Source organism: Arenibacter echinorum (assembly GCF_003259375.1).
In the GTDB taxonomy this organism is placed as follows: Bacteria; Bacteroidota; Bacteroidia; order Flavobacteriales; family Flavobacteriaceae; genus Arenibacter; species Arenibacter echinorum.
The window spans coordinates 1-57,671 of record NZ_QLLN01000003.1 but is presented as its reverse complement, the minus strand read 5'-3'; the positions used below and the strand labels follow the sequence as shown (position 1 = coordinate 57,671).

The following is a 57,671-nucleotide window of genomic DNA, read 5'->3' as shown; positions in this document are numbered from 1 at the left end:
GGATGTGCATTATAGGCCTCATAAGCCGTCATGTTTTCAAATTCCATTGACAAACAATAATCAAAATCGTTCTTCTTCCCTATTTGTCGCAAGGATTGAAAATTAAGAACTCCGGGTATCATGGCCAATTCAGCCACTGCAGAAAGAAACTCTTTTTCTTCAGGCGAGCCTTTAGGGTATTTTAACTTTAGAACTACGGTGTGTTGAATCATAAACTAGAATTTAGATTTATATGTAAATGAATTTAAGCCGCTAATACACTACCATCCTTTTGTTATCCTCTAATTCAATATCAATGCCTTTTATAAGCTGATTGCCTTGATATTTAGTAGGTTCGGACTGGTCATAATCCAGCAATGTATATTCCCGATCTTTATCTGCCGTAAACCACTCGGGAAATTGATTGATTCTGGCCCAATCCATAGGCAACTTCAAATTCTCCTTATGTCTAGGTTTATCAAAATATAGCTTTCCTTTCCAGGGTAGTTCAGATTTGATAGAGATCAACAAAGAATCCCCTTTTTGCTCCGCTCCAAGTAACAGGTCATCTCTCCAAGGCTTTACATACAAACCCTTACTTTTCCATAAATTATACATAATGGAAGTTCGCGCAAAGTTGCCATCGCCATGCCAGCCTTCTATAATTCCATTTTCCTGCTGCATGGCCCACATTACTTTTATTTCACTGTCCATCCATTTGGCAACGGCAGCATCCGGAATCCGGTTATACAAATTTAGGGCTCCTTCAATGGCATCCGCATACCCATCGGCGCTGCCATTTTCCCAGTCAAAGTTGGTATACTTGTTTAAATTGGAATATATTTTCAATATGGCTCCCTTATATTTCGGATCCTTATCCAATAAATAAACGGCATAAAATCCGTTAAGGGTATATCCCCAATTATCGGCAGGACGTTCTTGTACAATTTCTCCTGTTTGGGGATTTATGGCGTCATAAAATAATCCATCCCCATTTCTACCAACTTCCAAAATCCTGTCCATCATCTCATGCAACGGCTTTCTGTAGGCTTCCCTTTTTTTTGGCCTGGCAAAGCTTGTAGACACATACAATTCACATAAGCCCGATATTAACTCACACCCATGATCTCGCAGCCTAAGGTATTGCAAATCCTTTGTGGGGTGGTGGTCGCCCAATAGATAATAATCCCCAATCGTTATAGCCCAGTCCAAAAACTTTTCATCGCCGGTCATCCAGTATATTCGTGAAAGGGTCTGTAGCAATTCGCCGTTCACTTCTTCCCGCGTTGCATTGGAACCATCCCTAGATATCCCATCGGCAACATTTATTTCATTCTTCATGTCGTACAGCATCTCCATCATTCTATCCGACCATGGACTATTTCCCAACCATTCTGTTAGGGGCAGCAAGCCATCCTTGATATATTCCGAAGTCCCAAAAATAATTTCGGCCATATCCAATTTTTCATTTTGAAAATCCTTTTTAGAAAAGGAATAGGTATCGGGAAGGCTGTTAACCCTGGAAGTGAGTTTTTTTTCGGCATGTAACATATCCAACATTGTCCCATCAAATAAAGCCTGATCAGTAAAAAAAGAAGTGAGTACCATAAATGGATAATTATCGGCGGCAGCATCTTTGGCATTCCATATGTCCATTTCTGCTTCAAGGTTTCTTGGAATTAGGCCCGATTCGGGATCGGCCTCCTGTAACCAACCATGAACAAAGTCTTCACTCCTAACAAAACCCTCATTGGCTAAAACGGCATTCTCATTTGCTTTGGCAAATAGAAGGCTATCCTCTGCGGACATCTGCATAACGGGATGAGCATCTTTGCAGGCTACTATACTCAAAATTCCTAGAGTAAGAAGAAAATTTATTTTCATGATACTTATGGTTATTATAAGGATAACCCGTTAAAGGTCCGTAATAAACTCATTTATTAAATCCGTCGCTTCCCTCCGAGAATTAATCTTTTCAACAGAAAAGTTATTTGCTTTGTTCATGGATCCATAATGTTCCTTTACAAAATCATAGGTCTGCGGGTACTCAGAATCCATGGCATCGCCATCGGTCTCTTGAACCAACATTAATTTATTTGGGGCAAAGGCAGCCGACAAGTCTGGTAGGTCGTAATGTGGTAAGGCGCCGGCAACGGTAAAAGGTATATGGGCAGGGTTGTAGTCTTTGTTGGAAACAACGTATTGGAAAGAAAGCATTGGATCCAAAAACAACATCCTTGAAAATTCCACCCCCGAAACAGCAGCGTGCAATAGACTGGAATTAAAGCCCCCTTTAGATATTCCCATAAATTCTTTATCGTCCAATTTCAAATTCGTTTTACACACTTCCAGCAGCGTTTCTATGGCCTCCACATGCAAGGCAATCGTACTTTTCCCGTTCAATATCCCTGCAAACCATTGATTGTAGGAGGTATTTTCAAAATAGGCATCACCTTTTAAATACCCGGGTCCCAATTCACCGTAGCCTGGCATATCAGGGACAATTACGGTAACACCTTTTTTAACTAGGTGGATTGGCACGGAATAGGCTTCATCCGACTTCTTATCCGCTATATTATCAAGATATAGAGCGGATAGCTTGGTGGCTTGTTTGGGCACAAAGGCCACAAAAGGAATAATGTTGTCCCCGGGCTGTTCTATCAAATACTTATTGAGGTAATATGTTTCAAATTCTGTCTTTCCGGAAAAAATCAATTTGCCTTTCGTTGCACCTTGGGTATAGCCCGAAATTTGCTGTACTTTTTGTTTTAGGTCTATTAAATGCTGGTCCATATTCTTTCTATCCCCATTCAGTACCTCCATATTCTTGTTGGCCACGTCGCTATTCACGTCGAACAAAAATTTACTCCCTACCGATGTTGAAAGTTGACCCGTTTCCGTAACATACAATTCCTCTACCGGAAAAATAACCACTTCCTCATCCTTGGAATCTCCAGGATTGTCCAAATGCTTTTGAAAAAAAGCATACATGGCTTCCCTATTTTTCAGGGTAGATTGATGTCCCGCATTGTCCTCCACCATCATCATATTTTCTTCCTTGCCAAATGCTTTATACGCCAACTGTGTCTCCTTATAGGTATCCCGCGCCCCTTGAATACTAAATATATCAAGTGTTGTGGTGATCATCAGAGTTGGTTTGGGTGCCCTCACTTCCAAAAGATCGGCATGGTCCAAACCAAGTTGAATACCTTTTGGAAAGTTCTGCTCCGCATCCTGAGGCCCCCCAGATTTTAATTGATATTCCAGGGTGGTAATATAGCATTCCGGGGCAGAAGCTTTGATTCGATCATCAAAGGCGGCAATGTGGGAAGACTGTGTGCCCCCACCTGACCTGCCAGTAATACCAATCCGGTCTGGATCTACTTCTTTACGTGTAAGCAAATAATCCACTGCCCTAATGCCGTCCCATATCATATATTTAGCAGTGGAGGCTCCATTTATAAAAAGCTGTGCCCCCGGATAGGAATGTTCGCGGGTAGGACTAAAACGCGATTTCCCTTCCTTTTCATCAAAATATTGCAATCTTTCCCCTTGCCCATAGGGGTCAAATGCAAACACGGCAAAGCCTTTTTTTACCAGGTTCAAAATCACATGTTGATAGACATCACTTCTGAATCCCAAATCGCTATGTCCACTGCAATAAATAATAGTGGGCAGGTTTCTTTTTTTTCCTTGGGGAATAAAAAATGCAGCCGTAACCTTTACACCCGGCATGGATTCAAAATACATCTTTTCAACGCTATACCCCTCTTTTTTAATTCGTTTGGTAACAACCGGATTTAGGTTAGTCTTTGGAGGAAAAGGCCCTACAGACTGCATCAATTTATTTTTTACCAATTGCTGCCTTTCAGTCCAATCTTCTTGGGTACGCAGCATTGAAATGGATTCCTTTCTTTTGTCCATACTTTCAAAAGAAAGTTCAGCTTGCTGTTTGTAAAGTAAATTTTCGGCATCGGAATAATACTTCCAAAAATCCAAGACGGAATAATTGGTTTGGGACCAACCCAGGCAGGGAGCTAATAAAAACATTAGAAATACTACAAGGCTAAGGGCTTGATGTTTAAATCTTTTGAACATAATCGGATTTTGGATAAAAAAGTGAAAAAATCAGTTCCAAGATAGAAATTTAATCGTTTAAACTATAAAAATTGCCCATATTTACAATTCAAAGCAGTAGGCTAAAGGCCACATCTGTTGAAATTAAATTTGCATATCTTGGTTTTACTTTTGCTTATGGCAATAGTAATCTGTAACCAGCTAAAAGGTTTATAATAATTAAATTGATATTGCTTTGAACACACTAGTTCTATTTTTTAGGTTTTTTTTAATGGCCAATCTGTTCCTTTACTCAATGTTGGGTTTGGGGCAACAAGTAGAAGATGTACCCCAAGCTTTTGACGCCCTAAGTTCGGAACCGGAAGTGATACTCATCAATAATAAAGTTAAAGTCCCTCACCGCCAGGGTCATTTTCAGGGGGTGCAACACATCAATAAAAACGGGACCGAAAAAATTCTTATTTCTGGGAGTTCCAGATCCCAGGCCTACGTTTTACAGATAGACCTGACAACGCTAAAATCAGAAACCCTAATTCCCTTAATGAAAGATCCGTACCGACATGCCGGGGGAATTCAGGTTAGCGAACCTTATTTAATTGTGGGGATAGAAGACAATATTATAAAAACCACTTCTAAAGTCTGCCTATACAATTACCAAGGTAATGAATTGCACAAGGCCCAATCCAGCATCACCCTAAACCGGGAAGGTGAGGCCAAGCGACACACTGCTGGAGCAACGGGCTTACTAGCCATGGAAGAAGGGTATTTAGCGGTAGTGGCAAATTGGGACTCCCGCAATTGGGACTTCTACCACATAGAACCGGAAAAAGGGAAACAGGAATTACTTTATAGTTTTGAGGCTCCACAAGATTGGGGCAGTTATCAATCCATCAATCTTATTAAGGATGCATCCGCCATCTATGCCATTGGATTTTATAAAAAAGATATGATTGGGACTGCCGATTTGATCCTGGTCAGTAAACTGGGGTACTTTGAGCCCATCTTGGAAAAAATTCGAACAAAAACTTTTAACTGTAACAATGGGGTCGATTTTAATTCGGCCGTAGGACTACAAGTAGACAACAAAGGAAAGCTTCATATATGGGGGACCCAAGCAGATCCAGCCAAGGAAATTGCCATAAACAAATTTAGTCAGCCGTAAGCCCATGTTTAAAATCATCAAGCACATATTACTATTCCTATTCATTTCTTGTATCCATAAAAATGCTTCTGCTCAGCAAAATTGGAAGGATATAAATACCGTTGAAGAGGTTTGCACTTCCTACCCTGATGCCATTACATATATGCTCAACCAGTTCAATCTCGACTATCCAGGATTGGAGAAAGTGAAGTCGGCCCACGCTAGCGGAAACATCGTAAATGCCTGTAATGAACTACTGTTTTACTACAAAAATGGAGTAATGAATGCCGAGTTGCGAAAAGGGCTTCCAGAAAAATCCGATCGTACGGTAGCAGCGATGGATACCATTCTAACCAATGTTTTTGTTATACAGAATGTTCGGGGACAAGTCCCGTACTTGACCAATGGTCATCGCGACTGGTATTATAAAGGCCCTAATGACGATAAGGAATGGGCTTGGCTTTCAAATCGCCATAGTCAGTTAAGTGGTGTTTTCAACACCTATATGGAAACCGGCAACCCAAAATATGCACAATATCTAGATTTATTTTTAAAAGATTTTATAATCATGGGTAACCCTTATCCTGCGGTAAAAAGTAGCACTTCCGTATGGCGAGGGTTGGAGGTTGCTGCCCGAGCCAAGATATGGTCCAAAATATTTTATGGCTTATTGGAGAGCGAATATATTTCTCCGGCCACCCAATTATTACTGCTCAGTAGTCTGCCCGACCATGCCCATTATAACCGCAATTTTCACAGCAGCAATAATTGGCTCACTATGGAAATTTCTGCTTTGGCCACCGTGGCCGCCTATTTTCCTGAATACAAGAATTCTGAAGAATGGTTGGACTATGCCATAGAAACCATAACCCATAGTATGAAGGATCAGGTGTATTCAGATGGGGTACAAACCGAACTAAGTTCGCATTACCATAACGTCTCCTTAAACAATTTTGAACTTTTCAAGGAAATCTGTGACAGGGCCAATAGGAAATTGCCGGATTTCTACAACCGTACTATTGAGGCAATGTACGGCTACATTGCCCATATGGTGAGGCCTAGTGGTTTTAGGGTGTTGAACAATGACGGGGACAGGGGAAGCGATGTAAACCTTATATTGAAAGGAGCCAAAAAATTTGGTCATAGCGATTGGGAATACATTGCCACCAATGGTCAAGCAGGTAGTAAGCCCGAAGACGGTCCCTCCTATTTTTATCCTTGGGCAGGGCATTTTGTTTCCCGAAGCGACTTCGATAGGGATGCCCATTGGTCTTTTTTTGATATGGGACCCTGGGGCAGCGGCCATCAACATAATGACAAACTCCACCTTTCCGTTTCCGCCTATGGCAAAGATTTTTTGGTAGACTCTGGTAGATTTGCCTATACCGGGGAGGTAGCGGAAAAATTCCGTCCCTATGCCAAAAGCAGTGCTGCCCACAATCTATTACTGATCGACGGAAAGGGACAGCAAAATGGACCCAAACTTACGGACAAACCATTGGGCGAAGACCATTTTAAAATAGCGACGGGTTTTGATTATGCCTACAGTTCCTTTGATCAGTTTATGGATTTAGAAGGAACTGTGAAACATACTAGGGTGGTTTTTTATGTTCGTGGCGAATTTTGGGTGGTTGTGGACAACATAGAAACGGACAGGCCACGGAAAATTGATGCCCTCTGGCATTGGCACCCGGAAAATACCCTGGTAATGGACAGATCCATGGTAAGAACTGTTAACGAAAGGGGAAATTTGGCGGTTATTCCGATCAGCAAACAAAAGTTTGATATCCGACTCATTAAAGGGCAGGAAACTCCGGAAATACAAGCTTGGTATAGCCCCGAGTACAATTTGTACGAACCCAATACCACCAGCTCCTATAGCTGTGAAGTAAAGGGAAATACCACTTTCGTTTGGTTGCTAATGCCATCGGAAAAGGAAAACCTCAATATAAAAGCAAGGATAAAATCGGAAAATAAGGAGGGAATTACGCTTAGTGTATCGGCCAAAGAGCAGAAATGGCTGCTCAACATTCCTTTTTACCGTAGTGCGGATGCGGCAATGGAGAAATCACATTAGTGTGGTTTGGTAAATTCAGACTCAATAAACACCCTATTCAATTGGGAACTATTGCGTCAAATACGAGACAAATCGTAGTTGCTTTTTAAAGATTTGCTATATTGGGCGTATAAACGATGTAAGATCAATGATCGTACACAATTGTTCCAGACCATTAAAAATCTACAATGGAAAATCTAATTAATTATATACAATCAAGAATTACTTTAACTCAAAACGAGATCGATTTAATCAAAAAACATTTGGTTACTGAAGAAATTCCTGCTCAAACTAATCTTTTAAAAGCTGGAAACGTGGAGCGATATATCTATTATTTGGATACTGGAATTGTAAAAGGATATCAAAATATTGATGGAAAGATTGTAGTACAGCACCTTGTAGCGGATCAAGATTTTTTCACATCTCTAGACAGTTTTATGACGGAAACACCCTCCGTAGATTATTATGAAACTATCACGGATTGTAATCTTGTAAAAATATCAAAACCTGATTTTGATATCTTACAAGCGGAAACAAAATTCTGGACCATATTTGTCAAAGAAATAACCAATGAACATTTGAACTGCAAATTAGAGCGGGTTAAAGATTTTCAAATTTTAACGGCAAAAGAACGCTATCTAAAATTTGTAAATCAGTATCCAAAATTGGCTTTAAATGTATCTATTGACAATATTGCTTCTTTTCTAGGAATGGAACCTCAATCTCTAAGTCGAATTCGAAAACAAATCGCTTTCTAACAAATGTTATTTCTAACCTCTTAAATAGTCTCGAAATTTGCTCAAACAAAATATAAGAATTATGAGCAAAGAAATTTCATTGGTAACAGGAGGAAATGGACATTTGGGTAACAACTTAGTGCGACTATTACTTTCAGAAAATAAAAAAGTAAGAACAACTGTTAGAAATCTCAATAACGTAGAACCATTTAGAGGGTTGGATTGTGAAATTGTGCAAGCTGATATTACTGATAGAAAATCACTGAGAAAAGCATTTCAAGGAGTCACCAACTTATATGCTGTAGCAGCAAATTTCAGCATGTGGGCTAAAAATCCTAAAACTGAAATTTATGATAATAACCTGCAAGGAACACAAAATGTGTTTGATATTGCAAAAGAATGTGGCATCAAGAATATCGTATATGTAAGTTCAGTAGCCAGTTTAGATTTCACAAAATTACCCGGAAATGTGGACAATGGATATAATAAAGATCGAAGAAATTGGTATTATAATTCTAAAAATGACTCAGATAAGCTAGCATTGGAATTGGGAAAAAAATATGGCATCAAAACTGTCATAGTCTTACCTTCCGCTATGATTGGTTCCAAAGCTTATAACTTAAGTTATTCCAACAAACTTGTATTGCAAGTATTAAATGGGGAAATACCTGTAGACACCAATATAACTTTAAATTGGGTAGATGTAAAAGATGTAGCCATAGGAACGTACAACGCAATGACAAAAGGCAGAGATGGTGAAAGATATATTTTATCCAACGAGAAACATACTACATTACAAGAGAGTGTAAAAATAGCATCCGATTTATACCCTGAACTAAAATTAAAAATGCCTAAAACAGTCCCGAAATGTTTATTGTACTCTGTTGCTGGTTTAATGGAATTTAGCAGTAAAATTACTGGGAAAGAACCTCTATTACAGAGACATTATTTGGATATGTTTTATGATTTAAAACAAGATTATGACATTAGTAAATCAAGAGAAGAATTAGATTTTAATCCTAAACCTTCAAAAAAAGCTTTGGAAGATGCTCTGGAATATTTAAAAAACCATTGGGGGAAAAAGAAAACGGTACGGTACAATGAATAAAACAATCGCTGGTTAGGTATTGTATACCAGGGTTGTAGCCCGCCACAACTTTCTTGTAATTTAACAGAAAAGTGCCACGCAGTTAGCTACTATTCTTATACCAAACATTACTAGCAATTGAAATATTGACAAATGAAATGCCAATAATTCAGTCTTACCTTTATCAAAGGAGAAAATTCATTACTTTTAATATGGCCCGATTATGATGCGGTAAAATCCCAGGACTCCCGAAAGCATGGCAAGCCGGATTTCCCAGACCGAAATCATAGCCTTAACGCTGCAGGTTATTTTAATAAAGCTTTTCAACAGCAATGAAAAAGAAGTCGTGGATTTTAATCGGATTTATATTTATAAAATTTACACTTCAATATATTTTAATTAGTCCTGAATATGAATTGCATAGGGACGAATATCTTTACCTTGACCAAGCACATCATTTAGCTTGGGGTTATTTATCTGTTCCGCCTGTTACTTCTTGGATATCAAGTATAATTTATTTATTGGGTAATTCCGTGTTTTGGGTCAAGTTTTTTCCTGCCTTGTTTGGTGCTTTGACAATTATTATAGTATGGAAAACAATAGAAGAATTAAAAGGAAATCTTTACGCATTAATATTAGGGGCAACTGGTGTATTATTTTCCGCACTATTAAGATTAAACACCTTATATCAGCCTAGTTCATTGGACGTTTTATGTTGGTCATTCTTGTATTTTGTCATTGTTAAATATTTTAATACAGAAAATACCAAATGGCTTTTTGCTGCGGCACTCATTTTCGCTTTTGGATTTCTAAACAAATACAATATTGTTTTTCTAATTATTGGCCTCGTACCAGCAATTCTGTTTACCGACCAACGTAAAATATTTTTGAAAAAAGAATTATACCTCGCAATATTGTTGGGAGTGGTAGTTATTTTTCCAAATCTTTTTTGGCAATACAATAATGATTTTCCTGTTATTCATCATCTAGAAGAACTGGCAGAAACCCAGCTGGCGAATGTGGATAGAATTGGATTTTTAAAATCCCAACTTTATTTCTTTATAGGCTCTATATTGCCAATAATTTGCGCCATATATGCCCTGTTATTTTACAAACCTTTTCAAAAATATAAATCCTTTTTTTGGGCATTTTTTTTCACACTTACTGTTTTTATGTATTTCAGAGCTAAAGATTATTATGCCATTGGACTCTATCCCATCTATATTTCCTTCGGTTCAGTATTCCTTGCCGATTTTCTGAAAAACGGTTGGAAACAGAATTTAAGACCGATCGCATTAGCAATTCCAATATTATTCTTTATTCCAATTTATCAGATTGCTTTTCCAAATAAAAGTCCTGATTACATTGTCCAGAATTCAATTACCTACAAAAAATATGGCCTACTACGATGGGAAGACGGGAAAGATCATTCACTACCACAGGATTATGCGGATATGCTGGGATGGGAAGAGCTGGCAAGAAAAGTTGATTCAGTTTATATAAAATTGCCTAACGCCGACCAAACCCTTGTTCTGTGTGACAATTACGGGCAAGCGGGAGCAATTAATTACTACACAAAGCAACATATTAAAGCAGTTTCCTTCAATGCGGACTATGTTAACTGGTTTAATTTTGACCGACAATATATCAATCTAATCAGGATTAAATATCATGCAGAAAAAGATAACGAACTTATAGAAACCAGTCCGTATTTTAATCTCGCCTATGTGGCCGATTCAATTACAAATCCATATGCCCGGGAATTTAAAACATTAATATTTGCTTTTATAGGAGCTAAAGTCGATGTCAATAAAAGAATAAAAAACGAAATTGAGGAAACAAAAAACTACCGATAACGCTGCACAAAATTAACTAGCCCGACAGAGTCGTTTCCGCATGCCAATCTTTTTGGCATGGTCCCGGCCCAAATCGCAACGGGCGGGCATATTGGCAAGGGTGGACTCGCGAGTTGCTAATTCAAGCTGACTTATAAAAGTCCTCCCAACCCTAAAAGTGCGGCAACACATATTTTCTATTCGATTAATTTATAAATTAGTGTATCATACAACCCATGTATGCTCATAAAGCCATATTTATAAAATAGCAAATGCCATGAAAACTTTGAACAGTACATTTTTGCTTCGCTTTGCCATTGTAATTATTTTATTGGCACATAGTATTCCTGGTATGTTTAACAATGGCATAAACGATTTTGGGAATTTATTTTTAAACCAAATAGGGTTTGCTCCACTAGGAGTACCTATTGCTTGGTCTATCAAATTATCACATCTTGTTGCCGCCTTGTGCTTAATATTTGAAAAATTTATAAAATGGGCATGTATAGTAACCATTCTGGTACTAATTGCAGGAATAGTTCTGGTTCATTTTAAAGAAGGGTGGTTTGTTGTGGGTGCAGGTCGAAATGGGATTGAATTCAATTTTATATTGATTTTTGCTCTGCTGACTATAATGTTCCCCAATGGTCTTCATAAAAACATTTCCAATTTTAAGAGACACCACTAGAGAACATTAACCATTCATTGCTAACTTTCAATCAACACTCGAATATATCAGGCTAAACCTTGTGGCATATTCAAAACAATCTTTCAAAACAGAAAAATCATGCAGAAGATTATTTATTACGTAGCAAGTTCCCTTGATGGATTTATAACAGGAAAAAATGATGATATAAGTCAATTTATACTTCAAGGAAAAGGCGTTGAAAAATATTTGGCGGACCTTTCAAAATTTGAGACGGTAATTATGGGTAGAAGAACATATGAATTTGGTTTTCAATATGGTCTTCAGCCTGGACAACCTGCTTATCCAAATATGAATCACTACATTTTTTCCAATTCATTGAAAATCGACAACCTGTCCGAGTCTGTTAAAATTGAGAAACTGAGCGTTGATAGTGTCAATGAAATTCGACAAATCGCCAAAACTGACATTTATCTATGTGGAGGCGGACAGTTTGCAGGTTGGCTATTGGATAACGGGTTAATAGACCAATTGAAGCTTAAATTAAATCCGGTAGTGCTTGGAGGCGGAACAAAGTTATTCGGTTCTTCTTCTGCAAACGTTAGTTGGGAATTAACCGACAAAGAATCGTTTTCTGATGGACTTCAAATATTAACTTACGACAAGAAAATATAAAACCTACCCATCTCAACAATGAGTATACGTGATTAAAAAAATGAACATAAAATGAAAAGTAAATTTCCAATTCTAGAATCTGAAAGAGTAAGCTTAAGACAATTTGTGGCTTCGGATTTGGAAAATGTTTTTAAAGGGCTTTCGCACCCCGATATTATTAAGTACTATGGCATTAGTTTCGATAGTATAGAAGCAACGAAAGAACAAATGGTTTGGTTTGCCGACCTTGAAAAAAATGAAACCGGAATTTGGTGGGCCATTTACTCAAAAGAGGATGGCAGATTTCTTGGTGCAGGAGGATTAAACGATATGAGCATGGAACATAAAAAAGCAGAAATTGGCTTTTGGCTGCTGCCAGAAAATTGGGGAAATGGACTTATGACCGAAGCAATGCCCTTAATCCTTAATCACGCATTCAATAGTTTAGGTTTACATAGAATTGAAGGTTTTGTGGAAACCAAAAATGTGAATTGTAAAAAAGCTCTTGCAAAACTAAAATTCAATTGGGAAGGAACTATGCAAGACTGTGAAATTAAAAATGGAGAATTTATTAGTTTGGATATATACTCAAAAATAGTTGGCGAATAAAACGTCTAGCAACAAAGTGAATAAACATTGGATGTAAATATTAAACCAAAAATCTATGCAAATGCGCACCCGCTGTTAATGCAAATGTCCCACCCACGTTTAATACACTAACCATTGGCCATAATTATGAATAAAATTCATCTCCAAACAATAGCGGAAAAAGAGGCGAAAGAATTATTTAGCCTGATAAACAGAAATAAGGAAAGATTAGCTAGATATTTTCCCCTTACCTTAAAAAAGAATGAAAAAATTGGTTCGACTATCAATTATTTAAAGGAGTTAACGCAAAAAACAAAAAAGAAGGAAATTTATGCCTTGGGAATTTATTCCCAACAAGTTTTGATAGGTATGATGTTTGTTAAAAATATCGATTGGCGTGTTCCAAAATGTGAATTAGGTTATTTTATAGACAAGGCATATGAAGGAAAAGGAATAATGTCCATAGCAATTGATGAATCCATTAAATATTGCTTTGAAAATCTGAAGATGGAAAAAATATTTTTAAGAATTGGAACTGAAAATATTGCTAGTAAACGCGTAGCCGAAAAAAAAGGATTTGAATTGGAAGGAATATTGCGCAGAGAATTTAGATTGGAGACCAAGGAATTAGTAGATGTAGAATATTATGGAATATTAAAGACTCCTCCCAAGAATTCATAACCGCTTCTTGATCTAAAATTAGCAATTTAAAACCTGTAACGCATGGTTCTAGGAGACTGCTGTACTTAATTGCCAAAATAGATTGTATTAAATCTGAATTGGATTTGAAAATATTGTATTAAGTCACATCTTTGCGCCTCTTATGAAGAAAACCATCCTATTTATTTCAGCATTATCCGGAATATTCGCTAGCGCACAATCTTAGGTCAAATTATTTTCCCCATCAATAGCATCTACGGATTACTGAATAAGAAAGATAGAACCAATAGCTAGTTGAGATCTTAATTTGGTCCTCCCCTATTCCTAAGAAAAAACTTCTTGCTTTTTGTCCGGCACTATTCCTATCCTGTATAATCCTCCTAGACCTATAATCCTAACAGGCCTGAATTTCTAGATTCAATTGGGCAGGTTCGATATGTATTTACTAAATTAGTTACCAAAACATCGATATTAATTTTACACCAGCATTTTAGCGCCTATTGGATAAATGAAACTATTAAAACGCCTTTTGAAAATTTTCCTTGGGATTGTTGGTATGGTAATTATAGCTGCCATCATTGCATTGGGGCTGGACATATTGGGGACGAGTTATTTGAAAATCAAGAATGTGCCGGCTTCCAATAACACAACCTATCTTATAACCAATGTAAACATAATTCCAATGTTCCAAGATACTGTCTTGGCCAATAAAATGGTGTATATCCAAGATGGTATCATTAAAAGTATCTCCGAAAGCCTACCCAACAAAGAAGTAGAGATTGTTGATGCCCAAGGTAAATTTCTACTCCCCGGACTCATAGACATGCATGTGCACGTATGGGACAAATACGAACTTGGACTGTACCTTGCCAATGGTGTCACTGCGGTTAGAAATGTATGGGGTATACCAATGCATTTAAGGATCAAGGAAGATGTAAACAGTGACAAAATACTTTCCCCATACTTTTACACAACGGGGCCAAAGCTCACAGGGCCGGAATTTATAGGTGACGATAATTTAAATTTAACAAGTCCCAGTGAAGCTCAAAATAAAGTGATTTCCTATAAGGACAGAGGCTATGATTTTATTAAAACCTATTATGGATTGGATAGGGATATATTTGATGCTGTTGTAAAACAGGCTGGCATTTCCAAAATGGATATCGTTGCCCATCCTTCACAAAAAGTGCCCTTTTCATATCACTTAAACCCACAGATCAAATCTATTGAACACGCCGAAGAAATTGTGCAACAACCTTTGCAGTTCAATTTAGACACCATTAAACTACAACCTATAATCGATTCCATTTCCAATTCAAAACATAGCAGTTATTGCCCAACGCTAACGGTGTTCAACAATATTTACCAGATGATGATAAACGATTCCATTTTAGAGGCGGAACCCCTATCCTATATGAATCCACTCATCAAAAAAGTAGACAGTAAAAATCAGTTTAACCGCTGGCACAATGCCAAGATGGAAGATTCCAGTGTGGTGGATAGAATAAAAAATCAACACGATTTTCATTTGGAAATCGTTGCACAACTCCACAAGGCTGGGGTTCCAATTATATGTGGAACCGATGCAGGAATAGGAGTTACACTGCCTGGATTTTCAATTCATAAAGAACTTGCATTTTACAAAGAGGCAGGACTTTCCAATTACGAAGTTTTGAAAACGGCCACGGTAAATGCTGCTCAAACACATTCCATTATGAACCAATTGGGAACTATTGAAGAGGGTAAAGTAGCCAATTTGCTACTGGTAGATCATAACCCATTAATGGAATTATCCACATTGGAAAACCCTTCATCCATTTTTGTTAAGGGAAGGCAGATAAACAGAAAGACCCTCCTTTCCTTCAAAGAAAAGGCCAAGAATCGGAAAAATTTAATAGCCTCAGCACTGAGGTACTTGGAAAATTTGCTCATTGAAAAATAGATTATCGCACATAATTAACCTATAATCACAGCAGCCGGAAGGATTGTTGTTTACTATGAACAATTAAACAAATAAATAACCATGCAAATTACCTCCCAATACATGCAGGATGTACTCCACAAACTGTTCCTAAAATATAAATTGCCTCAGGAAAAGGCCAACTTGCTGGTCCAAACCTATACCGAGAACACCTTAATGTAATTTACTTCAGCATGAGATTCTAAGTACGACTCAAATAGCCTCAATGAGACAAATTTAAACTATTGTTTAAATTGTATCTCACCCTCAGTATTGTATAATACCTATCCTTGATTTCAAAGGGGTATTAATGGGATTTAATCGGTTCTGTTGATGTAATTTTCTTTTCATTCTTCAAACTCTTTTTACCCTTTACAGTAATCTTTAATGAGCCAAATTCAATATTAATATATAAGAATAGTGTATAAATGAACAATGCTATTCCAAACATTTCCATTCCCTCTTCTATGGTCATCAGAGTGATATATGCCCAATTTTCCTCGCCTCCAATAAAAGCAATCTTGGCAGTTATCATTTCAACACCAACACTGCCCATTATAAAAATCGCTCCTGACAATATCATATAATACCTCACCTTAGGCTGAAGAGCCATTACAAACTTAAAATATGTAGTACCTAGTACCAAAATCAGAATACCATATGGGATTACCCAACCATAATATAAAAATCCGGTAGTTTTGTACGATTTTTGAACCATTCCGGATAAATGTTCATGTATTACGCAAATTTCGTCAATACTTAGGAACATAAATAAAAGTCCAAGACCAATCCAGGATAAATATTTCTCATGAAGATCTTTCTTTTTCAAGGCAATTAAAATTAGTATTAAACCTGAAAGCATTAAGGCACATGCAGAATAAAAAGTAGGAACGGACATTTCATTATCCAAATAAAATAGCTTAACAAAAAAGTCGACAAATTTATTATCCACATAAAGTTGGAGTCCTTTTCCAAGGGTACTTAATACTATCAAGGTTGCTATGATAATACCCAAAAATCTTAGAACATATTTGGGGGATAACTTCTTCTTCATAAGTTTTTATTTACAATTCACCTAAAATTTAATCGCACATTTGGAGGTCTTGATGTCTGCTTTGGCAAACTTTATGGAAGCCTTTAAACTGATAGGTATTTCAAAACTTTTTCCAACTTCCTCTTCAATTTTAGCCTATTAATGATTGAAAAAACATACAACAAAACTCAAATGTAAATCAAATGTTAATCAAATGTTAATCAAATGTTAATCAAATGTAAACATTAGATAAAAAAATATGTAATAGTTCGGATTAAGGGTTCGTTTTATTTGTTGAAATTAATGGATCAGGTACTCAATCAATACATTCATACTTATAACATACCACTTTATAAATTTGTTAAATTGAACTTTCATTTACAAAGAGTAGTATTTTGAATGAAGTTAAAATGAGCATTAACCATCTCAATGGTATGCGATTACCATACTTAAAAGAATACGTACATTTATTCAGTAATTGTACCAAGATGAATTAGATTCGTATTAATCTCGACAACAAAAGCGAAGACACCAGTAATCACCCTTTAATTGAAAAAAAACATGCAAATTACCTCCAATCACATGCAGGATGTGCTCTACAAACTGTTCTTAAAATATAAGTTCACCCAGGAAAAGGCCCACTTGCTGGCCCAAACCTATACCGAGAGTACCTTGGCCGGGGTAAATTCACATGGGATAAACCGTGTACCTCTATTTCTGGAATATGTGGAAAACGGTAGCGTTAAAATTAATACAGAAGCGGAAAAAGTGGAGACATTTGGCAGTATAGAACGGTGGGATGGGAACTATGGCCCTGGCATCATCAATGCTACCAAGTGTACCAACCGGGCCGTGGAACTGGCCAAGACACATGGAATGGGACTAGTGGCTTTGCGCAATACCAATCACTGGATGCGCGGCGGCACCTACGGAAAACTGGCTGCGGATGAAGGTTGCATTTCTATCCTATTTACCAATACACAACCCAATATGCCACCTTGGGGCGGTAAGGACAGCCGAATTGGCAACAATCCGTTCATTGTATCCATTCCAAGGAAGGGCGGAAATGTGGTATTGGATATGGCCATTTCCCAATTCGCTTTCGGGAAGATCAACGACTATAAACTAAGGGGCAAAAAACTACCTTTTCCTGGGGGGTGGGATGCCAATGACGAACTGTCCAACGATCCCGAGAAAATTACGGTAAAGGAACGCGGTCTGCCCATTGGTTATTGGAAAGGTTCTGCCCTATCCATAATTTTGGATATGTTGGCCACCCTTTTGTCCGCCGGTAATTCTACATACAAGGTAGGGCAAAAAGATTTTGAAACCGGGATATCCCAGGTGTACCTGTGCATTTACCAAGAAGTTTTTAACGACAAGGCATTACAGGAAAAACTATTAAATGAAATTATTGACTATACCCATGACGTGGAACCCATGCAGGCCGGAGACAAAATTTATTATCCTGGGGAAAGGAGTGCCCTTACCCGGGAAGAAAACTTAAAGAGCGGAATGCCCGTTAGCGAAAGTGTTTGGGAAAGGATAATGGCACTGTCCGAATCATAAAAAATTAAGAATAAATATACCTTACAAGAAATGAATAAATCCACCATAGAAGAAATTAGGCAGCGGTTCGACAAGGATGTGGAGCGCTTCTCCAATTTGGATACCGGGCAACTTACCACTATTGACGCAAAAATTTCCTTGGAATTGATTACGGAAGCGGCCAAAAGAATTGCCCCCAATGCAGAGCAATTGCTGGACATTGGATGTGGCGCTGGAAATTATTCCTTAAAAATGCTCTCCAAGCTCCCCAACCTGGAATGTACTTTGGTAGACCTTAGTGGCCCCATGTTGGACAGGGCCTTCGAAAGGGTAACCGAACAGACCAATAAAAAGGTACATGTGGTAAAAGGAGATGTTAGAGAAGTATCTCTAAAGCAAAACCGTTACGATATCATTTTGGCAGGGGCCGTGCTGCATCATTTAAGGGACGATCATGATTGGGAAACAACCTTTAAAAAAATATATGGCCTGCTAAAGCCGGGAGGCTGCCTTATGATTTCGGACCTGATTACCCAGGACACCGAAATACTCAGTGAATATACCTGGGAAAGATATGGCGATTATCTGGAGGAATTGGGCGGAAAGGATTATAGGAAAAAAGTGTTGGATTATGTGGCCAAAGAGGATTCTCCAAGATCTATGAACTATCAACTGGACCTTATGAAAAAGCTGGGTTTCAGCAAGGTGGAGATATTGCATAAGAATATGTGTTTTGGAGCTTTTGGGGGCATAAAATAGGTGTTCTGTCCATTTACCGACAAAATGCATCTTTTTTACGTTGAAATGTATCTATAATCGTGCTGACAGATGCAACAATATTTTGCAGGAAGTTGTAAATTAATTGTCAAAAATTAAAGGGTATGACTTCAAATGTAAAATTCCGATGTATATACCTAATCCTTATTTCCTCGTTAGGACTTGTGTCCTGCGGGTCATCTACTTCTAAAACCATAGAGATAAAGGGGGTCTATGGGAATCCCAAACCCTTATGGGACAAAGGGTATAAGCTCAACGACCTTGGGGTTAATGCTATATTTGTCCACAATGGGTCCCTAAACGAGGACATGATAGTCCGGGCAAGGGCCGAAGGAGCCAGGGTATATGCCGAATTCGCCACTTTGAACGGCAAAGGTTATGTGGATACCCATCCAGAGGCTTGGGCCATAAATGAGAAAGGAGAAAGAGTTGAGTCCGCCACTTGGTTTATGGGAGCCTGCCCTACTGAACCCGGTTTTAGAAAATATCGTTTTGACCAGCTGCGGGACTTGCTTCTGGAGTATGATCTGGATGGGGTGTGGATGGACTATGTGCACTGGCACGCCCAATTTGAAGACCCGGAACCCATTTTACCGGAAACTTGCTTTTGCAAGCATTGTCTAAATAGCTTTTCAAAGGATAACAACATCCGTTTGCCGGATGCCACTACTCCTGAAAAGGCAGAATACATCCTTAAAAACCACGATGCTATATGGCGTAAATGGCGTTGCCAGGTTATTTACGATTGGACTTCCAATATGAAGAGTATTATGACCGAAATTAAACCCGATGCCCTTCTTGGTCTTTATCATTGTCCTTGGAACGATGAAGAATTTAATGGAGCCAGGGAACGGATTCTGGGATTGGATTACGATCTTTTAAAGAAAACCGTAGATGTTTTTTCGCCTATGGTCTACCATCAAAGAATGGGAAGAGACCCCAATTGGGTGCAGGAAAACATAGAATGGTTCAGCAACAAGATAGGTGCTGAAGATGGTGCCTACCCCAAAATATGGCCAATTGTCCAGGCCTATAATGAGCCGGGCATTGTTACCAATGAAGCCTTTGAAACGGTATTGCGGGGCGGACTAGCTGGGAAGTCGACCGGAGTCATGATGTTTACCACCCATGCCATAGCAGAGGATGAAGGTAAAACAGAGGTGATGAAAAAGGTGTATACTGAGGTCAGGGGAAAATCTCCTGAATAAATAATGAATTGGGAAAGCCCTGGCCACCTGCTGGCGCGAGCATGATGCCTGTCTGCCGATAGGTAAACTCCCGCCAGCGATGGGGATATGAACATCCTGCCATGAAGTCCTCCCCCTAACCCCCTCCCATGGAAGGGGAACTTGATTCTCATCAATATTAATAATTACGTTAGCACATCTAGTCAAAAGTTAGGTAGGAGGCCTTTAAAAAAAGTAATAACATTTATATAATGTGAGGAACGTCGATTTCCAATAACTCCCCCTCCTTGGGAGTGGGATGGGGAAGGTCCGTCCAACTCAAGTCCAAGGGAAGGAGCTTTTTTGTGCGTCATTGTCCGTGCAGCAGCGCTGTGCAAAGTTGCCCGATTATGAGCCCTCCCCTACTTACTAGGACACAATGGCCGGTCGTTTTTTTATCTGGTCTGCCGAATACAACTTTGAATTTTGAGCCTTGAACTTTCAACCCCGCCGTTCCATAATAGGACAGCAAAAACAAGATGCCTGTCTACCGAATATATTATACATTCCGATCTGAGTAATTGATTTATTTATTACCTTGATGCTAAATATGGGGCAAAACTATTCTAAATCAACCTTTTAGAACCACACAAAAGGCTTTAAAAGCCTATCCAATTGCATGTCGCCATATGGTTATTAAACAAATAATGATATTGCCCATGGAAAAATTCACCTTAAACATCAATGACCAAAAGGTATCAATTGAATGTGCTCCCGACACCCCATTATTATGGGCGCTTCGTGATCAATTGGGGCTGACCGGAACCAAATACGGTTGTGGAATAGCCGTATGTGGATCTTGTACGGTCCATTTGGACGGTACGGCAGTTAGGTCCTGCAGTCTACCAATTTCAGCTATCAACGATAAAGCTATTACCACCATTGAAGGGGTCGGAAAAGATGGACTTCACCCTGTACAAAAAGCATGGATTGCTGAGAACGTTCCCCAATGTGGATTTTGCCAAAGTGGCCAAATCATGTCGGCCATAGCATTATTGGAACAAAACGGAAATCCTTCGGACGCAGACATAGAACAAGCTATGTCCGGCAATATTTGTCGCTGTGGAACCTATATCCGAATTAGAAGTGCCATTAAGAACGCTGCTAAAAACAATGTGTAATATGAAACCAAACCCTTCCAATAATAAACTGTTTAAAGTTAGTAGAAGAGATTTCGTGAAAATTGGGGCCTTGGGCAGCACTGGTTTGATCCTTGGCGTTCCTTTGGGGTGCAAGCAAGATAAAAATGCCTTTTTAACCGGGCGGGAAGACGCTGTTTTTGCTCCTAACGTATATATCACGATTTTGGGAACCGGGGAGGTGCAACTCATTGCCCACCGCTCGGAAATGGGTACGGGTATTAGAACAAGCCTACCCTTGGTCATGGCCGATGAAATGGAAGCCGATTGGACCAAAGTAAAAATAATACAGGCTGTTGGAGATGTAAAATATGGCGATCAAAATACGGACGGTTCCTATAGCGTTAGAATGTTTTATCAACCTTTAAGGATAGCTGGTGCCACGGTTAAATTAATGTTGATGCAGGCAGCGGCCCAGGAATGGCAAGTAGATATTTCTGAATGTAGTGCCGTAAATCATGAAATAGTCCACAGTTCGGGAAAAAGTTTGGGTTACGGATATTTGGCCGAAAAAGCAGGAGCCTTACCCATTCCAGAGGAAAATGAAATTACTTTAAAGGACTCCAAAGATTTTAAATTTATTTCCAAGGAAACGGTTATCTATGATCTAGAGGATATCGTAACAGGGAAGGCGGTCTATGGACTGGATGTACAGATTCCAGATCTCAAGGTCGCGGTCATAAAAAGAAATCCAGAGGCTGGGGCCGGAATAAAATCGTTCAACAGCGATATGGCCACTGCTATTGAAGGTGTCACCAAAGTATATAAAATGGAGTCAACCGCATTTCCTATGGGCTATAATGCCCCACTGGGGGGTATTGTAGTGGTGGCCAACAATACCTGGACAGCAATAAAGGCACGGGATGCCGTGGAAGTGGTTTGGGATAAGGGCATAAATGCTTCCTATGACTCCAACGCCTTTATGCAACAAATGCAACGATCCGTACAGAAAGAAGGGCAGGTGAAAAGACAACAGGGTTCGGCAACCAAAGCTTTAAAAGAAGCTGCCAAGGTCATAGAGTCCGATTTTTTGGTACCACACTTGGCCCATTCCCCTATGGAAACCCCTTGTGCCGTTGCGCGCTACAATGCAGATGGAACTTGTGAAATATGGGCTCCCGTACAGTCGCCACAATGGGTACGGCAGGCAGTCGCCGAAGCCTTGGGCATTGAGGAATCCGAAGTTACCATTAACGTTACTCTATTGGGAAGTGCCTTTGGCCGTAAATCCAAACCCGATTTTGTAGTGGAAGCTGCCTTGATCTCAAAAGAAATGAATACGCCCATAAAATTGTTATGGACCAGGGAAGACGATATTCAGCACGATTTTTACCATTCCAATTGTGCACAACATATAAAAGTCGGTATCGACAAAAACAATAAGGTCACTTCCTGGGTGCACCGTACGGCTTTTCCATCCATTTCAGGTACGGCCAGCGCCGATGCCACAGGGCCTTCATCGGACGAATTGTGCATGGGCGTTTTGGACATGCCCTTCGAAATTGATAATATATCCTGTGAAGCCTTGGATGCAAAAGCTCAGATAAGGATTGGGTGGCTGCGATCTGTCCACAATATCAACCATGCGTTTGCCATTGGATCTATAGTAGATCAAGTGGCCCAGGCCAGAGAGATGGATCCCGTTGACAATATGATGGATCTATTGGGCAGTGATCGAAAAATTGATTTTACCGCCCTAATGGAAGGGTTCAACAACTACAACGTTAAATTGGAAGACTACCCATATGACACCCATCGCCTTAAGCAAGTAATACAATTGGTAAAAGAAAAATCAGGTTGGGGCAAAAGCCTTCCAAAAGGCAAAGGAATGGGGTTTGCTGCCCATCGAAGCTTTCTTACTTATGTAGCCTGCGTAGTGGAAGTGGAGGTTGATGACAACAACAATATTAAAATACCAATGGTTCATTTTGCTATCGATTGTGGAGTACCAGTTAATCCGGATAGGATAAGGGCCCAATTCGAGGGAGGTGCTGCCTTTGGAGCAAGTTTGGCCTTGAAAAGTGAGATAAATGTGAAAAATGGGGCCGTTATGGAGGACAATTTCAACAACTATCTTGTGGCCCGTATTACAGATGCACCCATCAATACGGTGGTACATTTTGTAGAAAATGAGGAAAAACCCACAGGAGTTGGGGAACCCCCTGTTCCCCCGTTTATACCAGCACTCTGCAATGCCATTTTTATGGCTACCGGAAAAAGGATTACGAGATTGCCAATAAGGCTATAGGTTTATAAGTTGTCATATTGAATGGAATCAAGAACGATTGACCACAAGAGTATTTAAACTGGACTATTTGGGCGGCTACCATCTTTTGCCTATTGGCTTTTAACGCTAGACCCGTTCTCGATACTAAATGGCTCTAGCCTGCCCGTCAATTCAAGCCTGCCTATCGGCAGACAGGCCCGTCACGACGTCACTTCGAGTGATTCTATGAAGAGCACCGAAATAAAATTGTATCGAGAAGTATACTAACTACACATAACCAGTTCTCGATACAAAATGGCTACCGCCATTTCACTCGAACTGACGATAGATAAGCCCCCGCTGGCGCGAGCATCTTGCTCGTGCCTTAACAGTCACTTGTTCAGAATAAATGGGGTTACTCATATAATATAGTACGAATATTTTTTCTCTATATCTTTGGAGCAACCGTAGTTGACTTAGTATAATTTTAATACGCCCTCCGGCATACTTTAGATCGTCATCCCTGATGGCAATGTCACACAATAGGAAGGCACGAGCAAGATGCTCGCGCCAGCGATAAGAAAAACTATATATGAAAGACTGGTGCAACGCATAACTGAACAACAAATACGAATGAACAAAACCGTTATTCTAACCTTACTATTACTAATCGGATTCGTTAACTGTAAAAATTCTGGAAAGGAAATTGACAAACTTGAAATTGCTAAAAAATATTATCGAGCTCTGGACAATTCTGATAATACCGAAATAGGACTTTTGTTGGCCGATAGCCTTGTAACAAAGGAAACTGAATATGACTATGAACAGACATTTACCTTAAAAGAATATGTTGAATGGTTAAAATGGGATGCTGTGTTTGACCCAACATATCAAATCCTTCAAATAGTACAAGAGGATGAAATTGTGAAAGCACAAATTTCAAAAATCGACAAAAGAATTTTATTTCTTCACCAAGAACCAATTGTCACCAATCAAATTATTCGATTTGATAGTGATAAAATTATCAGTATTGAGACAACAAAATATATTATTTTCAATGATTCGACATTTGTTAAAAACAGAGATGATATTGTAAGTTGGATTGACGATAATCATCCTGAATTGCAAGGTTTCATACACGACCAAACAGAGACTGGAGGATTGAAATACTTAAAAGCGATAGAACTGTATAGGAACAAAAAATAACGAGCCACCCCTGGAACGTGGGTCTCACCTACCTGACGGCAAGGCAGGCTCGTGCCAAAACAGAATAAGACATGGCCTGTAGCCAGAACAAGCTACTAACAACCACCATCCGTACTTATAATTATTCCTGCCTTTTTCAAAACATAAAATTCACTACATTTAAGCTATTATATAACAACACTAGTGTGAAACTTTTGTCGGCACAGAGGACACCACTAGTCTTATACAAATAGACGACCAAACGATAATACCGCCATGAAAAAATCATTGTACAAATACCTCCTATTTTTAGTGCTTACAGGACTAATCTCCTGTAAGTCCAAATCGAAAAATGAAAAAGTAGAAATTATCCAATCGGAGGCCACCGTTTCCAATGAACTAAAACAGGAAGTTATCCAAGATACCAAAGGATGGCTGGGATTGATTTATGACCAAGATTATTCCCAGAGTTGGGATAATGCGGCTTCCCTTTTTCAAAAAGCGGTTACAAAAGCACAATGGACGCAACAGTTAAGTGGTATTGTACCCCCTTTGGGAAAGGTGATCAGTAGGGATGTAATTTCATCGGAATACCATACCACACTACCAGGAGCACCGGATGGGGAATATATAGTAATTCAATTTAAAACCTCCTTTGAAAATAAAAACGAAAGTTTGGAAACTGTTACCCAGATGAAGGATGATAACCAATGGAAAGTATCCGGGTATTTTATTAAATAAGGAACGGACAGATCCTTTTGAAGCCGGAAAGATTAGACTATCCACATTATTAAGCTTGTTAGTAAAAGACACCTTTACAAATTAAATTCCAAAAAGAATATGAATGAAACAATTACTTTAAGGAATAGCCCAAAATTAGATATTAGGCTACAAAAAGATATGTTTGAAATAGTGGACCAAATAACTCCACAAAACAATGGTGTATATGGTTATGGCAGTTTAAAGGCAGTCCAATTAAACAAAGGCTGGTTGCTATCCATGCTAAGTTACATTCCATTTTTCTGGACAGTCCCCTTTGAACCAGGATTTAGAAACAGAACGCATCTAAATATTAAACTGACGGGGAAGACCCTGAAAATATGGTTAGCTGGATCGGATATGGACAAAGCCGCCAGTGTGAAGCAAGCATTGAACAATAAAAAAGTATGATATCAAGAATAGTATTTTGTTTTGCGCTATTAAGTACAAGCACGTGGCTTATTTCTTATGCACAAGACCGTCCAAATATTCTTTTTGCCATTAGTGATGATCAGTCATTTTTCCATACCAGCTATGAAGGTTCCAAATTTGTAAAAACGCCTGCCTTTGATAGGGTTGCCCGTGAGGGGGTATATTTTTCCAACGCTTATGCCGGTTCACCGGGATGTGCACCTTCCAGAAGTGCAATTATAACGGGTAGACATCACTGGCAAAATGAACAGGCTGGACAACATGCCTCAGCTTGGTTACAAAAGTATGTGCCCTTTGTGGATCTGCTTGAAAAAAATGGATATGCCACGGGAAGAACGGGAAAAGGAGTTGGCCCTTTCCAATATGCCCGTGCGGAGGAAGACTCGCTTTGGCGAAAAATCGATGCTGCAGGAGTTGCGCATAGTAATCTTAAATATGAGGAGCAAAACGATGATCGTTTTGCCACAGGCATTAACACCACCAATTACTTTGGAAATTTCAGATATTTTGTAGAAAATATTAAAAAGGACAGACCATTTTTTTTCTGGTATGGAGGTTATGAACCACATAGGAGCTACGAAAAAGGGTCTTGGAAAAATATGTCCAAAAAATTGGAGGAGGTGGAGGTGCCCGAATTTCTTCCCGATAATGATGAGATAAGGGGAGATTTATTGGATTATGCGGTAGAAATTGAATGGTTTGATCTTCATCTCCAAAGAATGCTGGAATATTTGGATGAAATTGGAGAATTGGAAAACACCATTGTAATTGTAACCGCCGACAATGGTATGCCTTTTCCCCGTGCCAAGGCAAATAGCTATGAATATGGAGTCCATGTTCCTTTTGCCGTTAGGTTTCCAAAGGAATTTCCGGGAAATAGGGTTGTGGAGGATCTTATTGGTTTTATTGATTTGGCACCGACCATTCTTGAAGTGACAAATACCTCCACTAAAGGAATGCTCCCTATTACTGGAAAAAGTATACTGGAACTTTTACGATCCAAGGCAAGTGGGGTGTTATCTAAAACAAATAGGACCGCTTACTCTGGTAGGGAACGCCACTCTTCCTCAAGATATTTGAATTGGGGATATCCACAAAGGTCCGTACGAAAAGGGGACTTTCTCTTAATATGGAACATGAAACCAGAAAGGTGGCCAGCAGGAGCTCCACAAAAGTATGCGGAAAATGATTCCTTGCAATTACTCCCTTTATATGGGCTGGACAAAAACAATACCTACATTAATGGCAGTGCCTATACTGATATAGATGATAGCCCCACAAAAACCTTCCTAATAGAAAATCACGAGGATGACGCCATTTTGCCCTATTTCGATTTAGCGGTAGATAAACGTCCCCAATATGAACTTTACAATGTACAGCAAGATCCTTCCTGTTTAAAAAATTTATCGGGAATAGCCTCATTCAGTAATATTGAAGAAGCCATGAAAAGTGAACTATTGAGCGAACTAAAACAATCCAAAGACCCGCGAATTATAGGTCCAGATCCCGAAGTATTTGATAGCTATAAGCGATATTCCCCAATAAGAAAGTTCCCAAAACCCGGTTCTGTAAATTAGTTGCAAACTATAAATGAGATTAACGCATAAGAAACTAGAACGCTGCGCTTCTAGAACCTAGAAATTAGACTTTTTTTGTCTAGACTCTTGGCTATTGGCTAATGGCTAATAGCTCTGAACATTGATCACTGCCCACTGAAAACTGCCTACTGCTTACTGATTACTGAATACTAAATTGACAGCCAATTCCAAGAATCATTAGGAAATCGGAATCTAAAATGCTGCGCTACTGGAACCTAGATACTGGATTCTTTTTTGTCTTGAATCTAGTCTCTTGGCTCTTGCCCATTGCCTTTTGCCTTTTGCTTCTGAACACTGTCCACTGATTACTGAATACTGCCACTGAATACTGTCCACTGAATACTGTCCACTGAAAACTGAAACCTGCCTACTGAATACTGATCACTGAATACTGCCTACTGGCAACTGATTACTCACCACCCAATATTTCGATTTCGACTCCGCCTGTCTGCCGATAGGTAGTCTCAATCTCCGTAAAGACCTAGAACATTAAACTTTGAACTTTAAATAAATTCAGCCACTGCCTACCGATTACTGACTGACTCTTGCCTATTGCCTATTGCCTTTTGGCTCTGAACACTGATCATTGAAACCTGCCGCCCGGCACTAAAACCCCCTAGTATAGGAAAGTATAACATACTGATGGTGTTTAGCCTTCTCGAATTCTGGCGTATTATAACGCACACCTACCCAATATTCATTTCGTCCGTAGCGGAATTGAAAATCGAAACCGAAATAGACTACCGTTGTATTAGAAGGGACCAATAAAACGGAATCATCGCCCAGGGCATTGCCTTCCAATAGGCCATTATGACCCACCAAGCGATATCCCCCGCGAAGAGCAAAGAAAACTTCACTGTCCGTAGATCCAATTTGATTGTGTGCTATACTGGACGATAAGGGATTTCTTTTTCCAAAATAGGCCACCAACTCGGGATGCACATATATATCCCTAGTGCCAAAAGCAATTTGGGACTGTGCCGCAATATGAATACTAAATGGGTTGGGAGCCAATTGCCATTCGTATAGGTATCTGCTGTACAGATTGTAATGAATACTATTCTCCATTTCCCCCACCCAGGTCGGAGTTTCGGTTTTCATAACCGAATGGTGGTACCACCTTTGTAATCTGCCTGCTCCCGAGGCCCTACCTGCTATTCCAATAAGAAATTTTGCCTCGATCAAACTGCTTCGCCTTACCTGGGACCAACCTGCCTTAAGCGCCGAAAATCCTACATAGGCACGGTCCAGCTCTTGGACATCCTCAGTAATAAGATATGACGGAGTTATAATTTCCTGACCTATGGAAAAGCTAAGCTGTTCGTTCTCGGAATTAAAAATTCCCTTTTCAAGTCGGTGTCTATACGTTAAAAATAGGCCAGCTGTATAGTACCGGTCAGTGAGCAATATGAAATCATTGTCGTGGCGCAACCCAATTTGATTACGGAGAGCAATCCTATCAGCAGTATTCATCTCTTGCTGTGCAAGGGAAATTAAAGTCCCACCAACAAAACATATTAACAAAGCGAGGTAGTTAAATAAGCCTTTGGAAAAATTAGGCCACATAATATGTGGTTTAAAAACTAGGTTCAACTTAGCGGTGTTGTTTTGACAGGGAAAAAGTACAAATAAATACCGAGACTAGTTGAGGGAGAACTACCCTCAATACAGAACTTCTTTGTATCAGCATCTAAAGCACAGCACAATAAGAATGGAAACTGGACCGCTGCGCAGTTGGAAACTAGAAACTAGATACTGGACTTTTTTGTCTAGACTCCTGCCTATTGCCATTTAGCTATTGGCTCTGAACACTGTGCCTACTGTCCACTGAAACTGTTCACTGATTACTTATTACTGTTTACTGCTTACTGACCACTCCTTGCTGATCACTGAATACTGTTTACTGAAAACATACTAAGGTATCCCACAAAAAAAGGGAACCAGCTCTCGCCCATTCCCTTTTCTATATATCTTAAAATATACTTTCTATGCCGGCATATCCGGTAATTTCCAACCTTCCCTATAGGTATGATTTATAAGTTCTTTGGCGAAAGCATTGGCATCAACGGGGTCCGTCCATTCCTTTTCGAAATGTGGGCGTCCGTCCTTCATCACGAAATTATCACGGATTACGGTCTTGATGGTCTCGTTCTGTCCTATATTGGTAAAGCGCATATTCTCCCCATCCCAATTCAAAATTTTATCCAAGGACTGTAAGCGTACCGCCAAAACACCCATAACCACCATTTCATTAAAAGGTCCGGCTTCTGAAAAGTCGGACGTACAAGGCTTGCGGTTCTCCGCACTTTCCTTGCAGGCCCGTACCCAGTCCATCTCATGAGCACCTCTGTTCCAAGCCTTTCCGATCTCTTTTTCCACCCTTCGCTCTGTCTCTGCCACTTTAGGAAGTTCCCTTCCCAAAATTTCCGGTTCCACCCCATAACAACCGGTATGCATTATACCTTTGGTACCGTAAAAGAAGGTACCTCCACCAGATTTGTTGGGGTTCTTGCCACTAGGCCAATTGGAAGGTAGATTAGGCTTAATACCGCCATCATACCAATTAATCTCTACCTCCGGCAATTTGATCTTCCCTTTCCTGCCCCGTTCCGGGAAAGTCATTTGTACGGATTGTGCCGTTGGGGCACTGTCCCTTAACAGCAGTGAGGAACTCCCTTGTACCCTGGTAGGATAGCCCAATTTTAAGGCTTCAAATACGGGGTGAAGAATATGGCAGGCCATATCCCCAAGAGCCCCGGTACCGTAATTCCACCAGCCGCGCCAGTTCCATGGATGGTACACCTGATTGTAAGGTATTAGTTCTGCAGGACCGGTAAACAAATCCCAATCCAAGGTATCCGGCACCCACTGTCCTTGTGTAGGTGGATTTAAGCCTTGTGGCCAAATCGGTCTATTGGTAAAGGATTCCACTTTTGTTATATCTCCAATGGCACCGCTCCAAATTAATTCGCAGGTTTTGGCCACTCCTTCTCCAGAGGCCCCTTGATTCCCCATTTGTGTGGCCACATTATGTTTCTTGGCCAACTTGGTCAATAATCTTGATTCGTATACCGAATGGGTAAGAGGCTTTTGCACATAAACATGTTTTCCTCGCACTATGGCCTCTGCCGCTACAATGGCATGGGTATGATCGGCCGTAGCTACCAAAACAGCATCAAATTCATTGCCCATCTCATCGAACATCACCCTAAAATCCTTGTATTTCTTAGCTTTGGGAAAGTAATCGAAACAATCTTTTGCATATTTCCAATCCACATCACAGAGTCCGACTATATTTTCACTCTGTAAATTTTTCAGGTTGCCAAACCCCATACTTCCCACTCCTACTCCAACAATATTCAATTTATCACTGGGAGCCTTATGCCCCAATCCCGAAATTACATTGCTCGGGAGAATAGTAATACCGGCAGCGGCCACTCCCGTTTTACTGATAAAAGATCTACGTGTAATTGGTAGGGGTTTGTTTGGTTCTTTTTTCATTGTAAAGATTGCTTTTGATTGTTTACTATTTTTTTAATTTGCATTTAGTGCTCTCTAAATTCGGAAAAAAAATGGTCTTATTGGAGGAATACCGAAAATTTGTCATTAAAATTATACCAATTTTACTTAGTTTAAGCTCATATATTTTAGATCAACCATGTCCAAAACCCTATACCGAGTCTATGTTGTGGAATTATCCAAGCGCGTTTTTACAGAGAATGCCAAGTTTAGGGCCGCCAATCCCCAATTTAATGGTGTATTGGAATGTTTATATGTGGGTATGACCTCCAAGACCCCTAAGGAACGATTTGAACAGCATAAGACCGGATATAGAAATAAGAAGGGCCATAAATTATCCTCCAACATTGTGGAGAAATACGGGCTGTATCTAAGGCCCAGCCTTTATAATCATATAGATCCCGTATTGACCAGAGCGGAAGCTTTAGAAATTGAGGAAGGTCTGGCCTTGGAATTAAGACGTGAGCGGTATGCTGTTTGGTATAATTAAGTAGGTGTGGATACTGAAAAAATTTCCTAAATTTAAATAAGTTATCACTCATTAATTGGCAATGGATCCACAATACCAAATTGCATCCTACATTCAACGATTTATTTCTTTAACGGAAGAGGAGGCATCCCATTTTAGCTCCAAATTTAAGGTAGTAAAGGTTCGAAAAAAACAATTCATTGTACAACCCAATTTTACTGCAAAAAAAAGATTCTATGTTGTTGAGGGTGCATTGCGTTCATTTGTGGTAAATAAGTCTGGACAGGAAACAACCATAGCCTTGGCCATCAATGATTGGTGGATTACGGATTATAATAGCTATATATTTCAACAACCTGCCACTATGTTCGTGGAGGCCTTGGAAAGTAGCACTTTATTGGAACTGGATTTTGAAAAAGAACAGGATTTGAAGAAAAGCAATCCAAAGTTTGAGACCTTTTTCAGGATTATTGCAGAAAGAGGTTTGGCTTCCCAACAACGTAGAATCACTATGAATTTGACCAAGTCTGCGGAAGAACGGTACACCTATTTCACAGAAAAATATCCGCAATTTTTACAACATATCCCACAATACGCCTTGGCTTCTTATCTTGGAATGACCACCGAATTTCTCTCAAAAATTCGGAACAACAAAGTGAAAGGTAAAAGTTGAATTATTTCAACCATATTTCCTAATCTACTTCAACTTTTTCCATAATCATTTAAGGCAACTTTGCTTTGTCATTAATCCTGTACACAGCATGGAAGCATTTACTAAATATTATCTATTGGATTGGCTGGCCATGATCTTAAGCCTCATAGCCGTTTATTGTTTAGGGAAAAAGAACAAATCCGGTTTTATCTACTTTGCCCTAGCCAATTTAATTTGGATAAGCTTGGGCTTTGGACCAATAGGCAGTTTTGGTATTGGAATTGGCAACAGTGCCTTTTTAATAATGAACATCAGAGGATTTATAACTTGGAAACATAATAAAAATGAAAAATTTATTTAGCCCGCTAAAACTTAGGGAATTGGAGTTAAAAAACAGAATAGCCCTTTCTCCAATGCAACAATACAGTGCCATAGAGGGTATACCCAATAACTGGCATTTGGTCCACCTTGGGAGCAGGGCTGTAGGAGGTGCCGGATTGATTATAACCGAATGTACTGCTGTATCGGAAGAAGGATTGAATACCTTATATGATACTGGTCTTTGGAACAATAGGCAAATGGAGGCTTGGAAACCTATAGTAAGGTTTGTTAAGGAACAAGGATCAAAAATTGGCGTTCAATTGTGGCACTCCGGAGGGAAAGGCAGTAATACCCATCCAAATGAAGGAATGAAACCATTGCCTCTGGACAAGGGCGGATGGATTACCAAAAGTGCATCTTCAACAGTAATCAACGGAATTACAACACAGGAATTGACCTTTGGAGAAATACAAAAACTAAAATTGGATTTTGCTTCAGCTGCCAAAAGAGCCTTATTAGCAGGGTTCGACACTATAGAACTCCATGCGGGACACGGTTATCTATTTCATCAGTTTTATTCTTCCGTCGTTAACAAAAGAAGTGACCAATATGGAGGAAGCTTCGAAAATAGGATTCGTTTTTTGATTGAAACTGTTCAGGAAATAAGAAAAGTAATACCTGATACCATGCCCTTATTGGTCAGGATTTCTGCAGTGGACTATTTGGATTCAGCGGATGCATGGAGTATGAAAGATAGTTTGGCCCTATCCAAGATTTTAAAGAACAATGGCGTTGATCTCATAACCGCCTCAGGTGGTGGTTTTGCCCATGTGGACAAATCAATGGTTTTTCCAAATTACCAATTGCCTTATGCAACGGAAATAAAAGAAAAAATAGGGATTCCCGTGGGTACCGTAGGCATGATCACAACGTCGGCACAGGCCAACGATATAATTACACAGGAGCTGGCAGACTTGGTGGTTATTGCTCGAGAGCACTTGCGAAACCCCTATTTTTCCATAAACGCAGCCCATGAATTGAATATGGAACACCAAATTCCTTGGCAATATGGCAGAGCTTTCAATTCAAATAAAAAGAATTCTTGAACATGATTTTTTCGGGGCCAGGGACTACTGTTAATCTCTATATTGAAGAAATATAAAAATTCAGTCAATTATTCAAAGGAGTGTGGTATTTTAGGGATGTGAAGCAAGAAAAGATACGATTTCACAACCAATTTACTAATCAGTAGTCTCTTGAATCAGCATTAATCCTTTTAGTAGGAGCGTTATGAAAAATTTCTTAGTTGTCCTTTTTACCGTATTCACTATTTTCTATTGCCATTCGCAAATCCTAAAACAAAAAATACCCGATAAACTGGTAGTTCTCACTTTTGATGATGCTCCGGCAAGTCAATATTCCGTTGTAGCCCCAATGTTAAAAGAGTACGGTTTTGGAGCCACCTTTTTTGTGTGTGAATTCCCTCCGAATTATAAGGACAGTACCCTATACATGAATTGGCGACAGATCAAGGCCCTGGACAACATGGGGTTTGAAGTTGCCAATCACACCCGCACCCATGCCAATGTAAGCAAACTGACGCAAACAGAATTTAATGCCGAGTTGGAATATATAGAAAATAAATGCGATTCCTTGGGAATTGCCAAACCGCAAAACTTTGCTTATCCCGGCTACGGACTAAATGCCCTTACCTTGGAATTTCTACAAAAAAAAGAATACACCTTTGCCCGGGCCGGCGGCAGCAGGGCTTATGACCCCTTAGTTGATCATCCCTATCTTATTCCCAGTTGGGCAACCGATGCTGAAAACAAAAAAGAAATTATGTCTTCCCTGGACCAAGCCAAAAATGGAAAGATTGTGGTGCTAACGTTACACGGTGTACCCGATATTGAGCACCCCTGGGTAAATACGCCACCTGCACTCTTTAGGGAATATCTGCAGTATTTATCCGACCATAATTACAAGGTGATTTCCCTTAGGCAATTACAAGCCTATATTGATGCGGATGAAGCCAAGGGAATAATATCTCCTGACTTAAAAAAGAAACTGAGTAACTAAAAATTCTACATCCATGAAAAAACTTGCACTGCTTTTTCTCATAATGATTTCCATACATTCGGAAGCTCAACAAACCATAGATCTTTATTCATCAACAATTCCCAATAGCAAGCCTAGCGAGACAAAAGAAATTGAATTAAAAAAGGACGGGCAGTTCTTTGGATACAAAAGTGTCTCCCGGCCCAACATAAAAGTTTACCTTCCCGAGGAGGAATTGTCAACGGGAGCCGCTGTAATTATTTGCCCAGGTGGCGGATATGGCATGGAAAGCTACAAACTGGAAGGCATACGTATTGCAGAGGCCTTTAATAGCAGGGGCATTGCCGCCTTCGTCCTAAAATACCGCTTGCCCAATGATTCAATTATGATCGATAAAAGCATTGGACCACTACAAGATGCGCAGCAAGCCATGAAAATAGTACGGCAAAGGGCTGCAGAATGGCATTTGGATCCGGAGAAAATAGGAATTATGGGGTTTTCTGCCGGAGGGCATTTAGCATCGACCGCAGGAACTCATTTCAACAAATCTTACATCCCCAATTCTGAAGGCATTAGCTTGAGACCCAGCTTTATGATTTTGATCTATCCCGTAATCAGTATGAAAGACGAACTGACCCACAACGGATCTCGCGAGAATTTACTTGGAAAATCGGCCTCGGAGGAACAAATTTTAAACTTTTCCAACGAACTGCACATCGATTCCGAAACTCCGCCAACGTGGTTGACGCATACTGGTGATGATACCGTAGTTCCCGTGGAAAATAGTATTCGGTTCTACCAAGAGTTGATAAAAAATAAAATACCATCGGAAATGCACCTGTACCCAAAAGGCAATCATGGTTTTGTTTTAAGTATCCCTACAGATGAATGGATGCAGCCCTTGTTTTCCTGGATGAAGAAAAGTGGTATCGTAAATCCATAACCCTATAACCAACCAAAAAGCATTTTTTCGATGAACAAGGTACTCGCCAAAACAATTCAAATATGTCTAGTAGCCCTTATCGGCCTCATTGGCCATTCACAGGAAATCCTATTTAAAAAGATAGCTATTATTACGGGCAATGGGGCGAGCCAGATAGAACTGAATATAGCCGATTTATTGAAGCAAAGATTGGAAGAAAACGCCAATATTGATGTGCGTCTTATCCAGGAGACGAAAGAACTCCAGTACGTTTCAGGGGAATTACAAATTCTTTTGGGCACCCCAGAGCGCCATTCCCTATTGTCCGCCCAACTTAAGACATTAAGGATTCCTGAACTAACCCCATTGGCTCCGGGCCGGGAAGGGTTTCTATTAAAATCTGTTGATAATTCCATCAGTTTAATTTTAATTGCCGCTGGTTTAGATGATCGGGGTTGTCTATATGCCGTTGGGGAAATATTGAGGCAATTGGTATACAAAGAAGGCCAACTGGCCTTACCCAACAAATTAAACATTAGGACGGCTCCTGCCTTCGAAATCCGGGGAACCCAAATTGGACAAAGTAGTGTTGCCAAAAAATTGGCGCAGGTAAGGGATTGGACCGAAGAGGAAACACAAGGTGCGCTCTTGGATTATGCGCTGGCAGGCGCCAATATTTTTGCAGCCGAAGATGACTCCATGTACCATTTTATAAAATCTTATGGATTGATGACACAGACTAAATTTGGGGCCAATACTGCTGGAGCCAAAGTGCCAATGGAATGGAATGCCTTCGAATCCATTGGCCGTTCAGGATATGTCTGTCTTTCAGTTCCTGAGGCTAGGGATTATATGCTAGAGAAATGTAACGAGCATTTTAAGGATAGCCAATTCTATGATCTTATTGAATTCTATGGTGGTGATGGAGGCGGTTGTGAATGTGATAAATGCAATCCTTATGGCCTAACGTTCATAAAATTGGTGGAGGAAATGGCTGCGATTATCCATAAATATCACCCCAAAAGTCGCATCTATTTTACCAATCAAAAATTTGACAATGAGGACGACAACGCCATATTCCAGTATTTACAGGAAAAACCAAGGGATTGGCTTTGGGCATGGGGATATGGACCCGGTTCAGATGCCACAACCTGGCAACCTGGACATCGGCAAACACACCGCATGGATCTTTTTGAATATCCTGGATATGGGCCCTACGGATTGTATCCCAAAGAAATAATACATCAAATCCCTTCTCGGCACAAGCTTATCTATTACAATGAAATTACCCATTGGAAATATGCCCAACACGCCTATATCCAAATGTACCCTAGAGCGGATCGCAATGGAGATCTGCCACCACATTGGAGTCATGAGATATACAATAGGCGCCCCGATCAATTCCTTACAATGGTTTACAATCGTTTAACCTTTTATGCTTGGCCCGAATATTACCACAGGGTCTTCAACGACTTACTGCGATATGGCAATGGAGACATAACACATTCCAGTGGACACCACGATCATTTTAACCAGTGGATGTGGCAACGTTTATTGTGGTCCCCGAGGACAACTGTTGATGAAGTCCTGACGGAATATTCAGAAACCTGGTTTGGACTTGAAGCAGCCCCATTCATGGCCATAGCCATTTTGCAATTGGAAAAAAATCTGGAAGAAAAGGAAGGGGTTCCGCTTGATAAAAAACAGGGAATAGATGAGTATTTCGATCTTGTACAACAAGCCGGACAAGTAATGCCCTCTAGAATAATGGAAAGGAATTGGCTATGGCGAATGTATATGCAAAAAGCCGCACTGGACAAATACGTGAAACTCAATGTTGCGCAACAAAAGGAATTGGAGCGCCAAATAGAAGAAGATGTTGCAGCCTATTTACAGAACGACCGGACCATTGCACTAAAGGATATTTCCAATAAATTGAAGTTTCCAAAAGAGACTATGGAAATGGCCGCCCTTCGTGAGGAGGCCAAACGGTTGGGGGAAGAGAGCAATACTATTTATGGACAAAGAAACGATGGTTATTTTAATCTACAACATGATTATATTGGGTTAGGTTGGCTCAAGAGACAGTTGACAAGGGCCCAAAATACCGATACAAAAAAGGCCGATGAGCTTTTAAAAATGATCGTTGATTATGCAAACCCCGGTGAAGGCGGGTTTTATGACAACTTGGGTACTGGAAATACAGCTCCCCATGTCATTAACGGATACCCCTATGACCATGGGCAACCCTACGTTTCGCAAATGTTATCGGAAGAAAATAGGCCAAGTCAACGCTCCATGCACTTCACCCAAAATGAAGATCAAGGGGTAAGTCTTTTTTACACAGACCTAGACCCCAAGGCCTCCTATTCTGTTAAGTTTACTTTTGTTCGACCTTGGTTCCAAGAGCGTTATGCCTCCAGGATGAATCAAAAATCTCAAAAAATATATGCCGATGATATTGTCTTGGCCGATAATGTTGAATTACCACTCCAAATGAGCGATTTTTTCACATATTCCATTCCTAGATCAGCAACAAAGGACGGAGAATTGACCATTAGATTGGAACGTGCCCACGGGGTAGCAATTGGCGATCGTATTAGCACAGAACAATGGCGTAATTCTGGCGGCTGGGGAACCATTGTCTCTGAGGTATGGCTGCTTAAAAACTAAGCAATAGTCCAACCCAAAAGGACAATTGTGTTCAGAGCAAAATCAACGGAACAGTCAGATTTCAATTCTAGCCAATTTCTATCGACCACAAAAATGATAATTATTTTAACAGCTTCAAAAAGCCCTCTTTTGCGAGGAATGTTCAAGGGATTTCACTATATTTCAATAGAATAAAACCAAAGTTCCTACCCTCCCCCTGCACAAGCTGAAACTTCTTGGCAAGGCATTCGGTGGCCCTAAAAAAATGAAATGGATGCACTAAGTAAATTATTGGACTTTAATCTGATCAGTATTGGGGATTATAAAATAAAAGTCTACACCCTGGTTATAATTCTGTTAATATTTCTAATCACCAGGATAATATTGAAGGTCATAAAAACGGCCTTATTTCAGCGTTATAAAGGATTGCACATGGATAAGGGAAATACCTATGCCCTTTATCAAATTATTAAATATGTGATATGGGTAATTGCCATAGGCCTTATATTGGAATCCGTAGGCATTAAGGTCACTATTTTAATTGCCGGTTCCGCTGCCCTATTGGTAGGTGTGGGATTGGGTTTGCAGCAAACCTTTAACGACGTAATTTCTGGTATAATATTACTTTCCGAGAAGTCGATCAAAATCAATGATATCCTGGAAATAGATGGGGATGTAGTGGAAATACAGGAAATAGGGTTACGAACTTCCCGGGGGCTGAACAGGAGCGATATTGCCATAATAATTCCAAATTCATTGATAACCACCAATAAGGTCATCAACTGGAGCCACCAGAAGAAAAAAACCCGTTTCAAGGTCTCTGTTGGTGTGGCTTATGGCAGTGATGTAGATCTTGTGGTAAGAATATTGGAGGAGAGTGTTTTGGAGCATCCCGATTTTGACGATACCAAAATGATAGAGGGCCGCTTCATAAATTTTGGCAATTCCTCCTTGGATTTTGAGGTGCTTTTTTTTAGCGAAAATGTATTTAGAATCGAAAAGGTGAAAAGTGATATTAGAAAGATCATTAACCGGAAATTCAGTGAAAACAAAATTGTAATACCATTTCCCCAAATGGACCTTCACTTTAAGTCGGGCCATACAGAAATAATCCCTAAAAATGAACAGCCAGGTTCAAGAACATGAACCCAATCAACATAGAACGATGTGATCAACAAAAAAATAAACATGGCAAGATTCTTAAAGAAATCTAAGGAAGAAATAGGAACTTCACCGGATGAACTTATCTTCAGGGGTGATAAAAAAATTAATGAAGTACAACTTCGAATAATCGATTTTGATGCCAATAGCCTAGCAGAAGAAACCATTAAGACGGTAAAAGAGGTGCTTAAATATCAGGAAAAGGACACGGTTACATGGTTTAATATAGATGGACTGCACAATACCGAAATTATTGAAGGCATTGCCAATGAATTTAATTTTGACCGAATGGTTTTAGCCGATGTAATGAACACCCAGGCACGGCCTACGATCAAGGAATATGACAATTGCATTTATATATCCATAAAAATGTTGCAGCAAGCCCCAAATTCCGATATCATAAATGTTGAAAACCTCAGTTTGATATTGACCGAATCCATTCTTATATCTTTTCAGGAAACCAAAGGGGACGTCTTTGAACCGGTTAGGGAGCGGATCAGGAAACAGAAAAGAAGAATTAGGAACGGTGGTACGGATTACCTCTTATTTGCCTTGTTGGATATTGTAATTGATAACTACATCTACATTATTGGTGTTCTGGGAGAGAAAATTGAAATGCTGGAGGAAAGCCTGCTCTTGGAACCCAGGCAAGAGATTATAGGGGAGATCAACTCCTATAAACGGGAATTGAATTTTTTGCGAAAGAATATTAAACCTGCCAAGGAAGTGATACTGAGTCTTGCAAAAATGGAATCGGATTATATTACGGAAAGTACCGAGATGCATTTTAAGGAGTTACAGGACAACATAAATCACGCCAGCGACTCTTCGGATAGCTATAGGGAAATTCTGTCCGACCAATTGAACATATACCATACCACCATAAGTAGCAAGTTGAACGATATCATGAAATTTCTGACGGTATTTTCGGTAATCTTTATACCGTTGACCTTTATTGCCGGAATCTATGGAACCAACTTTGATGTAGTACCTGAACTTCACTACAAGTATAGCTATTTTATCATGTGGGGGGTAATCATTGTTATTGCCATTGGCATGTTGATCTATTTTAGAAAGAAAAAATGGCTTTAAATAGTAATTACCAGGAACTATTTAGCCCTACCCTATAACAACTCAAAAATTATAATACCTAGACCACGCCGTGAGTACAGTCTGTCCTATATCACTAATACCTACCTTAAAAACTATTGGTAAGTTTTGGATCAGGATATTGTTTTTCTGCGCAATGAGTTCAATGTTTACCCAATGCGAAAGGCCAATGGAATTGGTAGAGATACCGGATGAATACCGCTTTAGGAAAATTGTGCTTACCGAGGAAACCATGGACCCTACGGCTTTATCGGTCGCATATGATGGTAAAGTATATTTTGCAGAGGATATTGGTACTATTAAGGTGTACATACCCAGTTCAAACTCCGTATCCATTGTGGGGGAATTGAAAGTGTTTAGCTGTGGCGAAGAAGGGTTGATCGGTATGACCCTGGACCCTGATTTTGAAAAAAATGGTTGGCTGTACGTAAACCGTACCATGTCCGATTATATGGATATGCCTTGTGCGGAAGTCTATAAAAATCCTGAAATACGTTTTGAAGATCCCACCTCCCATCAAGTAATTTCTAGATTCGCGGTAGTCAATGACACACTGGATATGACTTCGGAGAAGGTACTGCTAAAAGCGCCGAACCAACACATGCGGCACATTGGTGGTTCCTTGGCTTTTGATGGGGATGGAAATTTATATATTTCCATTGGGGAAAATACCCATCCCGGTTTCCTTAACCCCTATGCACCTTTGGACGAACGCCCGGGCAGAAAGAATTACGACACTCAGAGGACATCTGCCAATACCATGGATTATAGGGGAAAAATTTTACGTATCCACCCTGAGGGTGACGGGACCTACACTATCCCTGACGGCAATCTTTTTGCAAAGGACGACCCATTGGCCCTTCCGGAAATTTATGTTATGGGCTGTAGAAACCCGTTTAGAATATCCGTGGATAAGGAAACCAATACCTTGTATTGGGGCGAGGTGGGCCCCGATGCCTATGCCGATATTCCCCGAGGCCCCAAGGGTTATGACGAGATCAATGCAACAACGGAAGGGGGCTTTTTTGGTTGGCCTTATTTCATTGCCGATAACAAGGCCTATGCCAAATATGATTATGATACTGAGACAGCAGCTGAACCCTTTGATGCGCACAAACCCGAAAACAGTTCTCCCAACAATTCTGGACAAAAATTGCTTCCCCCGGCCAAGCCTGCCCTAATTTGGTATCCCTATGTTGCCTCGGAAGAATTTCCCGAATTGGGACAAGGGGGAAGAACCGCCATGGCCGGTCCTGTTTATCATTACAAATCCGAAAATACTTCCGGCATTAAATTTCCTTCCTATTTTGACAAGGCCCTATTTATTTATGATTGGATGCGGGGATGGATCAAAGTGGTCAGAATTAACGATAATGGGGAGCTTATAAAAATAGAAGACTTTATGCCCTCTACCCGATTCGTTAGTCCTATTGACATGCAATTCGGATCCGATGGATCCCTATATATAATGGAATTTGGCACCACTTGGGGTGCTAATCCAGATGCCCGACTAATTAAGATAGAACATATAACGGGCAATAGACCCCCACATATTAAAATTACGACCGATAAAACCGTGGGCGCCACTCCCCTGACCGTTAATTTTAAGAGCGACGGCACCTTGGATTATGACAAGGATGATTATTTAATATATGAGTGGAAATTTAATTCCAAGGAGGTTCAATCCTCAGAGAAGAATCCAACTTTTACTTTCAGGGACCCAGGTATTTACAATGTTACCCTTACAGTAACGGATACTGAAGGAGCTACCGCCACAGCGGATTTGCAGATCAAGGCAGGCAATGATTCCCCACAACTTACTATAGATATGCCCAGCCGAGGTAGTTTTTATTGGGACAAGGATAAAATACCTTATCGTATCCTTTTAACGGACAAAGAGGATGGGAGTTTGGTAAATGGGGATATAGACCCCTCAAAAGTCCATGTGAGCTTGGAATGGATGAAAGGGAACTACATTTTGGAACCGTCCACCAAAGGTATGGGAACATTAAAAAGTCAGGGAGAAAAATTGATAGGAGAGAGTGATTGTAGAAGTTGCCATAAGGTAAATGAGAGGGCTTTAGGGCCTTCATTTTTGGAGGTGGCCAAAAAATATAAAAACGATTTGGACGCCACGGACTATATTGCCAAAAAAATTATTTCTGGGGGTAGTGGAGTTTGGGGCGATGTAAGTATGAGTGCCCATCCCTTGTTTTCTGAGGGGGATACGCGTAGAATGGCCGATTATATTTTATCATTGGCCAAAGAAAAGACAAACATAAAAAAAATGGGAGCGGAAGGCATAATTGACATCTCTAATACCCATGGCAAGGAAGATATAACTTATGTCCTAAAAGCCTCCTACACAGATCTAGGAGCTTCAGGAATGGAACCCATTACCGTATCGGCAATAAAAATGCTTCAACCCCCAAAATTGGAAGCAGAGAACTTTTCAACCCAACGCGATGCGTTAAGCGAAGTAGGTGATAATGGCGTGTCCATGGGTTTTGCATCGACTTATATTTCCTTTAAAAATATAGATTTAACAGCCGTTGATTCCATTACCTTTGGATACAGTTATAAAGGCCCGGAATGTTTCATTACCATAAAAACGGGCTCCCCGGATGGCGAGACCATTGGCAAAGCTCGGTTTACCAACATAGCTGAATCCAAAAATAAAAATGAGCTTACCATTCCAATAAAAGAAACCTCCGGTTCACAGGAGATTTTCTTCCTTCATGATAAGGCACCCGATATCCATGAAGAAATTTATTTGGATTGGATAGGCTTTCAAAAAAAGTAATTAATTACCCCGTTAATAAATCGATATAGACAGGCCCTTACAAGGGCTTTACGCGAATATTCCGCCATTTCACCTTTAGAGGTTCTTCACTGTCCGTAGCATGTACCTGTAGGCCAATAAAACCAGTGGGGGTCATGGAATCAACATAATCCGCAGCAGGTACACCATTCACCCAAGTCTTGATGGAAGGACCATCGGCAATCACCTTAAAAGAGTTCCATTCAGTTGGCTTAAATGCCTTTTTAGCGGCGGGATTATCACTTAAATCGTGTACCCATCCGCGCCTGCCTTCATCGTATATCCCTCCACTACGTAATGTGGAGTCCAAATCTATTTCTACCTGATAGCCATGGACCAAACCATTGTAGAAATCGGGCAAGCTGTTACTCCTTATCTGTACCCCGGAATTATGGTACTTGCCAGAGGCGGCATCCAAGATGACTTCGAATTCCAAAATAAAATTGTCATAGAATTTGTTGGTCACCAAAAAAGTATTGCTGGTATCGCTTACCGGAGCGGTGACACCTACGATCATGTCGCCCTCAACATGAAAAGTGGCCTCCCCTCCCATTTTTTTCCATCCATCCAAGGTCTTTCCATCAAAAAGATATTCCCAATCAGCATCTTGAGTGTTGGTTGATTGCACATCATCCGGCTGATCGACCGAAGTATCAGCAGATTTTCGATTTCCACAATTGGAGAATAACAGGCCAAAAAGTGTTAGGCACAAAAGCAGTTTTAAGTATTTCATGAAATTGTTTAATTTTAGTTTCAACTGGTAGTTAAGTTTATTACAAATGGGTAAGCTTATCCTACACTTGAAAATAAACCCCCTTAAATGTAATAAAATCAATTAATTAAACATTGTGGCGTCTTAAAAAAATGACGCCATACAATAATTGATTTTACCATCCCTGTTTGTTTTCAAAATAAGGTCACACAAATAAAACAAGAACAAAATTCCATACTTTTAACAAAACCAATATTCTTGGGCTTATATGATCAACAAAAAAAATCTCTTCCCAATAATTTCAATATTTCTATTTTTTTCCAATCAATTAATATGTCAGGCTGTTTTGGACTTAGGGAATAAAAGGGAATTGTTTTTGGATCATTATTTATTGGATACCATAGCAGATTTAGAGTTACAATTAAATACACCCCAAGAGGTAGAAAGCACTAATATCCCCAGGGGTTATTATCAAACCATTATTAAAACGGACAGTCTATACCGAATTTATTACAGGGATAAACTGGATTTTTGGCAAGGTGAATTGTATGACGGCAATCCCGGGGAAATTACAAAGAGTGCTATTAGTTGGGATGGCTATCATTGGCAGGAAGAAGCCACACAGATAAACGACAGTATAAAAAATTACATATTTTACGAGCCACCCTTCAGTCACAATTTCACTCCCTTCAAAGATGTAAACCCCAATTCCAAATATGAATATAGGGCACTGTCTGGAACCAATGATACCGGTGGACTTTTCTATTTTTATTCTATTGATGGAATAACATTTAAAAAGTTTAAAAATAAACCTGTCATTAAACATGACCCCAACTATTATGAATTTGATTCCCAGAATATTGCCTTTTGGTCAGAAACTGAAAATCAATATGTTTGTTACTATAGAAGACTCATCAATGGTTTAAGATCTTTCTCTAGAACTACTTCAAAAGATTTTGAGAATTGGAGCAAACCCATCAACATATTTCCGAATTTTGAGGGAGAACATTTATATACGTCAGGCATTCAACCCTATTTTAGGGCTCCCCATATTTATATAGGATTGCCCACACGGTTTTTCCCTGAAAACGGAAATTCTACAGATATAGTTTTTATAAGCTCAAGAGATGGGGTTATATTCAATAGGACCTTTAAAGAAGCCTTTATAAGACCAGGACTCAAAACGGAAAGGTGGGGAAACAGATCCAATTATATTACTTTAAACCTTGTTCCCTTGGATGAAACCCATATGGGCATCTATGCACGAAATACCTTGTTTAAAATTAGAATGGACGGATTTTCTTCCGTAAATTCTAAATCCAAAGAAGGTTTTTTTATTACCAAGCCTTTTAGGTTTAACGGGGATAAATTGGAGGTAAACTATTCCACCAGTGCCGGAGGTTTTATCAAAATCGAAATACTGGATGAAAATAGTGAGCCTTCCATAAATGGTGTAAGTTATACCACGGGAAAAATAATAGGCGATGAAATTGCCGGCAAAGTGATCTGGCAGAATTCATTGGACCTTGACGCTATTAGGAATAAAGTCATAAAACTGCGAGTAAGCATGAAGGAAGCAGATCTATATTCTTTTCAATTCAATAATTGAGCTTGAATCCTATTGTGATCAAATGACCTTAATTCAATCGATCATTATTGTTTCACCCATTGCAGCTAAAACAAGAACCGGATACATTGAGCAAATCTTTAACATCATGAGACTACTCTTCATTTTTATAGCAATCTTAATCATAAGCAATGTGAACGCACAGGATCTAAAAAAGCACCAATGGGAAAACAGGGTCGTTCTAATCATGGCCCAGGACGAGAATTCCAAGGAATATAACAATCAATTAGCCGAATTCAATAAATTTCCAAAAGAACTTAAGGAAAGAAAAATGCTGATCTATCATGTTTTGCCACAGCGTTATGCCCTAGTCAATGATCCCGTTGATCCCGAACAGAATGAATGGATTTCTTCTTCTGTCCTATTCGATAAATTTGCTGGAAAAAATATGGATTTCAAAGTAGTATTGATCGGACTGGATGGCGGTATAAAACTTCAAAAAAACGTACTGCTTACCACCGAAGAACTTTTTGGAACCATAGACTCCATGCCCATGAGGCGGGCAGAATTGAACAAAAATCAGAATAGATAAGCTTAAAAATTGATTTGGACAATCTCCGAACCAAACACTAGACCAGATATTAAACCTAAAAAATGCAAACAAGTACCTCCACTACAATAAAATACTATCCAATACTATTATTATGGGCAATATTGGGCAGTTGCAATGATGAACCTAAGAAATCGCCCGAAACTCCTACCAGGGAGCTAATATTCGTTTCTTCCGATAAAGAATTGAACAAGGCTTTCCACTGGGCCAAAAGCAAGGCACTGTCCTACGCCCATGACGATACTGACCCGGTAGGCTATTGGTATGAGGCTGCCCTACCAGACCGGGAAGCGTTTTGCATGCGGGATGTTTCCCACCAGGCAATTGGTGCGGAAATTCTAGGATTGGGCAAACATAATTTTAATATGTTTCTAAAGTTCGCCCAAAACATCAGTAAGGAAAAGGATTACTGTACCTATTGGGAAATTAACAGGTATAACAAACCAGCCCCGGTAGATTACGAAAATGATCAAGATTTTTGGTATAACCTGCCTGCGAACTTTGATCTTACCTATACTGCCAATCGACTTTATAAATGGACCGCAAACAAAGAATACTTGGAGAACCCGGATCTGATAAATTTTTATGAATTAAGTCTCAACGAATATTTGGATCACTGGGATTTAGGTTCTGATGAAACCCTGGAAAGAAACCGATCCATGTATGCACCCGACAATTCGGAGAGCAGCAGATTTGGTAATAAAAGGGGAATCCCTTCCTATAATGAAGGTGGAAGAGGGGAAACAATGCTGGGAATAGATATGACCGCTTCCATAGTAGCCGCTTATAGGGCCTACGCGGAAATGCTACAACTTAGGGGCGATCTGCCCCAATCTTCGGAATACCTGGAGAAAGCCCAACAGGAACAGAAATTCCTAGATCAATTTTGGTATGATAACGAAAAGCAGGAATATCGTTCTATTCTTTATGACGATGGGAGCTTCGATTATTTTATGGTAGGGAAAGATCAGGCTTTTCTGCATTACTTATTCTATTTTGATGCTATTAAGGACGATTCCAAAATTTTGAATTTGGTAGGGAAATACGAAGCCAACTTCAACAAATTAATTGTGGAACTAAAATCTTATTTGCCTATCATGTTTTATGAAAATGGCAAATCGGAACTGGCCAACAAGATGATTATAAATTTGTGCAGCGTTCAAAATCCCCGAAGGGCCTATCCTGAGAATTCCTATACCGTAATAGAGCATTTAACCCGAGGGTTGATGGGTATAGAGGCAGATGCCGCCACTAATGGGTTTGTGAGCTATTCTAGGTTAGAAAAAGATTTGGAATGGGCCGAAATGTCCAACGTTCCCTTACTATCCAATAAAATTGGTGTAGAACATTTTGGAAGGACTAAAACCATAGCCCATAATATAAATGGGGAAACAATAAAATGGACCGCCAAAATACCTGGCACCCATGAGTTTCTATTTGTAAATGGAGAAAAAACAAGCAGTACAAAGGTGTCCAATGGTATGCTACCCTATTCATACATTACCATAGACCTTAAAAAAAATGCCACCGCCACCGTATCAACAACTCCATAATCCATTAGCATTTATTCATGGATCCAAATAAATGTTTATAGATAAATTATACAAAAACTGCGTTAGGATTTCTTGGAATAAAAAATCATCCTATCTTTAACATGGTTTAATACTAATTTTTACGGTCAACAGATATTTCTTCTTTCAAATTGCCCGTTCTAAACCATAATACGGTAACATGAATAAAGAGTTTATTCCTAAGTTATTTTCTCTTTTAAAAGAGGGAATTTCCAAGGAAACCATTACAAAAGACGTACTTTCTGGATTAATCGTGGGCATAGTTGCCCTTCCTTTGGCAATCGCCTTTGCCATTGCCTCCGGAGTATCGCCGGAAAAAGGAATAATTACGGCCATAATTGCCGGGATAATAATTTCGGTCCTTGGTGGCAGTCGAGTCCAAATTGGAGGCCCAACCGGAGCTTTTATCGTAATTGTCTACGGTATTGTCCAGGAATTTGGTATCAATGGTCTTACCATAGCCACTTTTATGGCCGGATTTATCATCATCGGCCTGGGACTTGCACGCCTGGGAAACTTATTAAAATTTATTCCTTATTCCCTGATCGTAGGGTTTACCAGTGGTATAGCCCTGATTATTTTTTCTTCCCAGATCAATGATTTTTTTGGACTTCACATAGCTAAGGTACCGGCCGACTTTTTAGATAAATGGGTGGTCTATTTTGAAAATATGGACAAGATCAATGGGTATGCCATTGCAATCGCTGCTGGGACGGTCATCATTACCCTTTATTTTCAGAAGTTGATAAAGAAAATACCGGGTTCCATAGTTGCCATCCTTCTCTCGACTATTGTGGTACAGGTTTTTGGAATTCCAGTGGATACCATTGAAAGCAATTTTGGGGAAATCCCAAATCATTTGAGCATGCCAAGCCTTCCCCATGTGGATTATGCCACAGTAAAGTCCCTTATACAACCCGCTTTTGCCATTGCCCTATTGGGCAGTATAGAATCCCTACTGTCCGCCGTAGTTTCAGACTCTATGATTGGCGGTAAGCATCGTTCCAATATGGAATTGATTGCCCAAGGCGGGGCCAATATATTCTCGGCCATCTTTGGGGGAATCCCCGCCACAGGGGCCATAGCAAGAACGGCCACCAATGTGAAAAACGGGGGTAGAACCCCAATTGCGGGCATAGTACACGCAGTGGTTCTGTTATCTATAATGCTTTTGTTTGCTCCCTATGCCAAGTTGATACCCCTTTCCTGTCTTGCAGGAATTTTAATGGTCGTGGCCTATCATATGAGCGAATGGCGACAATTTAGATCTATTTTAAAGGGAAATAGAATGGATATCATCATCCTTTTGAGCACCTTCTTCCTTACTGTCATTTTTGATCTTGTGATAGCCATTGAAATTGGAATTGTACTCTCCAGTTTTATGTTTATGAAAAGAATGAGCGAAGCAGTACTGGTTGAAAAAATCACTTCAGATAATATTAACGACGAACATTTGTTTGACGATGAACTACTGGAGCTCCCTAAAAATGTGCTGCTATATGAAATTAATGGACCCTTATTTTTTGGTGCGGCCAGACAATTTCAGGAAACCATATCCAATACCCATTTACAACCCAAGGTCATTATTATTAGAATGCGTTATGTTCCCATAATCGATGCCACAGGGTATCAGAGCTTAAAGGAAATCATAAAATCGTATAGGGCCAAAGGAATAAAAGTAATCCTATCCGGAATTAACGAAGAGACCAAAAAGGATTTTGAGAAGAATGAAATGTTCTCGGTATTGGACGAAGAATATATCGTAAAGCATATCACTGAGGCTTTGGAAAAGGCCAAATCCTTCAATTAATTATAGTCAACCTTCCTGTTCCCTTATAATAATAAGACTATATCTATGAATCCAAGATTATAATCCAAAATGGCTTTTCTTCCACAGAACCCTTTGGGCACTAGTTTATTACAAAAGAAAATTTAAATAGATATTAAAAAAAATACTACTTTTAGTAGTAATGGTGAAAAGTCGCATTACTTAAACTAGCGCTAGGCCAATGCAATAACCAAAAACCAACCCATGACTAAATTCTTTCACTTGATTAGACTTCGGAAACATTAGGCAACTTGTTACCTGAGTAGCTAATTCTATATTTTTATTATAGAATATAGCGACTGTTTTTGGTGTGCTTATAATTCTGAAAATAACTGATTGAAACCGTAAAAATTCCCCCTCTTATTTTAAATACCCTTTTGTTTAATTAAAAATTATTTAGATGAAAAAAGGTTTAAAAATTTTAGGAGTGAGCATAGGATTGATTGTTCTCTTGATAGGAATTGCCGTAATCTTTATTAGTGCCAACGATATTCCTTCCTATAAAGTGGAAAAAATTGATTTCAAGGTAAATAGTAGTCCCGAAGCTATAGCCAGGGGCGAAAAATTGGCCGTTATGTTATGTGCCAGCTGCCATTTGAACCATCGAACCAACAAACTTACCGGGCAAAAAATGATGGATGCCCCACCGGAATTTGGAGAAATTTATTCCCAGAACATTACCCAGGACAAGACCTATGGCATTGGGGAGTGGACGGATGGCGAACTGGTATATCTCCTTAGAACAGGAATAAAAAGAGACGGAAAATACAGTCCTCCCTATATGGCGAAATTGCCAGGTATGGCGGATGAAGATATTAATGCCGTCATTTCGTTTTTGAGATCGGACCACCCAATGGTCAAAGCAGATCCCACTCCGGATGTTCCACCAAAACCCTCTTTATTGACCAAAATACTTTGTAGGGTTGCCTTTAAACCCTTGCCAATGCCCACTGAGGCAATTCCCTTACCCAATGCGGACGATTCTGTAGAATTGGGCAAATATCTGGCGCATAACCTTGATTGTTTCTCCTGTCACTCGGCCGACTTTAAAACCAACGATTTTTTAAATCCGGAATTAAGTGATGGGTATTTTGGAGGGGGCAATAAACCTTTGGATTTGCAGGGCCGGGTAATGCTGACATCCAATCTTACGCCGGACAAGGAAACCGGAATTGGGAATTGGACCAGGGAAGACTTTATCAAAGCACTTAAATATGGGCAGATAAAAGGCGGGAAGGCCTTGACCTACCCGATGCTGCCCTATTCCCAACTTACCGATGATGAAGCTGGGGCCATTTTTGAATACTTGCAGTCCATACCCCCTATAAAAAACAAGGTAGAGCGGTCCATTTACTAAAAAATGTAAAGGCTAATTTTTGACTTGTGCAAACTATGTCCCCTAACTAAATATGGTCTTTAGCATAAGTTGTCGTAAATTACCTTAAAGGTGAATTATGAAGTATCTTTTGGCCACTTTAGTTTTTATGACACTTATGACCTCAAAAATAATTTTCGATTTCAATAAAGATTCCAATATCAAGGAATGGAGAATTGTGAATGATGGGGTCATGGGTGGCCTGTCGGTCGGCAACTTTAGCTTGAGCGCTGATGGACACGGATTATTTAAAGGCGAAATATCTTTGGAAAACAATGGTGGCTTCTCTTCCGTGCGTTACCGCTTCAATAAAACAAAGGTAACCAAAGACAGTTACATTAGCATTAAACTTAAGGGCGACGGCAAGAAATATCAGTTTAGGGTAAAGGACGATTCCAGCAATTATTATTCCTATATCGTTACCTTCCCGACTTCAGGGGAATGGGAAGAAGTCAAAATTTCTCTCAAGGATATGTATCCTTCCTTTCGGGGCAGGAAATTGGACATGCCCAATTTTTCAAAAGATGAGATTGAGGAAATCGTTTTCCTGATCGGGAACAAAAGAACCGAAAACTTTACATTGTTGCTCGATAAAATAGCATTGGATCAACTATAGTCCTGAGCCTAGGAAATAAAAAAATCAATTTAATTATAATTGGACTTCAACTCGCAACACTGCGCAGCGTTGATAAAATTTCGACCTTAGTTTAAACCATAAAAATTTTGTTACATTTATCGGAGTGCTATCGCCTAAAGGAAAATCCCAGCCAAACCTTTTGAGGAACATTTTAATAACAACCTAATACATTATTTTAAATCACTATGAAAATATTGAAAACCTTATTATTGGCATTGCTGTTGAGCACTGCCACAGTCTCCTTCGCTCAAATTAAATTGCCTGCCTTTTTTGGGGACCATATGGTCTTACAACAAAATAGCAATGTCTCCATTTGGGGAACCGATAAACCCAATGCTAAAATTAAGGTAATAGGAAGTTGGGGAAAAGAATCTACCGCAACTGCCAATGCCAACGGACGATGGAAACTGAAGATCCAAACACCATCCTATGGTGGTCCCTACAAACTTGCCATAAAGGGCAGCAATGAAGTGACGCTCAACAATGTAATGATCGGGGAAGTTTGGCTTTGTTCCGGTCAGTCCAACATGGAAATGCCTGTAAAAGGGTTTAACAATCAACCCATAGATGGCAGTGCTGAAGCCATTTTAAACTCCAAGAACAATCAGATACGCCTGTTTACTGTAAAAAGGGCCACCAGCCTGGAGCCATTGGAAAATGTGGAAGGACAATGGGCCGAAGCCAACCCTGCCACCGTAAGGGACTTTAGTGCCACCGCTTACTTTTTTGGGAAAAAGTTGAATACCCTTTTAAATGTTCCTATCGGCATGATTCATACCTCCTGGGGCGGATCCAATGTGGAAACCTGGATGGACAAGGAGACGCTTTCCGAATTCAATACCATAGAATTGCCGAAAAAACTTCCAGAAGAAAGACTAAACCAAACCCCTACCCTACTGTACAATGCCATGATCAACCCTTTGATAGGCTACAACATTAAGGGAGCTATTTGGTACCAAGGGGAATCCAACAGGAACCAGGCCAAGGAATACGCCCAACTGTTCCCCACCATGATCAACACCTGGAGGGAAAAGTGGCAACAGGGCAAGTTTCCCTTTTACTTTGTACAAATTGCACCTTATGGCTATGACGGTGGTAATGCCGGCTATGTTAGGGAAGCGCAATTGTACACCATGAAAACGGTTGAAAATACGGGAATGGCAGTAACTATGGACATTGGGGACTGCGATTTTATACACCCTAGGGAGAAGAAATTGGTGGGTGATAGATTGGCCCTTTGGGCACTTGCCAAAGATTACGGTATGGAGGGTATTGCCTATAGTGGTCCAGTATACAAAGAAATAGACGAAATTAAAGAGGGCAAGGTAAAGTTGTCCTTTGATTATGTTGAGAACGGTCTCTCCAGTTATGGTCGGCCATTGACAGGACTTGAAATTGCGGGAGCGGACAAAGTTTTTCATCCTGCCGAGGCCAAAATTAACGGGGACAAGAGCCTTAGTGTTTGGGCAGAAGGGGTTACAAATCCCGTCGCCGTTAGGTATGCCTTTAAGAATTGTGAGGCTGGCAGCCTGTTCAATACGGAGGGCTTACCTGCCTCCTCGTTTAGGACAGATACTTGGGAGGAGTAATTGATTAAAATATATTTTGAATTTATACTTTCATTTTACTCAAGCGATTGTTTTGTATCAGTTTTCGCGAATCATCGATATAGTTCATTGATTTCTGCTTGTTATTTGAAGCTATTTATGAACCTTCGGTTTGTTTGCTTGTCCAACCCTTCGAATCCGCTCAGGGTACGGCCATGACATCTAAGACTATTGGGCGCAAGAAAATTCTATGTTTTCCTGCGCCCAATTTTCTTTTGGAATACTATGAAATATATCCGGTGCTTTTCAATACTCCTTAAAATTCAAAATACGCTTTCATAGGTTCAAAATAATGCTCTTGCCACCCCTGAATATAGTGTTCGCCATCTTCCGGAACATTGCTATGTTTCAAGGTCAATTCGGTAACACCATCTGTTTCTAACAGGCTCACCTCAATTTGCGAATCATCCTCATTTTCTTTAAAATTATCACTTCTCCAGGATTGCACAATTTTATGGTAGGGTTCCAAAATTAGATTCTCTCCCTTAATATACCCGTCCCATGCGGTAAACGGATCACCAACCTTATCGGAAACGAAGGCCTCCCCTCCGGTCATTTTGGTGTGTCCCTGGGTACTAAGCCATGCCTTATAAATTTGTTTTGCCGTGGTATTAAATGTTGTTTTTAAGGTAAATTCCATAGGTGAGGTTTTTTGGTGTGATTAAATAGCTAACCCGATTCTTAAATTTACTAAATAATTTTTGGCGAGTTTAATTCTTTATGGCAATAATGAACCACAGCCATTTATTGTTGCCCAATACCCATGCCCACAGAATATATAATGACTCTTGTGACATTGAACTTTTTAGAATAAGTGGTACCCCAGGAAAGAAATGTCGATTTAGATAAGCTTTTGCTAACTTTGCCCTCTTAATAACCATACCCGTGCATCCAAAAAATCCGTTTTCCGAAGCCTACGATTTTGATTTGCTTATTCGGCATTCCCCAGAACTAAGGAAATTTGTTTTTGTAAATGAGTATGGCAACCAAACCATAAAATTTGGAGACCCTCTGGCAGTAAGGGCATTGAACACAGCCCTGTTAAAAGCACACTATGGACTTGACTATTGGGATATTCCGGAGCAGAATCTCTGTCCCCCCATTCCTGGACGCTTGGATTACCTTTTGCATATAGCTGACCTGATTCCGAAGCCCACACTCCGTTTGTTGGACATTGGCACCGGAGCCAACCTTATCTATCCCATTTTGGCTACCTGCCACTTCCATTGGCAGTGCGCGGCCAGTGAGGTAGATCTGGATGCTTTAAAAAATGCCCAGGAAATTATTGACAGAAACAGCGTATTGGCCAACATAGCCCTTAGGAAGCAAGGTTTTAAAAACAGCATTTTGGAACATATAATTCAACCCGGAGATGAGTTCGACGTGGTGGTATGCAATCCCCCATTTTTTAAGAACCGCACAGATGCCGAAAAACAAAACCTGCGAAAGGTGCGGAACCTGCAATTGGAGGACCGGGAACGCCTAAATTTTGGGGGCTTGGCCAACGAGTTGTGGTACAAGGGCGGTGAGGAAACATTTGTAAAGAAGATGGCAGAGGAAAGCATGCAATTCCAAGACCAGGTACATTGGTTCACCTCCATTGTATCCCAAAAAGAAAACCTGAAAAATATAAAAAGGGCCATTAACAAGACCCAGCCTACAGCAGTCAAGGTGATAGCTATGGAACAGGGCAATAAAAAGAGCAGGTTTGTGGCCTGGACTTTTCGATAGCTAAACTATCGCGTTTTAAAATAATCTGGATTTGTTATTAGGGATATACAGTCTAGCGCCAAAACAACTGTTATTCGTTATAAGTTAAACCCTGTCTTGTTTAAGTAAGCGGCCCACAAGTCAAAATCCTATAGTTCTTCACTAACCTTTAACCTTCGTTTAATGTAGCATTATAGTGAATCTAACGGACTCTCTATATTGGCAAGACTACGTGGTGTTACTTTAGTATACACTTGCGTGGTCTTTATGGAACTATGTCCTAAAAGTTCTTGGATAAAGCGCATATCGGTACCGGATTCCAAAAGGTGGGTTGCGTAGCTGTGCCTAAGGCCGTGAACCCCAATATTTTTTTTGATACCTGCCCTTTTCATGGCCTCTTTAAATACCTTCTGTATGCTACCCCTGGAATATTGTCCCCCGTACCTGCCTTCAAGCAAATACTCCTTGGGATTATATTCCCTATAATACTTTCTGAGTTTTGGCAATAGCGTTACGGGTAGCGGTACCATCCTATCTTTCTTTCCTTTTGCACTACGAATATGCACAACCATTCTAGAGCTATCAATGTCATTTAATTTAATAGCAACGACTTCTGAAACCCTAAGTCCCAAACCATAGCAAAGTTCCAGAGCAATGCGATGTTTTAAATTTTCTACCTGTTTAAACAACTTCGCCACTTCACTCTTAGCCAACATTTTAGGTAAGGTCACCGGTTTTTTAGGCCTCGGAATATCAAAAAAGAGTTGTGGCCTATATAATACTTTTTCAAAATAAAATTTAATGGCATTTATTTTACCGTTCATTTTGCGTTCCCCCATTTTTTCCTGGTAAACACAATAGAGAAAATAATCCTTTAATTTTTTGGGTGTAAGCTCATCCACAGGATAATTTTTGATCAACTGAAGTAAATGAACAAATTCGGCAATATAGATCCGAATGGTGTTTGGACTAAGCGCTTTTAACCTAAGCTGATCATAATACCGTATTAGGGCAGTTTGGTTAACAGGAGCTATTTTGGGAAGTTGTTTTGTAATAAATGGTCGCTGCTCTATATTCAAGGCTTTTCTAACAGCGGGTATATCTGGTAGATACCAAGCTTTATTGGTTTTGCTCCATTTTGCAGAGGTAAAGCGTTCTCTAAATTGTTGTACCAAATGCTGTTTAAATGGAAAAATAACCAATATTACATCTTTGTTTCGATGCACAGCAGGTTTAAAAGTATATTGGGAAAAATCCATTCGTCATTAGGTATATCAATATACTGTAAGATACAAAATGATATATAAAATGACAACTTTTAAAAACCATCCTATCTATTTATGCATAGGAGTTAAGGAGGTATACCATTATTTTTATATCTTAACCTTTAATTACACATATATATGTGTTATGTGTAAGCTGAAAAAACCAAAATTGTGAAAACTGAAATTAATACTATTTGGATTGACCTAAATGAAGAACTTTATAAGTTTATTTTGGAGAAAATAAAAGATGAACAAACGTCAAAAGATATTCATCAAGAGGTTTTTTTGAAAATTCAAACTAAAATTCATCAATTAAAACATACTTCTAAACTTACATCTTGGGTTTATCAAATTACAAGAAATAGTATTGTTGATTATTTTAAAAAAGTAAAAAATAGTAATATATCAATAAATGACTTAGATATTCCAGAAATAGACACTAATAATTTTGATTATTCAAATTTAACAAACTGTATCAATCAAAAAATAGAAAACCTTTCTTCCCAACATAAAGAAGCAATTATTTTAACTTCATTTAAAAACTATTCACAAAAAGAGTTAGCAGAACATTTAAAAATCTCTTATTCGGGGACGAAATCAAGAGTTCAAAAAGCTAAAGAAATTTTAAAAGAAAACATTTTAGATTGCCCAAATGTAGAATCGGATAGTACAGGTAAATTAATAGATTTTGAAAATAATTAAAATTTACTACGTCTTTTTCTAACTAATAGCGTCCATCTTATATAACATATAAAAAAATAAAAATGGACAGTTCAAAAAAAGTTATTAACGTACAAATTCTTAACGCTTTTGCAGAAAACGGTAAAGGTGGTAATCCAGCAGGTGTCGTTTTAAATGCAGATGAATTATCTGATAAAAATAAACTTGAGATTTCTAAAAAAGTAGGTTTATCAGAAACTGCTTTTGTTTCAAAATCTAAAACGGAAGATTTTAAATTAGATTTCTTCACTCCAAATAAACAAATAGCACATTGTGGACACGCTACTGTGGCTACATTTTCTTATTTAAAACAAATAGGAGCTCTAAAAAATGATAGTTCTTCAAAAGAAACCATAGATGGGAAACGAAAAATAGAAATAATTGGTGATTTAGCATTTATGGAACAATTGGCTCCAAAATATACTGATGTAAGTCACAAAGAAACTGTGATTCTAAAATCATTAGGATTAAAGAAAACGGACTTGATTCCAAATGCACCAATCCAATTAGTAAACACAGGAAATTCATTTATACTCGTTCCTGTTAAAAGCAATGAGATTTTAAAGAATATAATTCCAGATTTTGACTTGATAAGCAAGGTTAGTGATGAATTTGATTTAATTGGCTACTATTTATTTTCTACAGATACAGAATATGACGCTACTTCAAGAATGTTTGGTCCTCGTTATGGAATATTAGAAGAATCAGGAACAGGAATGGCGGCTGGACCACTTGGATGTTATTTATTTGACATTTTAAAAATCAAGAAAAAAAGTTTTAACATTCAACAAGGAAAATATATGAAAGAGCCTTCACCAAGTCTAATTATTGTTAAATTACGAATCGATGACGAAAAAATAAAGGATTTAATGGCTGGTGGAAAAGGAATACTAAATAGACAATTAGAGGTTGAAATAAACATCTAAAAGCCTGCACATAACAATGTATATAAAAAGTAGGCGAAATATCAGTAAAATCAAGAGTTTTGGCTCGTGTCAAACTTTGTGCTTAACCGAAAGTTTAGAGCTTCGAAATCGCCTACTTTTCATATACTAACCGTT

48 protein-coding genes (1 of these 48 running past the window's edge) are annotated in these 57,671 nt (G+C 39.4%); 39 read left to right on the top strand and 9 right to left on the bottom strand.

Features of this window, described 5'->3' with window-relative positions; genetic code table 11:
* The 3 genes in view from LV92_RS07455 to LV92_RS07445 are tightly spaced (at most 40 nt apart) and all read right to left on the bottom strand, a layout consistent with a single transcriptional unit that may run on beyond the window.
* Positions 1–212, bottom strand: the 5' portion of a protein-coding gene (locus LV92_RS07455) for a Dabb family protein (RefSeq protein WP_111623036.1). It extends 79 nt beyond the left edge of the window; only the first 212 of its 291 coding nucleotides appear in the window; its start codon is at positions 210–212; the stop codon falls past the left edge of the window.
* 40 nt (positions 213–252) lie between these two features.
* Positions 253–1,863, bottom strand: coding sequence for a hypothetical protein (locus LV92_RS07450; protein ID WP_211322944.1), 1,611 nt, complete (start codon positions 1,861–1,863; stop codon positions 253–255).
* A 30-nt stretch (positions 1,864–1,893) separates the two neighbouring features.
* A complete protein-coding gene (locus LV92_RS07445) occupies positions 1,894–4,077 on the bottom strand; it encodes an alpha/beta hydrolase family protein (RefSeq protein ID WP_111623035.1) in 2,184 nt (727 codons plus the stop codon).
* Positions 4,078–4,291: 214 nt separating this feature from the next.
* On the opposite strand from LV92_RS07445, the gene LV92_RS07440 reads away from it, so the two are divergent.
* The 10 genes from LV92_RS07440 to LV92_RS07395 all read left to right on the top strand — a co-directional run bounded on the left by LV92_RS07440 (position 4,292) and on the right by LV92_RS07395 (position 15,402).
* Complete coding sequence (locus LV92_RS07440; RefSeq protein WP_146613521.1) at positions 4,292–5,218, top strand: hypothetical protein; 927 nt, start codon at positions 4,292–4,294, stop codon at positions 5,216–5,218.
* Positions 5,219–5,222: 4 nt separating this feature from the next.
* Positions 5,223–7,274 (top strand): alginate lyase family protein, encoded by a 2,052-nt coding sequence (locus LV92_RS07435; protein WP_111623033.1) that lies wholly within the window; start codon positions 5,223–5,225, stop codon positions 7,272–7,274.
* Between the two features lie 167 nt (positions 7,275–7,441).
* On the top strand, positions 7,442–8,011 hold the full coding sequence (locus LV92_RS07430; protein WP_111623032.1) for a Crp/Fnr family transcriptional regulator: 570 nt from the start codon (positions 7,442–7,444) through the stop codon (positions 8,009–8,011).
* Positions 8,012–8,072: 61 nt separating this feature from the next.
* Complete coding sequence (locus tag LV92_RS07425) at positions 8,073–9,098, top strand: NAD-dependent epimerase/dehydratase family protein (protein WP_211322943.1); 1,026 nt, start codon at positions 8,073–8,075, stop codon at positions 9,096–9,098.
* Between the two features lie 311 nt (positions 9,099–9,409).
* Positions 9,410–10,933, top strand: a complete 1,524-nt coding sequence (locus LV92_RS07420; protein ID WP_111623031.1) for a glycosyltransferase family 39 protein — start codon at positions 9,410–9,412, stop codon at positions 10,931–10,933.
* A gap of 256 nt (positions 10,934–11,189) precedes the next feature.
* On the top strand, positions 11,190–11,600 hold the full coding sequence (locus tag LV92_RS07415) for a DoxX family protein (RefSeq protein WP_170126299.1): 411 nt from the start codon (positions 11,190–11,192) through the stop codon (positions 11,598–11,600).
* Between the two features lie 99 nt (positions 11,601–11,699).
* Positions 11,700–12,233 (top strand): dihydrofolate reductase family protein, encoded by a 534-nt coding sequence (locus LV92_RS07410; RefSeq protein WP_111623030.1) that lies wholly within the window; start codon positions 11,700–11,702, stop codon positions 12,231–12,233.
* 51 nt (positions 12,234–12,284) lie between these two features.
* Positions 12,285–12,821: a GNAT family N-acetyltransferase gene (locus tag LV92_RS07405; protein WP_111623029.1), complete on the top strand. Its 537-nt coding sequence runs from the start codon at positions 12,285–12,287 to the stop codon at positions 12,819–12,821.
* A 126-nt stretch (positions 12,822–12,947) separates the two neighbouring features.
* Positions 12,948–13,481 (top strand): GNAT family N-acetyltransferase, encoded by a 534-nt coding sequence (locus LV92_RS07400; protein ID WP_111623028.1) that lies wholly within the window; start codon positions 12,948–12,950, stop codon positions 13,479–13,481.
* A gap of 508 nt (positions 13,482–13,989) precedes the next feature.
* Complete coding sequence (locus LV92_RS07395) at positions 13,990–15,402, top strand: amidohydrolase family protein (RefSeq protein WP_245946293.1); 1,413 nt, start codon at positions 13,990–13,992, stop codon at positions 15,400–15,402.
* A gap of 325 nt (positions 15,403–15,727) precedes the next feature.
* Here LV92_RS07395 and LV92_RS07390 read toward each other — a convergent pair whose 3' ends face one another.
* On the bottom strand, positions 15,728–16,474 hold the full coding sequence (locus LV92_RS07390; protein ID WP_111623026.1) for a hypothetical protein: 747 nt from the start codon (positions 16,472–16,474) through the stop codon (positions 15,728–15,730).
* Between the two features lie 528 nt (positions 16,475–17,002).
* On the opposite strand from LV92_RS07390, the gene yiaK reads away from it, so the two are divergent.
* The 9 genes from yiaK to LV92_RS07345 all read left to right on the top strand — a co-directional run bounded on the left by yiaK (position 17,003) and on the right by LV92_RS07345 (position 27,302).
* Positions 17,003–18,022, top strand: a complete 1,020-nt coding sequence (gene yiaK / locus LV92_RS07385) for a 3-dehydro-L-gulonate 2-dehydrogenase (RefSeq protein WP_211322942.1) — start codon at positions 17,003–17,005, stop codon at positions 18,020–18,022.
* Positions 18,023–18,052: 30 nt separating this feature from the next.
* A complete protein-coding gene (locus LV92_RS07380; protein ID WP_111623024.1) occupies positions 18,053–18,760 on the top strand; it encodes a class I SAM-dependent methyltransferase in 708 nt (235 codons plus the stop codon).
* A gap of 122 nt (positions 18,761–18,882) precedes the next feature.
* Positions 18,883–19,986 carry a hypothetical protein gene (locus LV92_RS07375; RefSeq protein WP_111623023.1) on the top strand — a complete coding sequence of 368 codons (1,104 nt, stop codon included), beginning with the start codon at positions 18,883–18,885 and terminating at the stop codon, positions 19,984–19,986.
* Positions 19,987–20,663: 677 nt separating this feature from the next.
* Positions 20,664–21,125 carry a (2Fe-2S)-binding protein gene (locus tag LV92_RS07370; RefSeq protein ID WP_072862052.1) on the top strand — a complete coding sequence of 154 codons (462 nt, stop codon included), beginning with the start codon at positions 20,664–20,666 and terminating at the stop codon, positions 21,123–21,125.
* Position 21,126: 1 nt separating this feature from the next.
* On the top strand, positions 21,127–23,391 hold the full coding sequence (locus LV92_RS07365) for a xanthine dehydrogenase family protein molybdopterin-binding subunit (protein ID WP_211322941.1): 2,265 nt from the start codon (positions 21,127–21,129) through the stop codon (positions 23,389–23,391).
* Between the two features lie 591 nt (positions 23,392–23,982).
* Positions 23,983–24,555, top strand: a complete 573-nt coding sequence (locus LV92_RS07360) for a hypothetical protein (protein WP_146613520.1) — start codon at positions 23,983–23,985, stop codon at positions 24,553–24,555.
* Positions 24,556–24,810: 255 nt separating this feature from the next.
* Complete coding sequence (locus tag LV92_RS07355) at positions 24,811–25,275, top strand: DUF4019 domain-containing protein (protein WP_111623020.1); 465 nt, start codon at positions 24,811–24,813, stop codon at positions 25,273–25,275.
* A gap of 99 nt (positions 25,276–25,374) precedes the next feature.
* Positions 25,375–25,704 (top strand): hypothetical protein, encoded by a 330-nt coding sequence (locus LV92_RS07350; RefSeq protein ID WP_111623019.1) that lies wholly within the window; start codon positions 25,375–25,377, stop codon positions 25,702–25,704.
* On the top strand, positions 25,701–27,302 hold the full coding sequence (locus tag LV92_RS07345) for a sulfatase family protein (protein WP_111623018.1): 1,602 nt from the start codon (positions 25,701–25,703) through the stop codon (positions 27,300–27,302). The genes LV92_RS07350 and LV92_RS07345 overlap by 4 nt, the downstream gene beginning before the upstream one ends.
* Before the next feature lie 627 nt (positions 27,303–27,929).
* Here LV92_RS07345 and LV92_RS07340 read toward each other — a convergent pair.
* Together LV92_RS07340 and LV92_RS07335 are read right to left on the bottom strand one after the other, a co-directional pair.
* Complete coding sequence (locus LV92_RS07340) at positions 27,930–28,889, bottom strand: lipid A deacylase LpxR family protein (RefSeq protein WP_111623017.1); 960 nt, start codon at positions 28,887–28,889, stop codon at positions 27,930–27,932.
* A gap of 420 nt (positions 28,890–29,309) precedes the next feature.
* Complete coding sequence (locus LV92_RS07335) at positions 29,310–30,824, bottom strand: Gfo/Idh/MocA family protein (protein WP_111623016.1); 1,515 nt, start codon at positions 30,822–30,824, stop codon at positions 29,310–29,312.
* A 157-nt stretch (positions 30,825–30,981) separates the two neighbouring features.
* Here LV92_RS07335 and LV92_RS07330 point away from each other — a divergent pair, with 157 nt between their 5' ends.
* The 10 genes from LV92_RS07330 to LV92_RS07285 all read left to right on the top strand — a co-directional run bounded on the left by LV92_RS07330 (position 30,982) and on the right by LV92_RS07285 (position 42,990).
* A complete protein-coding gene (locus LV92_RS07330; RefSeq protein ID WP_031443704.1) occupies positions 30,982–31,332 on the top strand; it encodes a ribose-5-phosphate isomerase in 351 nt (116 codons plus the stop codon).
* Positions 31,333–31,393: 61 nt separating this feature from the next.
* Positions 31,394–31,984, top strand: a complete 591-nt coding sequence (locus LV92_RS07325; RefSeq protein WP_111623015.1) for a Crp/Fnr family transcriptional regulator — start codon at positions 31,394–31,396, stop codon at positions 31,982–31,984.
* An 88-nt stretch (positions 31,985–32,072) separates the two neighbouring features.
* Positions 32,073–32,324 (top strand): PnuC protein, encoded by a 252-nt coding sequence (locus tag LV92_RS07320; RefSeq protein WP_111623014.1) that lies wholly within the window; start codon positions 32,073–32,075, stop codon positions 32,322–32,324.
* Positions 32,308–33,390, top strand: coding sequence for an NADH:flavin oxidoreductase/NADH oxidase (locus LV92_RS07315; RefSeq protein ID WP_111623013.1), 1,083 nt, complete (start codon positions 32,308–32,310; stop codon positions 33,388–33,390). Before LV92_RS07320 ends, LV92_RS07315 begins: the two co-directional genes overlap by 17 nt.
* 184 nt (positions 33,391–33,574) lie before the next feature.
* A complete protein-coding gene (locus tag LV92_RS07310) occupies positions 33,575–34,363 on the top strand; it encodes a polysaccharide deacetylase family protein (RefSeq protein WP_111623012.1) in 789 nt (262 codons plus the stop codon).
* Positions 34,364–34,376: 13 nt separating this feature from the next.
* Positions 34,377–35,285: an alpha/beta hydrolase gene (locus tag LV92_RS07305; protein ID WP_111623011.1), complete on the top strand. Its 909-nt coding sequence runs from the start codon at positions 34,377–34,379 to the stop codon at positions 35,283–35,285.
* 30 nt (positions 35,286–35,315) lie between these two features.
* Positions 35,316–37,937: a beta-N-acetylhexosaminidase family protein gene (locus LV92_RS07300; RefSeq protein ID WP_111623010.1), complete on the top strand. Its 2,622-nt coding sequence runs from the start codon at positions 35,316–35,318 to the stop codon at positions 37,935–37,937.
* A gap of 249 nt (positions 37,938–38,186) precedes the next feature.
* Positions 38,187–39,062, top strand: coding sequence for a mechanosensitive ion channel family protein (locus LV92_RS07295; protein WP_111623009.1), 876 nt, complete (start codon positions 38,187–38,189; stop codon positions 39,060–39,062).
* A 42-nt stretch (positions 39,063–39,104) separates the two neighbouring features.
* Positions 39,105–40,169, top strand: coding sequence for a magnesium/cobalt transporter CorA (gene corA / locus LV92_RS07290; protein ID WP_111623008.1), 1,065 nt, complete (start codon positions 39,105–39,107; stop codon positions 40,167–40,169).
* A gap of 154 nt (positions 40,170–40,323) precedes the next feature.
* On the top strand, positions 40,324–42,990 hold the full coding sequence (locus LV92_RS07285) for a PQQ-dependent sugar dehydrogenase (RefSeq protein ID WP_111623007.1): 2,667 nt from the start codon (positions 40,324–40,326) through the stop codon (positions 42,988–42,990).
* Positions 42,991–43,027: 37 nt separating this feature from the next.
* Here LV92_RS07285 and LV92_RS07280 read toward each other — a convergent pair whose 3' ends face one another.
* Positions 43,028–43,741, bottom strand: coding sequence for a 3-keto-disaccharide hydrolase (locus LV92_RS07280; protein WP_111623006.1), 714 nt, complete (start codon positions 43,739–43,741; stop codon positions 43,028–43,030).
* Positions 43,742–43,988: 247 nt separating this feature from the next.
* On the opposite strand from LV92_RS07280, the gene LV92_RS07275 reads away from it, so the two are divergent.
* From LV92_RS07275 to LV92_RS07245, 7 genes are all read left to right on the top strand, one after another.
* Complete coding sequence (locus LV92_RS07275; RefSeq protein ID WP_111623005.1) at positions 43,989–45,329, top strand: hypothetical protein; 1,341 nt, start codon at positions 43,989–43,991, stop codon at positions 45,327–45,329.
* A gap of 106 nt (positions 45,330–45,435) precedes the next feature.
* A complete protein-coding gene (locus tag LV92_RS07270) occupies positions 45,436–45,879 on the top strand; it encodes a DUF4174 domain-containing protein (RefSeq protein WP_170126298.1) in 444 nt (147 codons plus the stop codon).
* Between the two features lie 62 nt (positions 45,880–45,941).
* A complete protein-coding gene (locus LV92_RS07265) occupies positions 45,942–47,450 on the top strand; it encodes a hypothetical protein (protein WP_111623003.1) in 1,509 nt (502 codons plus the stop codon).
* Positions 47,451–47,628: 178 nt separating this feature from the next.
* Positions 47,629–49,278 carry a SulP family inorganic anion transporter gene (locus LV92_RS07260; RefSeq protein ID WP_111623002.1) on the top strand — a complete coding sequence of 550 codons (1,650 nt, stop codon included), beginning with the start codon at positions 47,629–47,631 and terminating at the stop codon, positions 49,276–49,278.
* A gap of 418 nt (positions 49,279–49,696) precedes the next feature.
* Positions 49,697–50,653 carry a c-type cytochrome gene (locus LV92_RS07255; RefSeq protein ID WP_111623001.1) on the top strand — a complete coding sequence of 319 codons (957 nt, stop codon included), beginning with the start codon at positions 49,697–49,699 and terminating at the stop codon, positions 50,651–50,653.
* A 97-nt stretch (positions 50,654–50,750) separates the two neighbouring features.
* Positions 50,751–51,287 carry a CIA30 family protein gene (locus LV92_RS07250; RefSeq protein WP_245946292.1) on the top strand — a complete coding sequence of 179 codons (537 nt, stop codon included), beginning with the start codon at positions 50,751–50,753 and terminating at the stop codon, positions 51,285–51,287.
* A 206-nt stretch (positions 51,288–51,493) separates the two neighbouring features.
* Positions 51,494–52,897: a sialate O-acetylesterase gene (locus tag LV92_RS07245; protein ID WP_211322940.1), complete on the top strand. Its 1,404-nt coding sequence runs from the start codon at positions 51,494–51,496 to the stop codon at positions 52,895–52,897.
* 274 nt (positions 52,898–53,171) lie between these two features.
* Here LV92_RS07245 and LV92_RS07240 read toward each other — a convergent pair whose 3' ends face one another.
* Complete coding sequence (locus LV92_RS07240; protein WP_111623000.1) at positions 53,172–53,555, bottom strand: SRPBCC domain-containing protein; 384 nt, start codon at positions 53,553–53,555, stop codon at positions 53,172–53,174.
* 245 nt (positions 53,556–53,800) lie between these two features.
* Between LV92_RS07240 and rlmF the strand changes: the two genes are divergently transcribed.
* Positions 53,801–54,646: a 23S rRNA (adenine(1618)-N(6))-methyltransferase RlmF gene (gene rlmF, locus LV92_RS07235; RefSeq protein WP_111622999.1), complete on the top strand. Its 846-nt coding sequence runs from the start codon at positions 53,801–53,803 to the stop codon at positions 54,644–54,646.
* A gap of 170 nt (positions 54,647–54,816) precedes the next feature.
* Here rlmF and LV92_RS07230 read toward each other — a convergent pair whose 3' ends face one another.
* Positions 54,817–55,884 (bottom strand): tyrosine-type recombinase/integrase, encoded by a 1,068-nt coding sequence (locus tag LV92_RS07230; RefSeq protein ID WP_111622998.1) that lies wholly within the window; start codon positions 55,882–55,884, stop codon positions 54,817–54,819.
* Positions 55,885–56,061: 177 nt separating this feature from the next.
* Here LV92_RS07230 and LV92_RS07225 point away from each other — a divergent pair, with 177 nt between their 5' ends.
* Both LV92_RS07225 and LV92_RS07220 read left to right on the top strand, forming a co-directional pair.
* Complete coding sequence (locus tag LV92_RS07225; RefSeq protein ID WP_111622997.1) at positions 56,062–56,592, top strand: sigma-70 family RNA polymerase sigma factor; 531 nt, start codon at positions 56,062–56,064, stop codon at positions 56,590–56,592.
* Positions 56,593–56,654: 62 nt separating this feature from the next.
* Positions 56,655–57,536 (top strand): PhzF family phenazine biosynthesis protein, encoded by an 882-nt coding sequence (locus tag LV92_RS07220; RefSeq protein WP_111622996.1) that lies wholly within the window; start codon positions 56,655–56,657, stop codon positions 57,534–57,536.
* Positions 57,537–57,671 lie beyond the last annotated feature (135 nt).

What these genes read in the sequence shown, in the direction of transcription:
- LV92_RS07450 (WP_211322944.1), bottom strand. Translation starts at nt 1,863, where the DNA reads ATGAAAATAAATTTTCTTCTTACTCTAGGAATTTTGAGTATAGTAGCC.
- LV92_RS07445 (WP_111623035.1), bottom strand. Translation starts at nt 4,077, where the DNA reads ATGTTCAAAAGATTTAAACATCAAGCCCTTAGCCTTGTAGTATTTCTA.
- LV92_RS07435 (WP_111623033.1), top strand. Translation starts at nt 5,223, where the DNA reads ATGTTTAAAATCATCAAGCACATATTACTATTCCTATTCATTTCTTGT.
- LV92_RS07430 (WP_111623032.1), top strand. Translation starts at nt 7,442, where the DNA reads ATGGAAAATCTAATTAATTATATACAATCAAGAATTACTTTAACTCAA.
- LV92_RS07425 (WP_211322943.1), top strand. Translation starts at nt 8,073, where the DNA reads ATGAGCAAAGAAATTTCATTGGTAACAGGAGGAAATGGACATTTGGGT.
- LV92_RS07420 (WP_111623031.1), top strand. Translation starts at nt 9,410, where the DNA reads ATGAAAAAGAAGTCGTGGATTTTAATCGGATTTATATTTATAAAATTT.
- LV92_RS07415 (WP_170126299.1), top strand. Translation starts at nt 11,190, where the DNA reads ATGAAAACTTTGAACAGTACATTTTTGCTTCGCTTTGCCATTGTAATT.
- LV92_RS07410 (WP_111623030.1), top strand. Translation starts at nt 11,700, where the DNA reads ATGCAGAAGATTATTTATTACGTAGCAAGTTCCCTTGATGGATTTATA.
- LV92_RS07405 (WP_111623029.1), top strand. Translation starts at nt 12,285, where the DNA reads ATGAAAAGTAAATTTCCAATTCTAGAATCTGAAAGAGTAAGCTTAAGA.
- LV92_RS07400 (WP_111623028.1), top strand. Translation starts at nt 12,948, where the DNA reads ATGAATAAAATTCATCTCCAAACAATAGCGGAAAAAGAGGCGAAAGAA.
- LV92_RS07390 (WP_111623026.1), bottom strand. Translation starts at nt 16,474, where the DNA reads ATGAAGAAGAAGTTATCCCCCAAATATGTTCTAAGATTTTTGGGTATT.
- LV92_RS07380 (WP_111623024.1), top strand. Translation starts at nt 18,053, where the DNA reads ATGAATAAATCCACCATAGAAGAAATTAGGCAGCGGTTCGACAAGGAT.
- LV92_RS07375 (WP_111623023.1), top strand. Translation starts at nt 18,883, where the DNA reads ATGACTTCAAATGTAAAATTCCGATGTATATACCTAATCCTTATTTCC.
- LV92_RS07370 (WP_072862052.1), top strand. Translation starts at nt 20,664, where the DNA reads ATGGAAAAATTCACCTTAAACATCAATGACCAAAAGGTATCAATTGAA.
- LV92_RS07365 (WP_211322941.1), top strand. Translation starts at nt 21,127, where the DNA reads ATGAAACCAAACCCTTCCAATAATAAACTGTTTAAAGTTAGTAGAAGA.
- LV92_RS07360 (WP_146613520.1), top strand. Translation starts at nt 23,983, where the DNA reads ATGAACAAAACCGTTATTCTAACCTTACTATTACTAATCGGATTCGTT.
- LV92_RS07355 (WP_111623020.1), top strand. Translation starts at nt 24,811, where the DNA reads ATGAAAAAATCATTGTACAAATACCTCCTATTTTTAGTGCTTACAGGA.
- LV92_RS07350 (WP_111623019.1), top strand. Translation starts at nt 25,375, where the DNA reads ATGAATGAAACAATTACTTTAAGGAATAGCCCAAAATTAGATATTAGG.
- LV92_RS07345 (WP_111623018.1), top strand. Translation starts at nt 25,701, where the DNA reads ATGATATCAAGAATAGTATTTTGTTTTGCGCTATTAAGTACAAGCACG.
- LV92_RS07340 (WP_111623017.1), bottom strand. Translation starts at nt 28,889, where the DNA reads ATGTGGCCTAATTTTTCCAAAGGCTTATTTAACTACCTCGCTTTGTTA.
- LV92_RS07335 (WP_111623016.1), bottom strand. Translation starts at nt 30,824, where the DNA reads ATGAAAAAAGAACCAAACAAACCCCTACCAATTACACGTAGATCTTTT.
- LV92_RS07330 (WP_031443704.1), top strand. Translation starts at nt 30,982, where the DNA reads ATGTCCAAAACCCTATACCGAGTCTATGTTGTGGAATTATCCAAGCGC.
- LV92_RS07325 (WP_111623015.1), top strand. Translation starts at nt 31,394, where the DNA reads ATGGATCCACAATACCAAATTGCATCCTACATTCAACGATTTATTTCT.
- LV92_RS07320 (WP_111623014.1), top strand. Translation starts at nt 32,073, where the DNA reads ATGGAAGCATTTACTAAATATTATCTATTGGATTGGCTGGCCATGATC.
- LV92_RS07315 (WP_111623013.1), top strand. Translation starts at nt 32,308, where the DNA reads ATGAAAAATTTATTTAGCCCGCTAAAACTTAGGGAATTGGAGTTAAAA.
- LV92_RS07310 (WP_111623012.1), top strand. Translation starts at nt 33,575, where the DNA reads ATGAAAAATTTCTTAGTTGTCCTTTTTACCGTATTCACTATTTTCTAT.
- LV92_RS07305 (WP_111623011.1), top strand. Translation starts at nt 34,377, where the DNA reads ATGAAAAAACTTGCACTGCTTTTTCTCATAATGATTTCCATACATTCG.
- LV92_RS07300 (WP_111623010.1), top strand. Translation starts at nt 35,316, where the DNA reads ATGAACAAGGTACTCGCCAAAACAATTCAAATATGTCTAGTAGCCCTT.
- LV92_RS07295 (WP_111623009.1), top strand. Translation starts at nt 38,187, where the DNA reads ATGGATGCACTAAGTAAATTATTGGACTTTAATCTGATCAGTATTGGG.
- corA (WP_111623008.1), top strand. Translation starts at nt 39,105, where the DNA reads ATGGCAAGATTCTTAAAGAAATCTAAGGAAGAAATAGGAACTTCACCG.
- LV92_RS07285 (WP_111623007.1), top strand. Translation starts at nt 40,324, where the DNA reads ATGAGTTCAATGTTTACCCAATGCGAAAGGCCAATGGAATTGGTAGAG.
- LV92_RS07280 (WP_111623006.1), bottom strand. Translation starts at nt 43,741, where the DNA reads ATGAAATACTTAAAACTGCTTTTGTGCCTAACACTTTTTGGCCTGTTA.
- LV92_RS07275 (WP_111623005.1), top strand. Translation starts at nt 43,989, where the DNA reads ATGATCAACAAAAAAAATCTCTTCCCAATAATTTCAATATTTCTATTT.
- LV92_RS07270 (WP_170126298.1), top strand. Translation starts at nt 45,436, where the DNA reads ATGAGACTACTCTTCATTTTTATAGCAATCTTAATCATAAGCAATGTG.
- LV92_RS07265 (WP_111623003.1), top strand. Translation starts at nt 45,942, where the DNA reads ATGCAAACAAGTACCTCCACTACAATAAAATACTATCCAATACTATTA.
- LV92_RS07260 (WP_111623002.1), top strand. Translation starts at nt 47,629, where the DNA reads ATGAATAAAGAGTTTATTCCTAAGTTATTTTCTCTTTTAAAAGAGGGA.
- LV92_RS07255 (WP_111623001.1), top strand. Translation starts at nt 49,697, where the DNA reads ATGAAAAAAGGTTTAAAAATTTTAGGAGTGAGCATAGGATTGATTGTT.
- LV92_RS07250 (WP_245946292.1), top strand. Translation starts at nt 50,751, where the DNA reads ATGAAGTATCTTTTGGCCACTTTAGTTTTTATGACACTTATGACCTCA.
- LV92_RS07245 (WP_211322940.1), top strand. Translation starts at nt 51,494, where the DNA reads ATGAAAATATTGAAAACCTTATTATTGGCATTGCTGTTGAGCACTGCC.
- LV92_RS07240 (WP_111623000.1), bottom strand. Translation starts at nt 53,555, where the DNA reads ATGGAATTTACCTTAAAAACAACATTTAATACCACGGCAAAACAAATT.
- LV92_RS07230 (WP_111622998.1), bottom strand. Translation starts at nt 55,884, where the DNA reads ATGGATTTTTCCCAATATACTTTTAAACCTGCTGTGCATCGAAACAAA.
- LV92_RS07220 (WP_111622996.1), top strand. Translation starts at nt 56,655, where the DNA reads ATGGACAGTTCAAAAAAAGTTATTAACGTACAAATTCTTAACGCTTTT.